At 56.9% G+C, this 57,671-nt stretch carries 48 protein-coding genes and 1 pseudogene (1 of these 49 running past the window's edge); 21 read left to right on the top strand and 28 right to left on the bottom strand.

Translation table 11 applies throughout. The features are described from left to right. Positions 1–72: 72 nt before the first annotated feature. The gene (locus WM40_RS19635; RefSeq protein ID WP_082103010.1) at positions 73–954 is read right to left on the bottom strand and encodes an ABC transporter permease; all 882 of its coding nucleotides are present in this window, start codon (positions 952–954) and stop codon (positions 73–75) included. Further along, positions 951–2,084 (bottom strand): ABC transporter substrate-binding protein, encoded by a 1,134-nt coding sequence (locus WM40_RS19640; protein ID WP_052738426.1) that lies wholly within the window; start codon positions 2,082–2,084, stop codon positions 951–953. The genes WM40_RS19635 and WM40_RS19640 overlap by 4 nt, the downstream gene beginning before the upstream one ends. 215 nt (positions 2,085–2,299) lie before the next feature. Between WM40_RS19640 and WM40_RS19645 the strand changes: the two genes are divergently transcribed. The 4 genes from WM40_RS19645 (at position 2,300) to WM40_RS19660 (ending at position 8,719) form a co-directional block, all read left to right on the top strand. Beyond that, positions 2,300–3,421: an LLM class flavin-dependent oxidoreductase gene (locus WM40_RS19645; protein ID WP_046153730.1), complete on the top strand. Its 1,122-nt coding sequence runs from the start codon at positions 2,300–2,302 to the stop codon at positions 3,419–3,421. A gap of 102 nt (positions 3,422–3,523) precedes the next feature. Continuing rightward, positions 3,524–4,834, top strand: a complete 1,311-nt coding sequence (locus WM40_RS19650; protein WP_046153731.1) for an acyltransferase family protein — start codon at positions 3,524–3,526, stop codon at positions 4,832–4,834. A 203-nt stretch (positions 4,835–5,037) separates the two neighbouring features. Then, entirely contained in the window at positions 5,038–6,879 is a 1,842-nt protein-coding gene (locus WM40_RS19655) for an ABC transporter transmembrane domain-containing protein (protein WP_046153755.1), read from the top strand. 1 nt (position 6,880) lies between these two features. Continuing rightward, on the top strand, positions 6,881–8,719 hold the full coding sequence (locus WM40_RS19660; RefSeq protein ID WP_046153732.1) for an ABC transporter ATP-binding protein: 1,839 nt from the start codon (positions 6,881–6,883) through the stop codon (positions 8,717–8,719). A gap of 129 nt (positions 8,720–8,848) precedes the next feature. Here WM40_RS19660 and WM40_RS19665 read toward each other — a convergent pair whose 3' ends face one another. Beyond that, positions 8,849–9,325, bottom strand: coding sequence for a CHRD domain-containing protein (locus WM40_RS19665; RefSeq protein WP_201779148.1), 477 nt, complete (start codon positions 9,323–9,325; stop codon positions 8,849–8,851). 233 nt (positions 9,326–9,558) lie between these two features. On the opposite strand from WM40_RS19665, the gene WM40_RS19670 reads away from it, so the two are divergent. After that, entirely contained in the window at positions 9,559–10,611 is a 1,053-nt protein-coding gene (locus WM40_RS19670; protein WP_024903764.1) for an NADP(H)-dependent aldo-keto reductase, read from the top strand. A gap of 155 nt (positions 10,612–10,766) precedes the next feature. Further along, positions 10,767–12,512: an NYN domain-containing protein gene (locus WM40_RS31620; RefSeq protein WP_046153757.1), complete on the top strand. Its 1,746-nt coding sequence runs from the start codon at positions 10,767–10,769 to the stop codon at positions 12,510–12,512. Between the two features lie 158 nt (positions 12,513–12,670). Here WM40_RS31620 and WM40_RS19680 read toward each other — a convergent pair whose 3' ends face one another. After that, entirely contained in the window at positions 12,671–13,303 is a 633-nt protein-coding gene (locus tag WM40_RS19680) for an NUDIX hydrolase (protein ID WP_201779149.1), read from the bottom strand. 230 nt (positions 13,304–13,533) lie between these two features. Between WM40_RS19680 and WM40_RS19685 the strand changes: the two genes are divergently transcribed. From WM40_RS19685 to WM40_RS28920, 4 genes and pseudogenes are all read left to right on the top strand, one after another. Further along, on the top strand, positions 13,534–14,634 hold the full coding sequence (locus WM40_RS19685; protein ID WP_046153758.1) for a branched-chain amino acid aminotransferase: 1,101 nt from the start codon (positions 13,534–13,536) through the stop codon (positions 14,632–14,634). A gap of 329 nt (positions 14,635–14,963) precedes the next feature. Beyond that, positions 14,964–15,563, top strand: coding sequence for a hypothetical protein (locus WM40_RS19690; RefSeq protein WP_157685862.1), 600 nt, complete (start codon positions 14,964–14,966; stop codon positions 15,561–15,563). Between the two features lie 515 nt (positions 15,564–16,078). Beyond that, positions 16,079–16,831: an F-box-like domain-containing protein gene (locus tag WM40_RS19700; RefSeq protein ID WP_046153734.1), complete on the top strand. Its 753-nt coding sequence runs from the start codon at positions 16,079–16,081 to the stop codon at positions 16,829–16,831. A 166-nt stretch (positions 16,832–16,997) separates the two neighbouring features. Next, a pseudogene (locus WM40_RS28920) lies at positions 16,998–17,707 on the top strand (IS6 family transposase); the annotation flags it as partial. Positions 17,708–17,923: 216 nt separating this feature from the next. Here the strand turns inward: WM40_RS28920 and WM40_RS19710 are convergent. Further along, positions 17,924–18,139 carry a hypervirulence associated TUDOR domain-containing protein gene (locus WM40_RS19710; RefSeq protein ID WP_024903757.1) on the bottom strand — a complete coding sequence of 72 codons (216 nt, stop codon included), beginning with the start codon at positions 18,137–18,139 and terminating at the stop codon, positions 17,924–17,926. An 873-nt stretch (positions 18,140–19,012) separates the two neighbouring features. On the opposite strand from WM40_RS19710, the gene WM40_RS19715 reads away from it, so the two are divergent. The 4 genes from WM40_RS19715 (at position 19,013) to WM40_RS19730 (ending at position 24,124) form a co-directional block, all read left to right on the top strand. Beyond that, positions 19,013–20,068, top strand: a complete 1,056-nt coding sequence (locus WM40_RS19715; RefSeq protein WP_046153736.1) for a hypothetical protein — start codon at positions 19,013–19,015, stop codon at positions 20,066–20,068. Positions 20,069–20,421: 353 nt separating this feature from the next. Continuing rightward, a complete protein-coding gene (locus WM40_RS30265) occupies positions 20,422–21,504 on the top strand; it encodes a hypothetical protein (protein ID WP_157685863.1) in 1,083 nt (360 codons plus the stop codon). A 269-nt stretch (positions 21,505–21,773) separates the two neighbouring features. Further along, positions 21,774–22,661, top strand: a complete 888-nt coding sequence (locus WM40_RS19725) for a hypothetical protein (protein WP_046153738.1) — start codon at positions 21,774–21,776, stop codon at positions 22,659–22,661. 386 nt (positions 22,662–23,047) lie between these two features. Beyond that, entirely contained in the window at positions 23,048–24,124 is a 1,077-nt protein-coding gene (locus WM40_RS19730) for a hypothetical protein (protein ID WP_046153739.1), read from the top strand. A gap of 315 nt (positions 24,125–24,439) precedes the next feature. Here WM40_RS19730 and WM40_RS19735 read toward each other — a convergent pair whose 3' ends face one another. The 5 genes from WM40_RS19735 to WM40_RS19755 form a co-directional block, all read right to left on the bottom strand. Continuing rightward, a complete protein-coding gene (locus tag WM40_RS19735; RefSeq protein WP_157685864.1) occupies positions 24,440–25,477 on the bottom strand; it encodes a hypothetical protein in 1,038 nt (345 codons plus the stop codon). 1,315 nt (positions 25,478–26,792) lie between these two features. Continuing rightward, complete coding sequence (locus tag WM40_RS19740) at positions 26,793–28,454, bottom strand: APC family permease (protein WP_046153741.1); 1,662 nt, start codon at positions 28,452–28,454, stop codon at positions 26,793–26,795. A gap of 378 nt (positions 28,455–28,832) precedes the next feature. Then, positions 28,833–29,243 (bottom strand): YidB family protein, encoded by a 411-nt coding sequence (locus WM40_RS19745; protein WP_046153759.1) that lies wholly within the window; start codon positions 29,241–29,243, stop codon positions 28,833–28,835. A gap of 227 nt (positions 29,244–29,470) precedes the next feature. After that, on the bottom strand, positions 29,471–29,890 hold the full coding sequence (locus WM40_RS19750) for a 2Fe-2S iron-sulfur cluster-binding protein (RefSeq protein WP_081764957.1): 420 nt from the start codon (positions 29,888–29,890) through the stop codon (positions 29,471–29,473). A 41-nt stretch (positions 29,891–29,931) separates the two neighbouring features. After that, positions 29,932–31,194, bottom strand: a complete 1,263-nt coding sequence (locus tag WM40_RS19755; RefSeq protein ID WP_046153742.1) for an MFS transporter — start codon at positions 31,192–31,194, stop codon at positions 29,932–29,934. A gap of 194 nt (positions 31,195–31,388) precedes the next feature. Here WM40_RS19755 and WM40_RS19760 point away from each other — a divergent pair, with 194 nt between their 5' ends. Both WM40_RS19760 and WM40_RS19765 read left to right on the top strand, forming a co-directional pair. Continuing rightward, entirely contained in the window at positions 31,389–32,360 is a 972-nt protein-coding gene (locus WM40_RS19760) for a LysR family transcriptional regulator (protein WP_082103012.1), read from the top strand. 281 nt (positions 32,361–32,641) lie between these two features. Then, positions 32,642–34,873 (top strand): NADP-dependent isocitrate dehydrogenase, encoded by a 2,232-nt coding sequence (locus tag WM40_RS19765; RefSeq protein WP_024903743.1) that lies wholly within the window; start codon positions 32,642–32,644, stop codon positions 34,871–34,873. 261 nt (positions 34,874–35,134) lie between these two features. Here WM40_RS19765 and dmpG read toward each other — a convergent pair whose 3' ends face one another. The 6 genes from dmpG to WM40_RS19795 all read right to left on the bottom strand — a co-directional run bounded on the left by dmpG (position 35,135) and on the right by WM40_RS19795 (position 40,004). After that, positions 35,135–36,199 carry a 4-hydroxy-2-oxovalerate aldolase gene (gene dmpG, locus WM40_RS19770; RefSeq protein WP_046153743.1) on the bottom strand — a complete coding sequence of 355 codons (1,065 nt, stop codon included), beginning with the start codon at positions 36,197–36,199 and terminating at the stop codon, positions 35,135–35,137. Then, positions 36,196–37,152, bottom strand: coding sequence for an acetaldehyde dehydrogenase (acetylating) (locus WM40_RS19775; RefSeq protein WP_046153744.1), 957 nt, complete (start codon positions 37,150–37,152; stop codon positions 36,196–36,198). Before WM40_RS19775 ends, dmpG begins: the two co-directional genes overlap by 4 nt. Before the next feature lie 30 nt (positions 37,153–37,182). Continuing rightward, complete coding sequence (locus tag WM40_RS19780; protein WP_024903740.1) at positions 37,183–37,968, bottom strand: 2-keto-4-pentenoate hydratase; 786 nt, start codon at positions 37,966–37,968, stop codon at positions 37,183–37,185. Between the two features lie 9 nt (positions 37,969–37,977). Then, positions 37,978–38,772, bottom strand: a complete 795-nt coding sequence (locus WM40_RS19785) for a 2-keto-4-pentenoate hydratase (protein WP_046153745.1) — start codon at positions 38,770–38,772, stop codon at positions 37,978–37,980. After that, the gene (locus WM40_RS19790) at positions 38,769–38,990 is read right to left on the bottom strand and encodes a tautomerase family protein (protein WP_024903738.1); all 222 of its coding nucleotides are present in this window, start codon (positions 38,988–38,990) and stop codon (positions 38,769–38,771) included. The genes WM40_RS19785 and WM40_RS19790 overlap by 4 nt, the downstream gene beginning before the upstream one ends. Positions 38,991–39,053: 63 nt before the next feature. After that, positions 39,054–40,004 carry a dioxygenase family protein gene (locus WM40_RS19795; protein ID WP_024903737.1) on the bottom strand — a complete coding sequence of 317 codons (951 nt, stop codon included), beginning with the start codon at positions 40,002–40,004 and terminating at the stop codon, positions 39,054–39,056. Positions 40,005–40,167: 163 nt separating this feature from the next. Between WM40_RS19795 and WM40_RS19800 the strand changes: the two genes are divergently transcribed. After that, positions 40,168–41,067 (top strand): LysR family transcriptional regulator, encoded by a 900-nt coding sequence (locus WM40_RS19800; protein ID WP_024903736.1) that lies wholly within the window; start codon positions 40,168–40,170, stop codon positions 41,065–41,067. Between the two features lie 66 nt (positions 41,068–41,133). Here WM40_RS19800 and WM40_RS19805 read toward each other — a convergent pair whose 3' ends face one another. Further along, entirely contained in the window at positions 41,134–41,892 is a 759-nt protein-coding gene (locus WM40_RS19805; RefSeq protein ID WP_046153746.1) for an IclR family transcriptional regulator domain-containing protein, read from the bottom strand. Positions 41,893–42,256: 364 nt separating this feature from the next. On the opposite strand from WM40_RS19805, the gene shiA reads away from it, so the two are divergent. Continuing rightward, positions 42,257–43,573: a shikimate transporter gene (gene shiA / locus WM40_RS19815; protein ID WP_024903734.1), complete on the top strand. Its 1,317-nt coding sequence runs from the start codon at positions 42,257–42,259 to the stop codon at positions 43,571–43,573. 18 nt (positions 43,574–43,591) lie between these two features. On the opposite strand, the gene WM40_RS32335 is transcribed toward shiA, so the two are convergent. The 3 genes from WM40_RS32335 to WM40_RS32130 form a co-directional block, all read right to left on the bottom strand. Continuing rightward, on the bottom strand, positions 43,592–43,975 hold the full coding sequence (locus tag WM40_RS32335; RefSeq protein WP_313905202.1) for a hypothetical protein: 384 nt from the start codon (positions 43,973–43,975) through the stop codon (positions 43,592–43,594). 170 nt (positions 43,976–44,145) lie between these two features. Then, a complete protein-coding gene (locus WM40_RS32565; RefSeq protein ID WP_024903733.1) occupies positions 44,146–44,766 on the bottom strand; it encodes a rubredoxin in 621 nt (206 codons plus the stop codon). 13 nt (positions 44,767–44,779) lie between these two features. Beyond that, entirely contained in the window at positions 44,780–44,908 is a 129-nt protein-coding gene (locus WM40_RS32130) for a hypothetical protein (RefSeq protein ID WP_269083100.1), read from the bottom strand. Between the two features lie 643 nt (positions 44,909–45,551). Between WM40_RS32130 and WM40_RS19830 the strand changes: the two genes are divergently transcribed. From WM40_RS19830 to WM40_RS19840, 3 genes are all read left to right on the top strand, one after another. Continuing rightward, on the top strand, positions 45,552–46,454 hold the full coding sequence (locus tag WM40_RS19830; RefSeq protein ID WP_046153748.1) for a sugar phosphate isomerase/epimerase family protein: 903 nt from the start codon (positions 45,552–45,554) through the stop codon (positions 46,452–46,454). 187 nt (positions 46,455–46,641) lie between these two features. After that, positions 46,642–47,490, top strand: a complete 849-nt coding sequence (locus WM40_RS19835) for a tetratricopeptide repeat protein (protein ID WP_176026079.1) — start codon at positions 46,642–46,644, stop codon at positions 47,488–47,490. Positions 47,491–47,627: 137 nt separating this feature from the next. After that, positions 47,628–49,019 (top strand): MFS transporter, encoded by a 1,392-nt coding sequence (locus tag WM40_RS19840; protein WP_046153749.1) that lies wholly within the window; start codon positions 47,628–47,630, stop codon positions 49,017–49,019. A gap of 24 nt (positions 49,020–49,043) precedes the next feature. Here the strand turns inward: WM40_RS19840 and WM40_RS19845 are convergent, their stop codons facing one another. From WM40_RS19845 to pxpA, 8 genes are all read right to left on the bottom strand, one after another. Further along, positions 49,044–50,075: a 5-oxoprolinase subunit C family protein gene (locus WM40_RS19845; RefSeq protein WP_024903729.1), complete on the bottom strand. Its 1,032-nt coding sequence runs from the start codon at positions 50,073–50,075 to the stop codon at positions 49,044–49,046. Continuing rightward, a complete protein-coding gene (locus WM40_RS19850; RefSeq protein ID WP_046153750.1) occupies positions 50,068–50,973 on the bottom strand; it encodes a 5-oxoprolinase subunit B family protein in 906 nt (301 codons plus the stop codon). Before WM40_RS19850 ends, WM40_RS19845 begins: the two co-directional genes overlap by 8 nt. A 115-nt stretch (positions 50,974–51,088) precedes the next feature. Beyond that, the gene (locus WM40_RS19855; protein ID WP_024903727.1) at positions 51,089–51,943 is read right to left on the bottom strand and encodes an ABC transporter permease; all 855 of its coding nucleotides are present in this window, start codon (positions 51,941–51,943) and stop codon (positions 51,089–51,091) included. Next, positions 51,940–52,974 carry an ABC transporter permease gene (locus WM40_RS28095; RefSeq protein ID WP_051504454.1) on the bottom strand — a complete coding sequence of 345 codons (1,035 nt, stop codon included), beginning with the start codon at positions 52,972–52,974 and terminating at the stop codon, positions 51,940–51,942. The genes WM40_RS19855 and WM40_RS28095 overlap by 4 nt, the downstream gene beginning before the upstream one ends. After that, positions 52,971–54,176 (bottom strand): ABC transporter substrate-binding protein, encoded by a 1,206-nt coding sequence (locus WM40_RS19865; RefSeq protein ID WP_157685865.1) that lies wholly within the window; start codon positions 54,174–54,176, stop codon positions 52,971–52,973. Before WM40_RS19865 ends, WM40_RS28095 begins: the two co-directional genes overlap by 4 nt. A 29-nt stretch (positions 54,177–54,205) precedes the next feature. Next, positions 54,206–55,489: an ABC transporter ATP-binding protein gene (locus WM40_RS28100; protein WP_157685049.1), complete on the bottom strand. Its 1,284-nt coding sequence runs from the start codon at positions 55,487–55,489 to the stop codon at positions 54,206–54,208. 44 nt (positions 55,490–55,533) lie between these two features. Further along, a complete protein-coding gene (locus WM40_RS19875) occupies positions 55,534–57,039 on the bottom strand; it encodes a TCP-1/cpn60 chaperonin family protein (protein ID WP_082103014.1) in 1,506 nt (501 codons plus the stop codon). A gap of 12 nt (positions 57,040–57,051) precedes the next feature. After that, on the bottom strand, positions 57,052–57,671 hold the 3' portion of the coding sequence (pxpA, locus tag WM40_RS19880) for a 5-oxoprolinase subunit PxpA (RefSeq protein WP_036010091.1). Its footprint extends 106 nt past the window's final position; only the last 620 of its 726 coding nucleotides appear in the window; the start codon falls outside the window, past its right edge; the stop codon is at positions 57,052–57,054.

Raw genomic sequence — 57,671 nt, forward strand, 5'->3', positions numbered from 1 at the left:
GTCATAAGGGAGCGCAAGCGGCCAGAGGCAATGGCGATTGCGCCAACGCGCCGATCTGCGCCCCGTCTCCGGTCAGCCGCCGTCGAACGCGGGACGCCAGTCCAGCAGCCGTTTTTCGAGCCAACGAACGATCACGGTCACCTGCCAGCCCCAGCAACGGCCGTATACGATCAGGCACACGATGATCACGTCGGTCTGAAAAAGGTCCCGTGCATTACTCAGCAAATATCCGATGCCAGCGGTGGCATTGATCTGTTCACCGAACACCAACGCGAGCCAGCTCGCCCCGAGGGCGTAACGCAAGCCGGTCAGCAAATTGGGTAACGCGCCGGGCAGCACGATCAATGCGATCAGCCTAGCTCGCGACAATTCGAGCACGCGCGCCGCCTCGATCAACCCCACATCCACGTTACGAATGCCGGCATACACATTCAGATACAAGGGGAAAGTGCTCGCCAACGCGATCAATGCAATCTTCGGCGTTTCGCCAATGCCGAACCAGATGATCAGCAGCGGAATCAGCGCGATATGTGGCACCGTGCGCAACATCTGCATCGGTGGATCCACGAGGTCTTCGGCGACTCGCGACAAGCCGCAGAGCAAGGCCAGGCTGACTCCGGCCGCGCCACCGATCCCCAGGCCGATCAGGACACGATGCAGTGATACCCACAACGCCGCGGGCAGCTCTCCATCCTGCCATAACGAGACCGCCGCGGACAGGATCGCGGGCGGCCCCGCCAGCACCTCCGGACGTAACACGCCGATTGCCGACAAACCCCACCATGCGGCAAGGATCACTGCGACGCCCACCGTCCGCCGCAACGATCGCGGCAGGCGCTGCCAGGAAGGAGGCGACGCCTTGCGTGCACGCGCATCGCCTCCTTCCTGCCGGGGATCGGAAGACGGAGCGCGCGACGAGCCCGGGGCGCGGAGGGATTGTGGATCCGCACTCATGCCGTTATCCCATGATAGAGGTGGGCGGCGAGATCGACACCCGGTTGCAACAAGCCCGCGCTAATCCACGTCTTGTACGTCGCGTCGACGCGCTGCCGCACGCCATCCCCGATAGGCTGGCGTTGATAGCCCACGGCATCGTTATAAGTGCCGGCGGCGACTTGATCGTCCTGCTTGGAAAACCGCTTGAACCAATCGATATAGCCCGCGCGATTGCCCCGCCCCCATGCCAGGGCCCGATCCTGCAAACGTGCAAAGTGGGCGATGGCGGCCACTTTCGCGGGGTCCTTCAACGCCTCCGGATGCGCGCTCAACAGCGACAAACCCGAATTGATGCGTGCACCGTCATCGAGCGTCTGCGCATGCAGCACGCCGACCGTGCGCGCCCGAAAAATCCCCCAGGTCGACCAGGCATCAATGCCCCCGCTCGCAAACGCGGCGCTGGCGTCGGTGGGCGCGAGGAACGCGAGCTTCACGTCGCTCAGCGGAATACCCGCCTGCTGCAACAGCCCGACAACCAGGAAATGACCAACGCTGCCGCGCGTGGTCGGCGAGATGGTCTTGCCCCGCAACCCTTGCAAAGATGCGATGCCGCTATTCGGCCGCGTCAGCAACGCCGTATCGGTCGAATGGGTACGCTGCCACGCAGCCACCACCTGCACTGGCGATCCACCGACAATGGCCGTCACCGTGGGTGAGTCGTTGGCCGAGCCGATATCGGTCGCATTGGCTTTCAGGGCTTCGTGCAACGCGGCGGCGGTGGGAAACACCGACCACTCGATCTTGAAAGGCACGTCCTTCAGCAGGCCGGCAGCCTCGAAAAGGCCGCGGGTCGCGCCAGTCTGGTCGCCCACGCGCAACGTCACATTCCGCAACGCCGCATCGGACACTTGCCCGGCGCCTGATGCAGTGGAAACCGCCCACGCCGGCACGGACAAGCTTGCCGAGGCGGCCGCTGCGCCCAGCGACACGGCCTGTCGCAGCCATGCACGCCGCCCCGCGTCGCCACGTTCGCGCAAGTCGTCGCCGGCGGTCAGTGCGTCGCCGATCGATGCCCCGGCACCGATGGTCTGGCGCCAGGACTGGAACGCCCGAAAAGACGGGAGCGATGAAATCAAAGGCTTCTGCATGGATCTCGTTTCCAGAATATCCGGACATCATTACATGGCCTTTCATGCTAGTAGCAGGCTCCCCCTATCCCAAACAACGATTTCTAAGATGAATAGAAATCATCCATGCATATCCTTATCGAAATTCGTCGTTTGCGATCCGAAGGCGCACATCGCTATGGTGTTCGCGGAATGGGACAACGATCCCTGCATGAAAGTCTTCTTGGAGAACCCGCATGAGCATCGAATTCATCGGCTATGTCAGCCACCAGGAGTCCAGCGAGACGCATTTGCCTCAGGGACCCACGCTAAATGTGCCCTATATTGGCTCGGTGGCGCAGGCCCATGAGTTCGGTGGTTTCGACCGGGTACTGATCGCGCATTCCAGCGCCTCACCGGATGGCGGCCAGATTGCCGCGTACGTGCTGCATCAAACCCAGCGCCTGGGGGTGTTGCTCGCCCATCGACCGGGCTTTGTCGCGCCCACCCTGGCAGCCCGGCAATTGTCCACGCTCGACCATTTCTCCGGGGGGCGGCTCGCGGTGCATATTATTTCCGGAGGCGACGACACGGAGCAGCAACGCGACGGTGATTTCCTCGACCATAGTGCCCGTTACCGCCGCACCGATGAGTACCTGGATGTCGTCAAGACCGCCTGGACCAGCGATGCACCGTTTGACCACCAGGGCGAGTTCTACCGGGTGAAAGGTCACAAATCGCAGATTCGCCCCGTCCCCCGAGCCAACCTGCCACATTTGCCGGTGTATTTCGGCGGCGCATCGGATGCCGCGATCGAAGTGGCAGGCAAGCACGCCGACGTGTATGCGCTCTGGGGTGAATCCCTGGATCAGGTTGCCGAATTGGTCAGGCGCGTGCGCGCGGCGGCGGCACGATATGGCCGGCAAGACAAGATTCGCTTCAGCCTGTCATTGCGTCCGGTCATTGCCGCGACCGAAGAGGCCGCCTGGGCGCGTGCCGATGCGATCCTCGAACGTGCGAAGGAGGTGGTCACGCGTTCCCCGAATTTCACGCGTCGACCGCAAGATCCGCAAAACGTGGGCGCAAAGCGCTTGCTCGCCGCGGCAGCACGAGGTGCGGTCGTCGATCGGCGCTTGTGGACCGGCATGGCGGCGTTGACCAAGGCCGCCGGCAATTCCACTGGCCTGGTGGGCACGCCAGAACAAGTGGCCGAGGCGCTGGTCGAATACTATCGCCTGGGTATCACGACATTCCTGGTGCGCGGATTCGATCCCTTGGAGGATGCGCTGGCGTACGGCCGTGATCTCTTGCCGATCGCCCGCGAACGCATTGCCATCGAGGAAGACAAGGTGGCACGCACCGGTCAAGCCGCCGCCTGAGCGGCAGCAAACGCCCTGCAGCAAAAAGGACTGACTAAGCGCGAAGGACCGCATCAGAGGTAGCATGATACGGTCCAATCGAATTGTCGCGAGGTGTTGTCCATGTCGTTCAAGCTGCCCGTCCTGTCACCTGGCGCATTTCGTCTGTGGCTTGCGTTCGTCGTCTTTGTAACGCACACCACGCCGTTGAAGCTGGGAGCATCGGCAGTCTTCCTCTTTTTCGCGCTGAGCGGCTATTGGATCGACCGGATGTGGCACGCCGAATACCGGCATGTGGCCCGTCCGGTACGCACCTTCTACCTTTCTCGACTCTGGCGGATCTTTCCAGTCTTCTATGCGGCGCTGGCGCTGATGCTGATCTGCGCGGCCTGTGGCTGGATCGCCTTACCGCATCCCCTGCTGTTCCCGCCCACTGTGCCACCCGGCCTGGATACCGCCGCGTCGAGCAATGTGGTCGGGAGCACGACGTCCGGCCCGTTCGCGGCAATCCATTATTATTTTTCGCATGTGCTGCTGTTCGGTTACGCGACGATCACACCAGCGTGGCGCGTAATCGGTCCGCTGTGGTCGATCGATATCGAATTACAGTTTTACGTGGTGGCGCCGCTTGTCATCTGGCTACTGGACAAGACGCGCAGGATGCAAAGCAATCCGACGGACGGCACGACGGCAGACATGGAGATACCGTCGATCGGCGCGCGGACCGGGCGGATTTTCCTGTTTGCGGTGTGCGTCCTCGGGCTGCTGCATATGCTGCTCGCATACCGGGGTGATGATTCGACGATCGGCATCTTGCCGGACTACCTCGCCTTCTTTGTCGCGGGCGCCTGGGTCGCACGCCGTGACTGGCGCTTTTCGACAACTCAGGTGCAGTCGGGCGCGGCCATCGCGTTTGCCATCCTGCTGATCTGCGCCGTATATCGCCCGCTGCGCGGCGTCATGTTCTTTGGCAGCGCTTACGGCGAAATGTCGTACTTCAATACGCTGGCTAACCTGCTTATCGCCGTCGCGCTGCTGCCTTATGCGATGACGACTACCCGGAAACGTCCCGGCAAGGAAATCACAATCGAGAGAGCGGGCGTGATGGGGTGGCTACATCGCCGCATCGATCCGGCGCGCCTCGACCGGCTCCTTGGTGCATTGTCCTATGAGGTCTACCTACTGCACGGCATCGTGCTTCTGGCCATGCACGATCGCGGTCTGCTGCCGACCAGCACCCTTGCCCGTCTACCCTGGCTGCCGTTGCCCCTCGTCATCATCGTCGGCCTGTCCTTGCTGGTCTACTATATTGTGGATCGGCCACTGGAACGGGCACGCCACCGCTGGGTACGCACGCAACCCGGTTATCCCACACGGCCTGCGGCCACGGGCAGTGCCGCAGCCATCCCGCTCAGCAAGCAGACCCTGCACTGACGAAGGTTGTCCGGCACCGCGGAGCGTCTGTCATCCGAGTCCGCTACACTAGCGGTCGTCTTACAGCAGACTGACAATGCGCATCCGGTGCGTGGCACGTGCCCTTAACAGCCGGTCCGTGCCCATTTCCGTGTCCCGGCCGCTGCCCGATTTTCGTGCCGGTCACCCTCCGGCACCGCCGCAACCGCGTTTCTATGCAATCCATGTCCTTGTTACGCCTTCTGGCGACTTTTACCCGCCAGCAATGGCGTCCCTACGCTGCATCGGCCGTGATGCTGGCAGGCGTGGCCGTGCTCAGCGTGATGATTCCACGCATGGTCGGACGTATCATCGACGGGCTTGTAGCGCATCAGTTGCACCTGCTCGCGCTCATGGGCGATCTGGCGATTTTGCTGGCGATGGGATTGGCAATCTATTTCTTGCGGGTTGGTTGGCGCGTGACGTTGTATGCAGCCGCCTACAAGCTGGGCACGTCGCTGCGCGAGCGGATCTACCGGACGCTCGCGCTACAAAGTCCTGGTTTTTTCCATCGGCACCGTACGGGCGACCTGATGGCGCGCGCTACCAACGATATCGACGCGGTGGAAATGACTGCCGGCGAGGCCTTGTTAGCCGGCTTCGACGGCTCGATGACGCTGATCCTGGTTGTCGCGATGATGACCGGCGGCATTGATTGGCGCCTGAGCGTCGCCGCCTTGCTGCCCTTCCCGTTCATGGCTTTCGGCTTCTGGTTGATCTCGAACCGGATTCACCACGCCTGGCGCGACTCCCTTGGCCGATTCAGCACATTAAACGACCACGTCCAGGAAACACTCAGCGGCGTGCGCACCGTCCGCGCGCTCGGACTGGAGGCGCATAACGCGAACGTACTCGCCAAACTGGCGCGTGACGCAGCAAACAGCAATCTCGAAGCACAGCGGTGGGAAGCGGCGTTCTCGCCCGTCGTCGGTATTGCGCTGACGGCATCGACGACCATCACATTGGCATATGGCGGCTACCTGGTGTGGACTGCCCAGATGACCATCGGCAACCTGACCAGCTTCAGCATGTATCTGGGGCAACTGATCTGGCCCATGTTCGCCGCCGGCTGGGTGCTGTCGCTGATCGAGCGTGGCCGCGCCGCCTGGACACGCTTGAACCCCTTGCTCTCGGCCGAATCGGAAGTAGACGATAACGGCACTGGCGCTATGGCCGAGCCGCTGGCCACGACACGTGCAACGGACGCCGACAACGAGCGGGAAGGGGTGTCGACCGCCGCCACGGCGCAGACATCCGACGAACCGGCATTGGTCTTCGATGCGGTGACGTTCTCGTATGCGGATCAACCCCACGCGGCGATCACCGATGTGTCGTTCCCGGTGGCGGCGGGCAGCACGCTGGGCATCGTCGGCACCACGGGCGCCGGTAAATCCACCCTGCTACGTCTTCTGCTGCGACATTATCCATTGCAACAGGGCGACATCCGCTGGCACGGAGCATCCCTCGCCACCTATTCGCTACAGGCGCTGCGCGAGCAAGTGGCCTGGGTGCCTCAAGAGGCGTTCCTGTTTTCGGCGTCCGTGGCCGACAATATCGCACTCGCGCGCCCTGACGCAAGCCGCGAGGACATCGCGCGGGTGGCCCGTCTTGCCGCTGTCCATGATGACATCCTGCGATTACCGCAGGGTTATGAAACGCCGGTCGGCGAGCGCGGAGTATCGCTGTCGGGCGGGCAGCGGCAGCGTATCGCCATTGCACGCGCGCTGCTGGCCGACGCGCCGCTATTGTTGCTCGATGATGCCTTGTCAGCCGTGGACACCGGCACGGAAACGCAGATTCTGCGGCATTTACGTGCCGCACGACGCGGGCGCACCGTATTGATCGTCAGTCATCGCCTGTCCGCGGTGGCCGATGCGGACGATATCATCGTGCTGGGCGGTGTAGAAAGCCGTCAGGAGGGGCACATCATCGAGCATGGCAATCACGACACGCTGCTGGAACGGGACGGTTGGTACGCCCGCCAATGGCGTTACCAGCAATTGGAGGCAAGCCTGGATGCCAGCTGACATGCCTGACACCGCCCACACGACGCGCGACACCGGCGGCGGCAAAGCCGAACGCCGTGCGGCGTTCGCGCTCTTACGTCTGGCCGCCGCGCCGGAACGTCGACACGTTCTCCTGGGCACTGCCTGGCTCACCGTGGCCGCCCTGCTGGAAGCGCTGTCGCCGCTGCTCGGCAAACGATTTATCGACGCGTATCTGTTGCCGCATCGGCTTGCCTGGACACCGATCGTCATGCTGCTCACGCTTGGCGCCGTCAGCGCTTGCGTGGCGGGGGTGATCCGTTACTTCCAGTTGACGCGTCTGGCCGGCGTGGCGATGCGCTCGGTCAGACGCCTCCGGGAACAGGTGTATGGCCATGTGATGCGCTTGCCGATGGCATTCTTCGACAAGGCGATCACGGGCCAGTTGGTCAGCCGCGTCACCAACGATACGGAATCCGTCAAGGCGCTTTACGTGCAGGTGCTGTTCGTCATGCTCGACAGTTGCATCGTCGTAAGCGGGGCACTGCTCGCCATGGCCTGGCTCGATTGGCGCTTGATGCTGATCGTGCTGACCCTGGTGCCGGCGATGGTGCTGATCGTCTGGTTATATCAACGCTGGAGCGCGCCGTCCGTGGCCCGTGCCCGGCAATTGCGCAGCGATATCAATGCGCAAATGGGCGAATCGATCGCCGGCATGCCGGTTGTCCAGGCCAGCAACGCCGCCGGGCGGTTCACGCAACGTTTCATCACCACGAACAACGCCCAATACCAGGCCCGCCGCGCGGAACTGGTCGTCAACGCCTGGCTGCTACGGCCCGCGCTGGATTTGCTGAATGTGCTGATTTTGGTGGTCGTGCTGTATGGGTTCGGCATTCAGGAAATGTCGAATGCACAAGTAGGGATCCTGTACGCATTCGTCAGCTATATCGCCCGTGTCGTGGAGCCGTTGATTCAGATCACGATGCAGTTCAGCCAGTTGCAGCAGGCCGTGGTGGCCGCGGCGCGCGTCAACGGCCTGTTGCACGAAACGTTACCGCCGGCGGTGGCGGCGTTGGATAACGATGCCACCTCGCAGGGCAACGCCCTCACAGGCAGCGACGCCAACACCCACGGGGGGGCGGTGCGCTTCGATCACGTGACCTTTGGCTATGATCCGATGCATCCGGTGCTGCATGACATCGCATTGGCGATTCCGGCGGGTGCGTTTTACGGGATCGTCGGTCATACCGGTAGCGGCAAGTCGACGCTGCTGTCATTGCTGCTGCGCTTCTACACCGCGCAACACGGAACGATCACGATCGATGGCCAGGACTTGCGCACTATCGGCGACGCAACCTTTCGTGCCGGTGTCGGACTGGTGCCGCAAGATCCTTTCCTGTTTGCCGCCAGCGTACGCGAGAATATCGACATGGGTCGAGACCTGAGCGACGCCCGGATCGAGGAAGCGGCGCACGCGGCCGGTGCCCATGCCTTGATCATGGCGCTACCGCAAGGCTATGCGACCGATATGGGGGAAAACGGCGGACGCCTGTCCAGCGGGCAAAAACAGCTGATTGCCATTGCCCGTGCGCTCGCCGGGAAACCCAAGATCCTGCTGCTGGACGAAGCAACATCCCATATCGATAGCGAAACCGAACAGACGGTACAACGCGCGCTGGAAGCGCTGCACGGCAAAGTGACGATGATTTCGATCGCGCACCGGCTCTCCACCATCCGGCGCGCGGATCGTATCATCGTGCTGAATCATGGACAGATTGCCGAGTCCGGCGATCACGAGACATTGATGGCCATCGATCGCGGCATCTACCAACGGCTTTATCTGCTTCAGCAGATGCAGGGCGAAGTCACTGAGCAAAGGTAGAAAGGCTTCTGGCGACGCCCCCTCTGGCCCCGTCCACTCTTATTTTGGTGGCAAGGTCCTCCTCGTGAACGCGGATGCCGTGCGGTATCCGCCGTACCGGCCTAAGCGTGACGGTACGGCTCAGGCCCGTTACTTCGTTTTCTCGATTTGCCCACGGATTTCACCACCCGGATTCGCGGCAGTGTGAACGTTGAAATACCACTTGCCTGCCAGCAGCTCCTTGGCCTGTTCCGGCGTCAGCGTCTTGCTGCCCTTGATCGGGCTGGCAAGCGCATCCGCGGCAATCGGAATCACGGGCTTGGCGTTCTCGCCCGCAAGCGCCGGACCGTGGAAATGCGCGGCCGTCGCCGGGCCGGTCAGCTTGTCATAGCTCACCTCGTACTCGAAGTTCTTCGACTTCGTATCGTAGCTTGCCGTCAACGCCCCCGTGCCGTCCGTCTGGTGCGGCGGCACTTCATTCGCCGCGGTAAGCGTCGAGCTGAAGTGGACGACTTTCGCCATGGCCGGCAGTGAGGCGGTCATCGTGGTCAATACGATAGCCGACGCCACCAGCGCGCCACGTGGCATACGGATCAACGGGTTCGAGCGCAACGTTTCGATCGACATGCATCCTCCTTGATAGTTTTCAGGACCGCAACTTCAATCAACGCAATGATTGCCGGCGACGCCGCCAGCCTGATCGATAGTAGCGCACAACGCATGTTCATGACGGATGTGATAGCGTACTGCTCTTGCCGGGTCCCGCCGCCCGCGAAAGACACGCATGCGTCCCTTTCCAGGCGCGCCGCGGTCGACGCTTACGGGACCGGTACCCGTGACCCTCGCCAAGGACAACGCAAATGGAATACAGAAAACTGGGTGACAGCGGCATCGACGTCAGTGTGATCGGTCTGGGCACCATGACCTGGGGTGAACAGAATACCGAAGCCGATGCACACGCACAGCTCGACTATGCGATCTCGCGTGGTGTCACGCTGATCGACGCGGCGGAAATGTATCCGGTACCACCCCGCCCTGAAACGCAAGGTCGAACCGAGCAATACATCGGCACCTGGCTCGCCAAACATCCGGAGCGGCGCGGCAAGGTGGTGCTGGCGACAAAGATCGCCGGACCGGCCCGTCAACCGCATAATCCCAGGCACATTCGCGGAGAGACCAACCAGTTCGACCGGGTCAACCTGCAACAGGCGGTCGACGGTAGCCTGAAACGGCTGCAGACAGACTATATCGATCTATACCAGTTGCACTGGCCTGACCGCAGCACAACGACGTTCGGCCGATCAAACTACCCATGGATCGACGATCCGTATTCGGTACCCATCGAGGAAACATTGACGGCCTTGGCGGAGCTGGTCAAGGCCGGCAAGATCCGGCACATCGGTGTATCGAACGAAACGCCATGGGGCGTTGCGCAATTCCTGCATGCGGCGAAACGGCTGGATCTGCCGAAAATCGTCAGCATCCAGAATCCCTACAGCTTGGTAAACCGTACGTTCGAAAACGGTTTGTCCGAATTCACGCATCGCGACGGCGTGGGGCTGTTGGCGTACTCACCGCTCGCGTTCGGCTGGCTCACGGGCAAATATGAAAATGGCGCCCGTCCGGCCGGCGCGCGAATTACGCTGTATGAACGCTTCGCGCGCTACAGCAAACCGCAGTCGGTCGCGGCAATCAGCGCGTATGTGGCATTGGCAAAGGCGCACGGACTGTCGCCGACGCAGATGGCGCTGGCGTTCATCAATGGGCGTGCGTTCACGACCAGCAACCTGATCGGTGCCACTACGCTGTCACAATTGAAGGAAAATATCGATAGCGCCGACGTCACATTGAGCGAGGAAATTCTCACGGAAATCGACGCGCTTCACGAAAAGCAACCCAACCCGGCGCCCTGAGCAGGCGCGGTCGCCGGCGGAACGGAATGGATGCGTATAATCGAAAGGTTTAGTATTCCGCGATATGACGCATTCGGTGTGGGCTACCCGCAACGAAAACCGCGTTTTGAACCTTTTTACGCAACGCGTGCAACATGCACGCGCCGGGAGCATCCATGGCTTTACCCAACGAGAGCGTCAGCATGGCGCTTTTCTGTGATTTCGAAAACGTCGCGCTGGGCGTGCGCGACGCGAAATACGAGAAATTCGACATTAAGCCGGTGCTGGAACGACTGCTGCTCAAGGGCAGCATTGTCGTCAAGAAAGCCTATTGCGACTGGGATCGGTACAAAGGTTTCAAGGCCGCCATGCACGAGGCGAGCTTCGAACTGATCGAAATCCCGCACGTCCGCCAAACCGGCAAGAATTCCGCCGATATTCGCCTGGTGGTTGACGCACTCGATCTTTGCTACACGAAGTCTCACGTCGACACCTTCGTCATCATCAGCGGCGATTCCGATTTCTCGCCGCTGGTGTCCAAACTTCGCGAAAACGCCAAGAAGGTCATCGGCGTGGGTGTCAAGAATTCCACGTCGGACCTGCTGGTTGCAAACTGCGACGAATTCATTTTTTACGACGATCTGGTGCGCGAACAACAGCGCGCCCAGGCCAAGCGTGACGCGGCAACCCGCAAGAATGATGAAGACCGCGCGCCGCGCCAGAAACCGGGGAAGCAAGATTCCCCCGAAGTAGAAGCGCGTAAGGAAAAAGCCTTTGCGCTTGCAGTGGAAACGTTTGATGCACTGGTGACCGAACGGGGCGATAGCAACAAGATCTGGGCATCGGTGCTGAAGGAGGCCATCAAACGCCGCCGCCCCGATTTCAATGAGTCGTATTTCGGCTTCCGCGCATTCGGTGGCCTTCTAGACGAGGCACAGGCGCGAGGACTGTTTGAAGTGGGTCGGGACGAAAAGTCGGGCACCTATGTGTTCCGAAGCGCCCAGGACATCGGCAGCCGGCTGGAAGAGCCGCCGGCATCTGCCGCGCCCGCTCCTCAATCGCCGAACCGCGGCGCACGCCAGGATTTTGCCGCTTCGCAGGACGCCAACGTCGCCGACGAGGGATCGCTTGGCACACAGCGCAGCGCAGCCCCCCGGTCCAACGAGGCGGTAACCGCGGACCGCGCACCCGCGAAAAAGTCTCGGCGTCGTGGCCGGGATCGCGATCGCGGCCGCGACGCAAATAATGAGCGCGACCCAGGCAGCGACCGTGGTAGACGCGACGCGGAGTCGGTTGTCGAAGTCGACCAAGGTGCATTTGCCGAGGACGCCAATACGGCGACGACGGCAGATACCGTGCTGGCGATTATCGACGCCCCGTACGGCGATGCTGGCGATGCGTTTGCAGACGACGCACCTCTTACGGCCGATGCTACCGGCACGAGCAAGTCACCGGAAGCGGCCGACGCCCGCACCCATGGCGCCGAAGCAGGACTCTTCGACGAAGACACCTCCGATACGTTGACCAGCGCACCAGTGGCCAGCGATTCCGCGCACTATCTGGCAGCGGACCGGGATGCGGACGCCTTGTCACTTGGCGAGCGACCCCGCCCCGGCAAAGCCTCGGCCGCACGCCGTGCACGGCGTGCCCCATCGAAGCGCGCGAGCACGGTCGTCACGGAAATGCTCGAACTCGATAGCGAGGCACCGCTTGAAATAGCCACTCCGTCCGCCGACACGCTGGCCGTCAACGTAAGCAGCGTTGTGCCACCGAGCACGGTTGCCGTTGCCGCAAGCACGCCAGACGAAGAAGTCGATGCGGTCACGCCCACGGCGGAAGCAGCACCGGCGAAACGCGGGCGCAGACCCGGCGCCTCCGCGCGGCGCGCGCGCAAGACACCGCAATTGTTCCCCGAGGAATAACGCGGCAGATCGGGCCGTTGCGCGATCACGGCAACGGCGTCTCCCCGAAAAACATGATTCTCGACAACCCATAAGCAAACCAGACAAGTGCCTTCCCGATGTAAGCAGCACGGAGCAGAAGCCCGTTCCGTCCATACGCTGCTTAGAAAGCACATGCCTCAGTCGAAAATCGTCGTCGTCACTTCGCCGCGGGCAAAGCGGAACGCATCGAGGATGTCACCGACGATCGTCCGTCCTTCGGACAGCGGTGGCAGCGCATCCGGTGAAAAAAACCCAACTTCGGACGTTTCGACACCCACCCGGGGCACCGCTCCCGGTTCCGATTCGCATAGGAAATACAGCTTGTAGAAATCACGGGGGTCCAATTTGTACGCGCCCTTGGCCTTGTGTCTCACGCTGAACAATGACTTCACACTCACGCGCAAGCCGGCCTCCTCCCATACCTCCTTGGCCGTATTCTCCGCACCCGACAGCCCGACGTCGGCATAGCCACCCGGCATCGTCCACAAACCATCGAATTTCTCGCGAACCAATAAAATCTGGTCGTCAACGATTACCGCACCCCGCACTTCGATAAGGGGTGTGGCATAGGCGGTGCCCATCGGAGGCATCAGGTCCGGAATGTGGTTGATCGGCACATTGCCAAGATCTGCAAGCATCGCATTCGAAATGCGCGCTATTTCCTCGAAACGTTCTCTATCAAACACGCCCTCGGCAAAGTGCAATCCCGTCGAGGCGATGGCCTGGAGGCGTTTTACGTAGGTAAGCCACTGATTTTCCAAAACTTTCACGCGTCAATATCCCCATCGAACCCATGAACCCATAGCCGTAACGATAAACCAGCATGGACGCACATGGGTTGACTGTACGGTAACAGTGATAGTGCAGCGCAAAGCCGCTTCAGACCCATGACATATACGACACGTTTTGGCGTGGAATACCCGCCACGGCAATTTCCCTGCTAAATCTTTCATTTTTCGGTAGCATCGTGGTTTTCCGTGTTTTCAAGAAAGCGCTTGCCATGATCGCCTCCACACCGACGCTGCGCGTCACGCCTTCTGACCATATCCTGAGCGATGCCGAACGCATCGCGCGTACGACCGGCCCGGGCTTCGGTCGCATATTTACGGATCACATGGTCGTGATTCCGTACCGGGACGGCGCATGGCAGCAAGGCGAGCTGAAGGCCTACGGCCCATTGTCTCTGGACCCCGCCACCTCGGCGTTGCATTACGGTCAAGCGATCTTCGAGGGCTATAAGGCCTTTGCACAACCGGACGGCAGTATTGCCACGTTTCGCCCGGACCAGAATGCCGAGCGTTTCAACCGTAGCGCGGCGCGTCTGGCCATGCCCGCGCTGCCGCCGGAACGCTTCCTGGAAGCGGGTGATGCGCTGATCTCAATGGACCGCAAGTGGGTGCCAACGCCTGTCGGTGAGAGTCTGTACATGCGTCCACTGATGTTTGCATCGGACGCTTACCTGGGAGTACGTCCGTCGGATGAATACCTCTTCCTCCTTTTCGCATCGCCGGCCGGTGCGTACTTCGCGCAAGGCGTAAAGCCGGTGACCGTATGGATCAGCCAGGACTACGTACGCGCGGCACTCGGCGGCACCGGCGAAGCGAAGTGTGCAGGCAACTACGCCGCCAGCCTGGCGGCGCAAGCACAAGCCCAGCAACACGGCTGCGACCAAGTCGTCTGGCTGGACGCCGCCCATCGCGAAGATATCGAAGAAATGGGCGGCATGAATTTGTTCTTCGTCTACAAGGAAGGCGACAAGGTCACGCTGGTCACACCGGAACTGACCGGTTCGCTGTTGCCAGGCGTCACACGTCGCAGCTTGCTGGAACTGGGCCGCGACCTGGGATTCAACACGGAAGAACGCAGGATCTCTGTCACACAATGGCGTGAAGACCTTGCAAATGGTCGTATGTCAGAAGTATTTGCTTGCGGCACCGCTGCGGTGATCACTCCCGTGGGCAAGGCCAAGGCGAACGGTTTCGAAATGACCATCAATGGTGGAGAAAATGGCCCCGTAACGATGCAGTTGCGTCAGGCGTTGCTGGACCTGCAACACGGCGTCTCCGAAGACAAACGTGGCTGGCTGCACAAGGTCTGTTAAAGGCCGTTCGATAAGGCGCGATGCGTAGCAGCGTTGCGTCAGCATTGCCAGAAGGGAGGCACGACGGATCGGCATGCCTCCCTTGTCTTTTTGCTCGCCAATCTCATCGCTTGATGAAAGGCGCGCTCTGATAGCGATATCCGAAGTTGATCAACCCGGCACGACAGAAAACCGCGCAAACTTCATTTTTTGTTTTCTTACTCGGGTACGAACGATGAATATCACAACCACCAGCGTGTTGGATGGGATAGACAGATACATCCCGATAGGTCCGTACGGCGAGAGCGTCTTAATGCGTGACCACGTCGCGTCTATCATAGTACACGTTGATGCGCGTGACGCAGTCTGTTTCGCCATGTCTTGCAAACCTGCCTTGGCGATACTGGGGTGACTACGTCCACTGCACGCAGGCGTTTACCGCTTTGCATAATGTGCAAAATCAAAACGGGCTGGATGTGGCATTTCAATCCATCGTGAATATGCGCCAGGAATGGCAACCGGCATTGCTCCTGGAACGTGCCAATATCCCCCTTGTAGACTCGGACAATATCGACTGGATTGGGCTTCACCGCCGCGATACAAAAATTAATGAAATGATCACCTGGGTCACGTCAAAACCCGAGTCGTTATGGCGTGCCACGTCATTTGGGCAGCTCTACACCGTAAGGTATCTCAACGTATGGCAACCTCGACAGTACTTTCGACACCTTTTTCCGACCGTCACCCCGTACCCCGGAGAGTTCAAGGATATTGCACTTAGGTACTGGCCAGATGCGCTCACACCAATATTGGAAAGCAAGGTCGACATTCCCATTCGAAGTGTCCTCGCCGACTTTTTCGACCGCAGCGAAATCACGTTTGACGCGGTGTCCCTGGCCTTTGCGTGCGAGGCGGCCAGTCACTTGTTTCGTCGTTTCGACGGCGTCTAGGTACGCGAGACATTGCATTGTCGATACGGTGTGAGGCACTTTACACACTGGCAGGCGGTTGAAGAGTGCGTCATCACCGACATTTTCCGAAGCGTAAAAGACAGCAACGACATCGCGTTCATATGCGCTGCTGCCCATAGATGGCGGCCTGACGACTGGACGTTCGTTGCGGCAGTGAAGAATCGATATGTACTCGATTGCGAATATGCGCATAATCGTTGCACCGACGACGATACCAACGAGATTAACCTGCTATCCACATTTCGGTGACCAGACTGAACACTGGTAGCTAGCCGCTTAGCGGCGCACCACTGATAAACGTTCTATCGCATCGAAGCGATATCGTTATTTACCCGCACGGCCGCTCGGGCACGTCTTTCATAACAAATGCGCGCCGTGAACCCGAGCCGACAGGTTCGCTTCGTTTTGCGCGATAAATATGCGTTGATCAGACGAACGTCGACAATCTGAACGGTACTCATCGTTTTTATAAACGATCTTTTCCGTCCATCGCCATGCGAATCATCACCTATGCATTAACGTATCTCTCCTCGGAAAGCGTTGAGCGGGACAACAGTGATAACGACGAAAATATTCACAGGCAACCCAATCCAGGTACGCTGCAAAAACTACCCGATGAGCTTTTAACCACCATTTTCACCGCGCTTCAAGCGCGTGGGCTTTTCAACATTGGATTAGTGAGCAAGCGGCTCCGGACACTTATTGTTCCCCTATCTCCGTCAAGTATCACCGCGATTCAAAAAATTGGAAAAGTGCGGACGGGACGACCCGCTGGCTGGCTCTTCTTCCAGGCGATCAAGAGTATCGAAGCAGCAAGCGTATCCGCGCACCGGCCTGCGCTGCTTCGAGAACTGATCTTGGCCGTCCCGACGAACTACAGACGACGCGGTTGTACCTGGGACACAGAGTTCTTCGATAACGGCTGTTTTTTTAAAGCAATCAGCGCGCAATACGCCATGATCACACCGCAGCCGAAATTGCTATCCGATACGCTCGCATTGATCGATTTGTTTGTCGCCCATTTCGTTGCCTACGAATCTTTTGATGACAACGCAATGCAACCTATCGATCTCATGAGAGTAACCGACAAAGCATTTTGGCCGGCGATGCTTGACTCATTGTTGATGGACGTCCCTGCGTGTCATCTGAAATCCGAGATCAGACTATTTTGTGACGAATATCATGGCCCCGAAAACACGATTTCGTGGGCACTCGCGTGGCAAATGGCAACTTCCCGATTCAGGTAGAAGCAGTCTCAACGAACCTCACTTCCTCCATGCGAATCCGGTGATCGACCGATGGCCTACTGCTGTGCTGTTTTTAACAATGGCGCAACCTGCCAAAAGGGGCACTGGTGCAAATAGCCGGTGGGAATCGGTTAAAGTATTGAGCCCAACAATCGGGTGAACGCTGATGAGCAAGCGCAAAGGCGGAGATGTGCTGTCTAATAGTCGACATTTTGATCAAGAAATCATCGTCCTGTGCGTGCGCTGGTACCGTCGCTACAAGCTCAGCCTACGTGATTTGGTGGAAATGATGGTAGAGCGCGGTTTATCGCTGGCTCACACCCCCGTCATGCACTGGGTGATGCGCTTTACCCCGGAGTTCGTTAAACGCTGGAACCGATTTGCGATCCCTTCGGGTCGATCGTGGCGGGTCGACGAGACCCTTATGAGGATTCGTGGCAGATGGGTCTACCTGTACCGGGCGGTCGATCGAGATGGCAATACAGAGGACTTCTTACTCGGGGTCAAACGCGACGTGGCCGCAGCCAAAGCTTTTTTCGCGAGGCGACCAGGCACCAGGGCCAGTCACCAGAGACTATCACGCTCGACGGTTACGCTGCCTCGCACCGCGCGGTGCGGGAAATGAAGGTCGATAACCCGCTGCCCGAAGACACGAAGGTCCAATCCTCGAAGTATCTGAACAATCTGATTTAGCAGGGCCATCGAAACATCAAATCGAGAACGAACGCGATGCTTGGCCTCAAATGGTTCGCAAATGCCGCGGCAACGATCTCTGGCATCGAATTGATGCATCGCATTCGCAAGGGCCAGTTCGATCTGACTAAACTCGGTCTCAAGCATGCCGCTATGCCTGCCGTATGGAATGCTGTTCTGTCTTCTTCATACAATATCCTACATGTAGGAACATTCTCAACACTCTTACCTGTTTGCACCAGAACCCGCAAACCCAACATGCGAACCCAAATCGCACCGTTACGAATCGCCGTCGATCGTAAAAGAGTTGATCGATCCGTTACGCCCTGAGATACGATCAACGCGCATACCGGGAGAGCCCATTGCAGCACCGTGCTTGCACTTAGACCGAACGAAGACCTAGCCACCCGCGGCTTGCAAACTTTCCCCGCGATGAACCGCACGCTTTCCAGATTTCATGCTTTCCACTTCGTAGCGTGGATCATCGGCACTGGCATCAAACGTGTGACCATCCAGATGCACTCGCTCACGCAAAATGCGTACTATTTTTCCTTTCGTTTCACCCTGCGGTGTCTGCCACTTGACGTGGTCGCCGAGCTTCCACTGATTGATCATGATGCCGTTCCTTGATCGTAATATCGTACCGGAGCGTGAGCAAATGTCGTGCCGCGCCCATTTGGACCGTGACAAAGCAATGAACCATGCCGAATGTTAGGTTCCAGCCGAAAGAGTCCTTTGCTGAATGGTGTTTGGACATTATCGGACGCCTTTGTCATCATGCGCTGTTCCATGCTCCACTGCATTTGCACTGTTCCACCTCGAATTTACACGCAAACGTCTCCTTGCCCTGTTGCAGTTCGAATATCAATCAAGCTTTCAGCAAATCGGCTGACCGACGATGCTGGGTTTATTGTTAGACGGCTCGGCAGCGAATTTGAGATATGAATTCACGCTATTTTTTGAGAAGTATGATGGGCTTGGTAACCCAATGTATTGAAAATCTGTGTCGCAAGCAGCCACCGCGCAGCGTAGGCCTTCGTCAATCTCGGTTTAGCAAAAAAATCTCTACGCGCTTTTGCAACCAACCTTGCAATCCAGTTTTTAGACATTTCATCGGTTGAAGCAGCGTGCCGAAGGTCTGCAAAGCAGATAAAGTATGAGCAAAAATTGAAGGCAGCGGCCGATAGAGATGCCACACTTGTCATCGAGCAAACCAGTTTATCGGTTGCCTCTTCTGCGCATCAGAATCACGCTGAAGGCTTAAAGCCCGGTTTCTTGCGGACTGCGCCGACACCAAACGCAACGAGCACAAGTGCCTCTTCGTTTCACGAGATGTCTTTTCTCCAGCGCCCCCGAACCTGCACATATTGCAGGTTACCTACACCTCATACGTCTCTCAATAAAAGGCGCGGATATCATTCGGCATTTCTTCAAAAAGATGCCGTGTCTCTGGGCGTTCCAACGCTCATAACAGTGGGATAAATAATCATGCAAGCTTTGAACGATATTTTTTCTTATTTTTGGAACGACAGCGAAAATGACAATCTGCTCATCGGCAAGGAGCCGGCGCCTGCCGATAAAACAAATCGAGACAATCCTTTTAACGTACCGGAAAAGATCGTCGATGCCTTTGCATCACTTCTGTCCGCACGGACCCTGCTCAGACTTGCATTGGCAAATAAACGCCTTCATTTTTTACTAACATCGAATTTCCAATCCACTTTCACAGCTCTTTCCATGATCGAAGCAGCGCGACGGGATACTTCCGTCGCTTGGCCCTTCGTTCGCGCCATCGAGAGCATCCAGACCGTCAGCATTAGCGCACAACGACCAGCCTTGTTCAGACAACTGGCTTTAACGATATCGGGCCCTCGACAATTCGCATGGTCCGACGACGATCAGCGAAATTACATGTTTGACAGCAATAAATTCTACAAAGCGATCGCAGATGAAACTCGACTCATACCATTGCCGCCACGGTGCACGCTCGACGCGCTTGCATTGATTGATCTTACTGTTGCCACTTCCACCGGGTCGCGGGTTTTCAAGCCTACGGAGATAACGCATTTTAATTTTTTGAAAACAAGCGAAAAAGCATGGTGGCCTGCAATGCTCGAGTCTTTGATCATTGATATCCCGGCACAAGATTTGAAGGCGGAAATTGCTACATTTCTGGAAAAGTACGACGATCAGATGGTGCAGATATCTGACCCGCTTGCTTGCGTTCTGGCAACTACTTTGTTCTTCGGCAACACGCGGTCGGGCGCAGATGTCCGTTCAGAAATGCAAAGACGTTTTGGCGTTACGCGTTCAGAGCAGTGGCGTACTATTGATCACGCCATCGCATCACACATTCATCTCCATTTCCGTGCGGAACCGCCCGGTCCGGCGTTCGATGCAGAATGCACACGATGGCGCACCAACGATGAGAAATTTGTAGTCTTGGCAGAATCAGCAGCCCTCGCCGCTAACCCGAGATATGATTTTGGCAACAGACCGATGATCAGCATGCCGGATAAAACATGGGGCTGGAGTATCTGGTGAACATTCACCACCGATATCTGGTTTAGACAACATCATCGGTTGGACGTTCGTCGTTTTAATTGCAGTTGCTTCGCGATAGCGTTGGACGGCATGCAATTCAACGTTGCCTCCACGCTTGTAACATAAAGGCGTAAAGCGCACCGCATATGCGTCATGGCAGACTCATAGGTTCCCATCGGCAGCCCCTTCCTTTGCCGCATCTGCGGATGATGGCGGCGCCAAGGATGTCAAATAAATGCATATTGCCATCATCACTCTTCGTTTTTCCAACCAAGTGTTCGCTACCTATTCAAACTATCTGGTTCGTGAAGTCATTCACGAACTTGGCACGCAAATTTTCCGAGTAATAACCTATGCAAAAACTTAGTACCTTATCGTCCGACGGGTATCGTGATCATGTTAATGCAGCCCCATCTCATGACGTCCACCCGATCGCGGAAATAAGTGATACCTATCATGAGGCGCTTATGGTGCGGGCTGTCACAGAGCGAAACGTAGGGAATTTTCAAGTATTGCCGGACAACCTGATTGTCCAGCTGGCAGTGCCCCTTCCCGCAAACACGTTATCAAATCTTAGAATATCAAACCGATATCTCAGCGCCTTATTGACGCCAGATATCCTCTCGAACGCTATGGCATCCGAAGACGTCGTAAGGACCAGCGCAAAGACAGAAATGGACTTCCTAACGGCAGCAAATGCCTATATAAATTCCTATAAACTGCCGTCTCCCCTTACACCTGCGTCGATTCGGGCCGACGCCTTGACGCTTCCGTACGTTGATGGTTTGGTCGATAGTGAGGTATCTGTCAGACACCGAGGATATATCTACCTTCACGTTTTGTCTGGTGCAGTCAAAGCCGCCAAGCGGTGCATAGAACTGCCACTGCAATCGCTAAGAGCCACCCTCGATTTAATTGACCTCGAAGCAGCGGAATATGCTGGAACAGACTCTTTTAGTCATGGTGAAAGCAATCCTTATCATTTATTTACCAATACAAACCCATTATTTTTACCTGCGATGCTCGAATCACTAGTGACGACGGTCCCGGCTGCCGGTCTAGTGTTTGAACTCAGTATATTTTGCAGAAGGTTCGACGGAACATTAGACGCGGTATCAGACACGCTGGCGGGGATGTTAGCTGCAGAGCTTTTCTTTAACGGACCATTGCCCCCGCGAATTCATCCTCATGCAAAAGGGCCAGCCGTTCGCGAAATTATGCATCGACGTTTTGGGGTAAGCAGCGAAGCGCAGTGGAAAGCAGTCGATCGAGATATCGCTTCGGGAATATATCGACGATTGGATCCAATCGTTCCCCGCATCGAACAGTTATGTCAGCATTGGCGTCTCCATGACGCGTCGTTCAGGAAACTTGTGGAAGATATTCTCCTCGCCGAGCGTCCTATTCTATACAAAAAATTCATCGAATCGCGTTAAACCTCTTGCGCTTTCTCACGAAAAAAGAACAACGATAAGCCAAAAGCAACGTCAAGCTTACCTTTGTTCTTCCCAACGCCGTCCGTCCACCAAGGATGGCGAAGGTCAGACGGTGTCAACACATCGCGTAGGGTCTACTTGAACAACAAATCATCTTCGACCGCCACTTTTCCTTCGCTTTTTATTATATTTTTTCGCCGCTTTTGCAAATTTAGTCAGACAGAAGGTTACTATGCTCAATCGTATGCGACTCTACCGGCACAGCTACCATGCAACTGTTAGGCAATTCGTTGGCATATCTAAGCTTGTGGAGCACATTCTACGACGATGTGGATGAAACGTCAGCGTATCCCATTAATAGCGCTAAACAGTGCCATCTGTTGGAACTATCAAGTGACCTCGTGATTGTCGTCGCTGCATTGCTCCCAGCGCATTCAATCGTGCGATTCGCGTCGGCGAATCATCAACTCCACGCCCTTTTGCGCTGTAGGTTCCCCTCAACGTTTCAGGCTGTCGTCGATATTAAAAACATATCTTCGGGCACGCCGGTGGGTAAGCTTTTCACGCAAGCGATAAACAGCATTCAAGCCATTAGTATTCGTACGCAGCAGCCGGCATTGCTCCGCGACCTGGTATTGACTCTAGAAGCAGGATCGCAACGTTTCGATACCTCGCCTGGAGGCTGTGACGATGGTTTTGATAGCGGGCCTTTCTATGATGCTATCTCGAAACAGGAAAGCGAAATAGCGGTTCCTCCCCGATGTCGATCTGATGCGCTTTCTTTAATAGACCTTATTGTTGCCCGATATGCAGGTTGCGCATCGTTCAAACGATGCGCAACCCACCCTTTCGATCTTTTGAAAATGACAAACAAGGCGTTCTGGCCTGAAATGCTTGACTCCTTGATGGCGAACATTCAACCAGACGAACTGAAACGGGAGATAACATTGTTCGCCGAGGAATACGAAGGATCAGTCCATAATATATCCACGCGACTCGCCGCCGAGTTGGCGGCGACCATGTTAGTCAATGACTATAATTATTGGGATGACGTACGATCAGTCATGCATCGTAGATTTGGTATATTGAACGAAGCACAGTGGCATGCGATCAGTCATCGCATTGCTACGCGGGTGTATGTGAGTTGCCTCGTCTAGATCCTCAATATTCCAGCCTTCAAAAATGCTCGGTACGCGCATCCGTGACACAATAAGTAATATCGGCTCGCCACCGATCACCAGTGCCATGCGGTCCCACTGCTGAGAAACGCTATCCATTTTGCCGGATCTGCTAATTGACATACTGCTATCGCGGCTAATATTGCAGGCGCACCCATGCGCCAAGTCGCCTTGCAGGTTGCTCTCTCATACAGACCGCATAGTCTTGACCCTTCCACCGCCGGCACAAAGTGCTATTTATCCTCACTAAAACGCATATGTGTCATGGCACTTCGCCTAGTGCGATTCTTCTTCTCCAGGACTACGAACTGCGATAGGTGAAATTCAACAGAACGCATTCATACACAACGTTTTCACACACAGCCATGCAAACACTGACTAACCTATTGAACGATACCTTAACCTGTTTATTTTCGCAAAATGCATACAGTGATCCAATCGTCGTGGAAGCAACGATTGATTCCAGCAAAAGCAAATATCGGGACTATTTGGATGAGCTTCCCGGCGAATTGTTTATGGCGACCACGTCCGTGCTTACGATGCATGCAATACTGCAACTCGGATCAACATGTAAGCGCCTCGGTGCAAAAATGCACGCATCGTTCCCTAACCTTTTCAAGGCGCTTTCGGAAATAAAGGCTACCCGGACCGCACCAGTGCCAGTCTTGTTTTTTCCTGCTATTTTATCGTGCATAGAACAAGTCAGCATCAATAGGGTACCTGCGACTTTATTACGAAAGTTGCTTGTGGACGTACCACGCAACCGTCGGTCCCTAGATAGCCGCATTCCTGCAACGCAACGCGTCTATGTCAATCATATCGAAACTGCCGTGGCCCGGCAAAAGCATCTAATTCCGTTCCCACCAGCATGCCGGGCTGACGCGCTTTATTCTATCGACCTTATGGTTGCGCGCCATCTCTGCGGCGCTGTCAATGCGGAAAGCACACGCAAAGAATTGAGCTTTCTCCTCTTGCACACGACACACGCTTTCTGGCCTGCCATGTTGGATTCAGTGCTAGTAGATATCCCAGCAGATGACATCCCGGAAGCAATCAAAATTTTCCTGGATCGCTATGAAGGCAGCGTAGAAAAGATTTCGAATTCGTTCGCGAAAGCTTTGGCAAGTGAGATGTTTTTCCAGAGAGACTTACTTGATGCTTTCAGGGATAGCAAAAATAAAGGTGCCATCATTCGAGAAATACTGCAAACCCGCTTCGGAGTAACACGGGATGTGCAATGGCAAGTCATTGACGAATGTATAGCTCTAAATCTTCATAAAAATCTGAATTCCTTACCAGGAGCACGCTTTGATAAACTATGCGAAAATTGGCGTGCCAACGATACCAATTTTGTGATTCTCGCGGAGCAAATGACAGTTGCGAAAGCACCGCATTTTAATTTTGGTGACCGATCAATGCGCTCTAACAGTTGGATAAACTGATTTTCCTCAATTTGAAGTTGAAGGATTTTCTGGCAGCGACTGTGGTTAATTTCAAACCGCATGCTCGGCAAGAATCCAGCCACCGGCGCCCGATCCGTTGACGATGCACTTCCGTAGGTACGGCGCGAGAGACCGCACGCGTCTTACTGGTCTCGCATAATGCTGTATTCAATTCAAGGGAGCGCGGAGCCGCATCATGCATCAATGCCGAAAACTGCATTATCAGCACGTTGGTTTATCGCCACCTCGCTACGTCTACCGCGACTCATCAACGGCCATCTGTTTTTCTTGTAATTTTTAAATTCGCCGCCCGCACTAATCCAGTTCCGCATTAAATCGGCCACGCATCTCACATTTTACCTGATTTATATCAAGCTTCTTTTCATGAAAGAGCCATTCGGAAACTATATTTTGAATATTCGAAGAAGTGTACCCGCCTGAACCGTCGTATTCCTCAATGAATAGCATTATTTCATCGCTTAAATTTTCTGATGGAATGGACGATAGAAGCGAGTCGAGCATCGCTGGCCATAGGACTTTATCTGTCTTTCTTAGCAAATTGCATGGCGACATGCAACAACTATCAAACGTATGATGCACTATCCAACGCGCAACCATAAGATCGATCAAGGCGAATGCGTCGGATTTGGCTAGGGGTAATGAATCGGCAGTGGATAGTGCTTTTATCAATTGCTCCTGTTTGGTAAGAACGTCACAAAAAGAGCTAGTATCGAATCCAAGTTCGTCTAAATTAAATTTCCCGTTCCCGTTCAAATAACATATCGGCTTATCTTGCACACTCAAGATCGGACCGACGGGCAAGGATAAAACATAAAACACCCTATCCAATCCCTTATTTACTAACGACATAAAGGCATCATACTTGCTCGTTGGAACATCGTATTGCTTTAAGCAAAAATCTGGCTGTATGATTTTGAGGGCGGATAAAGGTACGGATTGTACGTAAGAACGCAAAAACGACGGTTGCATCGCGCAAATACTAGTGATACGAATAACCTTAAACGCATCAGCCTTTGAGGCATTAATACTCATTATCACCGTGGCGTCGTAAAAATCGTTTTCCATGGTCGCCTTAGACGCATAATCATAGAATGATTTTGTTATCTTGATAGATTTACATTGCAAGCACAGTATTTTGTAGAATTTCTGGTTTGTAGATGCAAGGTTGAATAGATGTTGTTCCGGCAACCGAAATGCAAATTCGTAAATCAACTCATTTGGTAGTTCACAAATAGTATCTCGATGTTCGCTTTCGTCCGCATCGAAAAACGCTTGATCATCATAGGTCACCGAATCCCATAAACTTGAAAGCGTACTTCTTGCAATATCCATTTCACATCCTTGATTAATTAATCGCACAACAAATTTATAAAATTTGAAATAACTTGGTTTAAGTTACTTTGAAATTGAGAAACTGTCATGCTATCGAACCTTATCAAATAAAGATAACGGCTAATGTTTGGAATCTGACATGGAAACTTAAGTCGATAGATAGAATACCTCCAACGCAGTAGCATCCACTTCAAACTCAACAATATGAACAAGGTCAGCGCGCAAGATCTCGTATGTTTCCCATTGCCATAAGCAGAAGAGCGCATCTCCAATAATATACCTTTTACGTTTTCCTAAAAATAAACAATAAACAAAGCTGAGTAATCGTCAACACCATTTAGTTCGCGTTGTTAGCGCGATCGCTGCACGTCATATCTCGTAATCATCATGACAGGTGAGCATGATCAATTCGACGAGCCGCATATTCGTATGCTCCGATATGCCATTCTGGCGTGCGTGCAACGCAAAGGTAAGCGATGAAGTGCGCGAGCCCTACTTGGCCGATAGAGCTGGCAGCGATACAACTTTAAAAAACACCTCGCTCTGTATGGCGCCGAGCTCAATCTCGCTGAGGTCCTTTATCTGCTGAAAACAAGAACATCTTGGATGAGGAAAGCCAGAAGAGCCACATTTTAAATTAGTATAAGCTACTGAATGTGCCCCTATTTGTCTTGAAAGACTTCGTTGACTGGAAGCGTAGATACACTGTCCCAGCCACTTCATAATCAAGGGTTGCAGCACGACATTGATTGCTGCTTGTATTGCCCGCCGTACTTCGACAGTATAGCTTTGTGCGGTCGAACCATTCGCAACCTTTCACAGCAGCAGAAACTAAGGTATCCCAATCACTTTCCCGGCTCGATTACATATCTTATATCGTGAGTCCGCTATCAATTTTCCGGGTAACGCGCCATCACGCAGGCTTCATTGCGAACCTAGTTCAATGATGCCTCCGCTAAAACCCAACCGGTTGCCGCTCAGATATCGCGGTATTTTGGATAGTGACTCTTCGAACATCGCACGAAGAGTCAGCTGGAATGATTGTAGATAAGCGGTCGAAATTCTGGATGCGCCTGCTTTAGAGACAGTAGCACAAGCACATGGGCTCCCGATGCCAGTTCATTTTTACCGATAGCGGCTCGCCCGCACGTATGTGCCAGACGGTCGGGATGGAACACGGCAACGTAGCGGAAACCATCGGTTCCGCTACAATCGATCTCCGTATGGTCTTCCGCATCGACAGACCGCGATAGTCACATTGTTGTAGCAGCCGCGCAGCAAGTCTTCGCGACTGGGTGTTGATTGCCACGTTCGCCTAATGACCGGCGTGTTCCGGATCGTTATCTTCCTTAGCCTCGTCGAGGTAAGGCGTCCGATAGCCACTGCGCACACCCCAGCTATAAAAAAGGAACGCAATGACGGCGACGATCAGTATGTCCCAATTTTCCGGCAAATAGCCTTTGCCACCAAACTCTCGACCACCGAAGTAGGACAGTAACGCCATGACGAACAGATAGGCGATCAGCCATCTCGCCGCACGCCAGTCATGACTCCACCCCTGCCAGCCATGCTTGGCCTGGTAGTACAGATACACCGGCAACGCGACGGCCATCAGCACAATGATCTCGCCCGTCAGCGGCCAGCGCGCCCAGTACAGAATCAGCGAAGCGAACACAAACGCCAACGGCGCGACAATACCCATGCCGGACAGCACCAGCGGTCGCTTCAAGTCCGGCGCGTGGCGGCGCAGCGCCATCACGCTGACCGGTCCTGTCAGATAGGAAATCACGGTTGCAACAGAGATCACCGCTGCCAGTGAACTCCAGCCACGGAAGAAGAACAGGAAAACAAACGAGACAGCAAGGTTGAACCACATCGCCGGACGCGGCACACCATATAGCGGATGCACATTGCCCAGAATTGCCGGCAGCGTGCCATTGCGTTCCATCGCGAAGATCATCCGCGACGTGGTAGCCATATAGGTGATACCCGTCCCACTCGGGCTGACAAACGCGTCGATATAAAGCACTAACGCCAGCCAGTTCAGGCCCAAGGCAATTGCCAGGTTGGCAAACGGCGAGCTGAAATCGATATGATTCCACCCCTGCGCGATTTGCTCAGGCGTTACAGCGCCAATATAGGCTGCCTGCAACAGCACATACAACACCAATGCGAGCAGGATCGAGCCAATCACCGCGAACGGGATACTGCGCGAAGGGTTGCGCGCTTCACCCGCCAGGTTAACGGGGCTCTGAAAGCCATTAAATGCAAAGATGATGCCGCTAGTCGCCACGGCAGTAAACACCGCCGACCAGCCGTATGGCGCGAATTGCCCCAACACGCCCCCGCCAGCGGCGGCATCGGTAGGCGCCGATAAGTGACCGAAGTTCGCAACGGTAAATTGGCTGCCCATCAGACCAATGACCGTCAGCCCAGGCACGACGAACTTAAAAATCGTGATCAGCGAATTGGCACGGGCGAAAATCTGCACGCTCCAATAATTCAGGAGGAAATAAACAACCACGAGGCCGGCGGACAACAGCAAGCCTGTTGTGGAAAGTGTCTCATTTTGATAAAGCGCATGGGCCCACGGAAAAGGCCAGGAACTCATGTATTGGATCGACGCTTCGGCCTCAACTGGAATCACCGAGACAATCGCAATCCAGTTCGCCCAGGCACTGATGAAACCTACTAACGAGCCATGTGAATAGCGCGCGTAACGCACCATCCCACCTGATTCCGGAAACATGGCGCCCAGCTCCGCGTAAGCCAACGCGATCGCCAAAATCACGAGTGCCCCGATCACCCATGCCACCAGCGCGGCCGGACCGGCGATCTTCGCCGCTCGCCATGCACCAAATAACCAGCCTGAACCGATAATCGAACCGAGCCCTGTCAACAACAGTGCAATCGGACCAATGGACCGATGGACGCGTGAGGCGGACCCGCCACCATTCCTCGTCTGTGTTCCCTGCATGCGTACTCCAAATCAGATGCCAACGAAAATACTAAGTGTGGCGAAGGAGCGGTAGTTTATCCGACTACCGCTCCTTCGTCTTATTAAATCTGTCTTTTCAGAATGGTGTCTACTGACTCATTCGAAAGAATTGAAAGAAGAGAAAATACTTGTCGCAATGGTGAGATTTATGTTGATTTGCAAATGTCTCTAAAAACACGGAAGTTTTTCTATAGTTGACTCAAGTATCTCGAAATATCCACGATCAGCTGTATGTCAACGACTCACAAAAAACGGTCGACGTGACACCGCGAATCGATTTTAAGGATTACCCTGATAGCAATCGTAGCAAGCCGGTGATAAAGAATTGGACTTGCTACGCAATTGCCAGAATACCGATTACTGCTTTCGGCCGAACATGTCCATAAGGCCACCCAAGGTAGACAGAACATTATCGGATTTTAATTGGCCGTCTTCCGGTAATTTACCTTCCGGCGTTGCACGATCCACCACGCCGGGTAGCACCATCGCCAATATCCCGGTCAATTGTTCGACCGGCATGCCAACCTTCGACGCTAAAGCCTCCAGCATCGGTTTACCCAACACGGTGAGCAATGTCGCCGGATCGATAGGCAGGTTTGCGCCTTGCCCGATCCACGACGACACGATCGCCCCGGCACCGGCGTCATGAAACTTTTGTACAAAACCATTCAACCCGCCGGGCTGGCTGTTAACAAATCCAATAGCCGCATCGACCAGCCCATTACCGCCTGCGGCGCCTTGGGCACCCAATCCGTCTAAAATGCTCATCGCATCCTCTTCTGTCAGTTGGTTTCGCGGCGTGTTCACGCTTTGTTAGCACGGACATACGCCTCATGGCGCGGCATTGTACCGGAGAGGACTGACACGTCATACCGCATCGCCTGCAGGCTGTCATAACAAGACAGCCGTACCGCCTCTATTGAAAACGTGGTCGCCACCATCGACAATCCCACGAGAAGCAGTAACGCTTCGGGCAAACGTCGATCATCTCGGCGTCAAAAGCCTCGGGATCGAACAGGACGAACAGGCAGGTCGGCAGTCTTACGCATTTCCGGCTGGTCGATTGTGACATCACTGTCAGGATAGGCAATACAGGGAAGAATCCAGCCTTGCGCGCGTTCATCAGCCGTGACGCCTGGCCAGTCGATGTCGTAACGGACCGCACCTGCCACACAACGGCATAGGCAGGCGCGACAACTGCCGTTTCGGCAGGAGCTGGGCAGCGTCATTCCTTCGCGGGCCGCCGCGGCCAATATTGTCGTTTCACGGGCCGCGGGTACGGTGCGCCCCGCCGGCAGCACGGTCAGCCACACACCACTCGCGGATGACCGCTGCGCATGTCCCGGCGGGGCCTGCTCGCCCGCCTTGCTGTCGATCGTCCCACCACTCACGCTAGCCGCTGATCGTTCAATCATCGTATTTTGTGCAATGTCGGCCGCAACAAGGCAACGCTGCCTTACGCGGACATCGCTGTCGTGCGCCGCCACATCCACAGCCCCAATAACAGACAGCCTGCCAGCAGGACCAGCGCGAACGTCGCCACACCCGGCCAAGCACCCCGCTCCCAGAAATGACCGCCGACGGAACCAAGAAAGCTTGAACCCAGATAATACGCGAGTAGGTAAAGCGACGACGCATGGCCTTTCGCGCCCACCGCCAGACGCCCCACCCAGCCACTGGCAACCGAGTGCGCGATAAAGAAGCCGATGGTCAGCGCGACAATGCCCGCAATCATCATCGCCAGCGCTTGTGACAGTGTCAACAAGACACCCACGATGGTCAATACGATCCCTGTAACCAGCACCGGGCCACGACCATACCGGTCAGCCATGCCGCCCGCGACCGACGACGCCACGACACCAAACAGATAGGCGCTGAAAATCAGTCCAGATTCAGCGCTGTTCAAGTTGAAGGGCGGTGCGATCAGTCGAAAACCTGCGTAGTTGTAGATCGTGACAAAGGCGCCCATGACGAGGCATCCGATACCGAACACCATCGGCAACATCGGATGCGCAAGATGGCGACGCCACAGCGCCAGATGATGCGGCGGCCCCAGACCTACCTTGGATGTGAAGTTGCGAGATGGCGGCAACAGCATCACAAAGGCCACGGCGGCAATGAGATCGATGACGCCGAGCGACGCCATTGCCGTGCGCCAGGAAAACCAATCGGTCAAGACGCTCATCCCCACACGGCCCATCATGCCGCCGAACGCGGTGCCCCCGACGTACAGGCCCATCGACATCCCAAGGCCTCTTGGATCGATTTCCTCCGCGAGGTACGCCATGGCCACTGCCGGCACGCCGCCAAGGACAAAACCTTCCAGCGCGCGCCCGATCAGGATCAGGTGCCAGCTCGGCGCAAACGAAACCAGCAGGTTGCACAGCGCCGCAAGCATTAACGACCCGAACATCAATCCGCGTCGGCCGACTCGCTCGGATAGCGGTCCGGCGCACAGGATCGAGAAGGCAAGCAAACCCGTGCTCAACGACAACGCCAGCGAACTTTGCGCGGCACCGATGTGAAACTCGCCAGTCAGCACCGGCAACAGCGGCTGCACGCAATATAACAACGAGAATGTCGAGAACCCGGATAGAAACAAGGCCAGACTGATCCGCCGGTAATCGACCGAACCACGTTGAACGCCGGTCCAGACCGGAGCCGGAGGGGATGACAAGGGCGGCGTGCCGCGGAAGGTAGAAACGATCTTTGAGTGCATGGGAGTTACAGGCGTCCGCCCGGACGGTATCCACCGGGAACGTCGCGACGTCCTTTGTAAAGTTGCCGGCAAGCTCGCGGATCGCCGCAAAATCAACCTTGCAACAATGAACTTGCCACTTCGATAGTGTGCGCTGATAGCGATATACTGTCCAATATATGGAAGTCTCATCTCCCATACACAGGAGATATAGTATGGAGTTGCGGCATCTTCGATATTTCGTCGCCGTCGCGGAGGAAGCGAACTTCACCCGTGCGGCGGCGCGGCTTGGTATAGGGCAACCGCCGTTAAGCCAGCAAATCAAGCAGCTGGAGGCATTAACCGGCGTGCGCCTGTTTCATCGTGGCGCGCAAGGGGTGAGCCTGACCGAGGCTGGGCAGGCGTTCGCCCCGGAGGCTCGCGCCGCATTGAGCGCGGCAAGCCGAGCGTTGCAAGCCGCACGACGCGCTGCACAAGGGGAAATCGGCCGTTTGAGCGTGGGCTTCACCAGCTCGGCATCGTTCAACCCCGTGCTTCCGCAGGCGATCCGCCGCTTCCGGCGCGCCTTCCCCGAAGTGGTTTTATCCCTGGTCGAAGCAAACACGCAACATTTGCTTGATGACCTTCAGGAAGGTCGGCTGGATGCCGTGTTTATTCGCCCCAGTGATCAAGCAATCGACGGCTTGATGCTGCATCGATTCGCGGATGAGTCGATGAAAATCATCGTACCCTCCGACCACCATCTCGCCTGCGGCAAGCCATTGCCACTCACCGCGCTTGCCGGTGAACCTTTTGTGTTTTTTCCTCGAGCGAATGGCATATCACTGTTCGAAGAGGTATACAAAGCCTGCATCGGCGCAGGGTTTACGCCTCTTCTCGCGCAAGAGGCGCCGCAGATATCGTCGGTGGTCAATCTGGTGGCGGCGGGCCTGGGCGTCTCAATCGTCCCGGCCGCCATTGCGACCGTGCGGGTTGACGGTGTGCAGTATCTGGATATTGTCGGTCCCGCGCCCAAGGCGCGCCTGGCACTGGCGGTCCGCCATCCAGGCGACGCGGAAGATGGAAATGTCATGCCCTTGACACGTGCGTCCTGCGTAAATGCAGGGGAAGCGCTGTCACCGTTGCTACGCAATTTCCTGGCGTTACTGCCGCCGCCGCATAACGCAGGGCTTCCACCAATTGGCTGAAACCCCCGTCAGGCATGGATTTCAGCGTTTTTAGAAAGACGACGTTCATGTTCGCCGATCCGAAAATGACCGGGCGAAATAGGGGCGAGAGAGGAATGCTGCAGTGCAAGTCTTATATTAGACCCAAGACCTGTTCGGATTCTTGCTATACTCGAACCCGCTCATGGTCCTCACCCGGAAGCCCGCCCGGCACACCACCGTACGGCCTGTAAAATGCGCCAGTGGATGCGAGACGCGGGATCGGGCGACACCTTTATGTGGAAACCGAGGTAATCAGAAAAATGTCCAAGACGTCGAAGATCATTTATACCCTGACTGATGAAGCGCCCGCGCTCGCGACCTATTCGCTGCTGCCCATCATCAAGGCGTTCACGCACTCGTCGGGGATCGACGTGGAGACCCGCGACATCTCCCTGGCTGGTCGTATCGTGGCGCAATTCCCGGACATCCTGGATGCCGCGCACAAGCAAAGCGACGACCTGACCGAACTGGGCGAGCTGGCCACCACGCCGGAAGCGAACATCATCAAGTTGCCGAACATCAGCGCCTCGGTGCCGCAATTGAAGACGGCCATCAAGGAACTGCAAGCACAAGGCTACAAGTTGCCGGAATATCCGGACGAGCCCAGGAACGACGCCGAGAAAGACATCAAGGCACGTTACGACCGCGTCAAGGGCAGTGCCGTGAACCCGGTGCTGCGCGAAGGTAACTCAGACCGCCGCGCACCGCTCTCCGTGAAGGCTTATGCCCGCAAGCACCCGCACAAGATGGGTGCTTGGTCGGCCGATTCGAAGTCGCACGTCTCGCATATGACGAGTGGCGATTTCTACGGCAGCGAAAAATCCGCGCTGATCGCCGAAGCCGACACGGTCCGTATCGAATGGGTTGGCAAGGACGGCACGGTCAAGGTTCTGAAGGAAAAGACCGCGGTGAAGGTGGGTGAAATCATCGATTCGGCTGTGCTAAGCAAGAACAAGCTGCGCGCTTTCATCGTCGAGCAAATCGCCGATGCGAAGAAGCAAGGCGTATTGCTGTCGCTGCACTTGAAAGCAACGATGATGAAGGTGTCCGATCCGATCATGTTCGGCCATGTCGTCTCGGAGTTTTATAAGGACGTACTGACGAAACACGCTGACGTATTGAAGCAAGCCGGCGTCAACGTCAACAACGGGATCGGTGATCTGTATGCGCACCTGTCGGATCTGCCGGCGGACAAGCGCGCCGAGATCGAAGCCGACCTGAAGGCGGTGTACGCGCAGCGTCCGCCACTGGCCATGGTCAATTCGGACAAGGGCATCACGAACCTGCATGTGCCGAGCGATGTCATCGTTGACGCATCGATGCCGGCGATGATTCGTGACTCGGGCAAGATGTGGGGGCCGGACGGTCAACTGCACGATACGAAAGCGATCATCCCAGACCGCTGCTATGCAGGCGTGTACCAGACGGTAATCGAGGACTGCAAGAAGCATGGTGCGTTCGATCCGGTAACGATGGGTAGCGTACCGAACGTCGGCTTGATGGCGCAAAAGGCGGAAGAATACGGCTCGCACGACAAGACCTTCGAAATTGCCAACGACGGTGTAGTCCGCGTGGTGACATCGAAAGGCGCCGTTCTGCTGGAACAAGCGGTGGAAGCAGGCGATCTATGGCGCATGTGCCAGGTAAAGGACGCACCCATTCAAGACTGGGTCAAGCTGGCTGTCACGCGTGCCCGCGCCAGCCAGACACCGGCCGTGTTCTGGCTGGACGAGCATCGTGCACACGACGCGCAAGTGATCAAGAAGGTGCAACAGTACCTGAAAGACCACGATACGTCGGGCCTGGAAATCAAGATTATGTCGCCGGTAGCGGCAACGCAGTTCTCGCTGGACCGCATCCGCGCCGGCAAGGACACGATCTCAGTGACCGGCAACGTGCTGCGCGACTACCTGACCGACTTGTTCCCGATCATGGAACTGGGCACCAGCGCGAAAATGCTGTCGATCGTTCCGTTGATGGCCGGTGGGGGCTTGTTCGAAACCGGCGCGGGCGGCTCGGCACCGAAGCACGTGCAGCAGTTCCTGGAAGAAGGTTTCCTCCGCTGGGATTCGCTCGGAGAATTCCTGGCGCTGGCTGCGTCGCTGGAACACCTGGGTACCGTGTATAACAAGCCGAAAGCAAATGTGCTGGCAAAGGCGCTAGACCAAGCCACCGGCAAATTCCTCGACGAGAACAAATCACCGTCGCGTAAGGTGGGCGGCCTGGACAACCGTGGGAGCCATTTCTACCTGGCGTTGTATTGGGCACAAGCACTCGCCGCGCAAACCGAAGACACGGCGCTGCAGGCAGAGTTCAAGGACATTGCGCAATCGCTGACGCGGGATGAGAAGAAAATTGTCGACGAATTGGCTGCCGCGCAAGGCAAGCCCAATGACATCGGTGGTTACTACCACCCCGACGCGGAGCGTACCGGCCAAGCCATGCGCCCGAGCGCCACGCTGAACGCGGCGCTGGCGACGCTGACGAAGTAAGCATCGCGCAACGGCAAAGGGCCGGCGGGGATTTATACCTGCCGGCCCTTTTTATTTGTCAAAGCGCGATTGTCAGTCCATGGTCAGGACGTGCCATTCCGACATTGCATCGCACGGACATGGTGTTGCTCAGGAGCGTCTCCACGCTATCCCGACATGTCAGTTCAGATAGCGGCTGCGTTCCGCAGTTCAGCCAGCAGCGCCTTGCATCACGTTTTGCGCGGCGTGCAATGTCCGGCGGAAAATAATCGATCCATACCGTCAGCGCGCCTCGTTCACCGTCGACGTCCGCGGCCCCGCCATTACCCCTTCCTGGCGCTTCAGAAGATCCAAGGCGACGTCGACAATCATGTCTTCCTGCCCCCCCACCATCTTGCGTCGGCCGAGTTCTACCAGAATGTCCACGGTTTTCAGATTGTATCGGCATGCCGCAACCTCGGCATGCCGTAAGAAGCTCGAATACACGCCCGCGTAACCCAGCGCAAGGGTCTCGCGGTCGACTCGAACGGGCCGATCCTGCAAGGGCCGTACGAGGTCGTCGGCGGCGTCCATCAGCCGATATAGATCGCAACCATGACGCCAGCCTTGACGCTCCGCGGCGGCAATGAAAACCTCAAGCGGCGCATTCCCGGCGCCAGCGCCCATGCCGGCAAGACTGGCATCGATCCGGTCGCAGCCTTCCTCTACCGCAACCAGCGAATTGGCAACGCCCAGGCTCAGGTTATGGTGTGCGTGCATGCCCGTCTGGGTTTCGGGTTGCAGCACATCCTTTAGCGCCTTGAAGCGGTCCCGGATGTCGTTCATCCCCAATGCACCGCCCGAATCGACGACGTAGACACAGGTCGCACCGTAGGACTCCATCAACTTCGCCTGCTCAGCGAGTCTTGTTGGCGTGGTCATATGGCTCATCATCAGGAACCCTACCGAGTCCATGCCGAGTTCGCGCGCGTAGTCGAGATGCTGGCGCGAGACATCCGCCTCACTGCAATGCGTCGCAACGCGTACTACCCGCGCCCCCGCATCATAAGCATTGCGCAGATCATGCGTGGTGCCGATCCCAGGGAGCAGCAACGTGGCGACCTTTGCGGTTCTGACACTTTCCGCAGCCGCGGCAATCCACTCGACATCACTATGGGCGCCAAAACCATAGTTGAAGCTCGATCCTTCCAGACCATCACCGTGCGCCACTTCGATGCTGTCAACGCCCGCTTCGTCCAGGGCGGACGCTATCGCCTTCACGTGGGCAATGCTGTATTGATGCCGGATCGCATGACTGCCGTCGCGCAACGTGACATCTGAAATATAGAGTTTCTTATCGATGTTCATTGCCAAGCCTCCGCCTGTCCGCGTGCGACGCCGCTCGCCAGCCGACGGCGTGCCATCATGTCACCGCACGCCAGTGCGGCCGACGTCATGATATCGAGATTACCGGCATACGACGGCAGGTAGTGCGCTGACCCCTCCACCTCCAGAAACACGGAGGTCTTCAAGCCGCGTTGCGGTCCAAGGCCAGGTACATTGACCGCTTTATCGATGATCTCGAATTGGACCTTCTGTTTCAAGCGATAGCCCGGCACATAGGATTGCACCGACGCTACCATTGCCTCAATGCTGTCCGCGACCTTCTTCTCATCGACGAGCTCTGACAGAACGAATACCGTATCGCGCATGATCAACGGGGGTTCGGCGGGATTTAGAACGATGATGGCTTTGCCACGCGTCGCGCCGCCCAGTTTCTCGATGGCACTACGGGTGGTCTCGGTGAATTCGTCGATATTCGCACGTGTACCAGGCCCTGCTGACTTGCTGGAGATGGATGCGACGATTTCCGCATAGTGGACCTTAGCAACCCGCGAAACGGCCGCAACGATCGGGATGGTCGCTTGGCCACCACAGGTCACCATATTCATGTTTGTTGCGTCTTCCGCCTCGAGATTGATGGCGGGAATCACGTAAGGCCCAATGGCGGCAGGCGTCAGATCAATGACCTGTACCCCATGCGATTGCAGTATCTCGTCATGACGTTTGTGCGCTCCCGCCGAGGTGGCATCGAACACGATATCGATCGATTTGAAAATATCGAGATTCACCAGTCCATCGATACCCTCGGACGTCGTGGCAATCCCCAGCCGCGCCGCGCGCGCGAGGCCGTCCGAGTTGGGATCGACCCCTACCATCGCCCCCATTTTCAAGTGCTTACTGTTACGCATCACCTTGATCATCAAATCGGTCCCGATATTGCCAGGTCCGATGATCGCCACTTTGACAGTCGCTCCCATACCTATCTCCGCTGTTATCCGTCGCACGGCTCACTCGGTGACATGGAAGCCGGCACTGCCCATGCCTTCCATATCAACGCCGACGTATTGGCCCGGCGCAAGCCATTCCGCGGAAGTGGCACCGCCCGCCATCACGATCCAGCCCGCTTGCAAGGGCTCGCCGGCTGCCGCCGACAGTCGCGCCGCCGCCACCAGGGATCGCAGCGGATGCCCGAGCAATGCCGCCGTCGACCCCACCTGCATCACGCGGCCATCGATCTGCAACGTTAGGCCAAGGTTGCCGATATCGCGCTGCGGCGATTGCCATTTGCCAATGACGAAACCACTCGAAGACGCGTTATCCGCGATGACTTCCGACAAGGTGAATTTGAAATCCTTGTACCGCGAATCGATGATCTCCAGCGCGGGCGCAACGGCCTCCACCGCCGCAAGCGCCTCCGGACCGGTCACCTCTCCCGGCAACGATCGTTTCAGCACAAAGGCGATCTCAGGCTCGACGCGAGGATGGACGAAACGACGGAAATCGATCGCGGTGCCTTCCTCGACCTGCATTCCCGACGTCAGACGCCCCCAGATAACGTCGGACAGACCCATTTGCAGCATCTTGGCACGGCTGGTAAAGCCCATCTTGACGCCCACCCGCGTCTCGCCGCGTGCGACGCGTCTTTTGATCGACTCCGATTGGATGGCATAGGCGTCCGCCAGCGACAATTGCTCGTCGGTATCGAATTGCGCTAGCTCTCGGCCCTCGCGTGCGGCATCGTCGAGCAGCGTCGCGTACTTTTCAATGTCGACTGCTTGCTGATTCTGGCTCATGCTCTTACCTCATTGTGCGGGGAGTGCGAAAGCAGCGCGTACCGTGCCCAGCCCGTTTATGCGAGCCTCGAAAATGTCGCCAGGCGTGACAGCGGCCATCGGCCCCAGCGCCCCCGACAGCACCAGATCTCCTTTCCGTAAAGGCATGTCGAAAGAAGCCATCGTGCGTGCCAGCCACACGACCGCATTGATCGGATTGCCAAGACAAGCCGCGCCTGCACCGACCGATACCGGATCGCCGCGACGCTCCAATACCATGCCGCACAGTCGCAAATCGAACTCGGACAACTTCTTCGGCGATGTGCCCAGCACGAAAGCAGAGGAAGACGCGTTATCGGCGATCGTATCGGCGATGCGGATGTTCCAGTTCTCGATCCGGCTTCCTACGATCTCAATGGCGGGCAATGCGTAGTCGATAGCGTTCAATACGTCAAGGTGACTCGGATTCGGCATGCTCAGATCGTGCCGAAGCACGAATGCGACTTCCGCTTCTACCTTTGGTTGATGCAGGACAGAAGCGGGAATCGGCTCACTGTCGCCAAAGCTCATGTCATCGAAGAGCATCCCGAAATCCGGCTGATCGACGCCCAATTGTTTCTGCACCGACGCCGATGTCAGCCCGATCTTGCAGCCGACAATACGCCGTCCCTGGGCTATACGCCGCTCCGTGTTCATTCGCTGAATGGCGTAGGCACTCGGAATATCGATGTCCGGATAGGTTTCCCGTAGCGGCGGCAGATACTCGCCGGTGCGCGCCGCCTCGGACAATGCAGACGCGGCTTTTTCTATCAAGTCCGGTGTCATCGTCCATCCTTCGTTGTGTCGTTTCTGTGGGCGTCGATGTCGTCCTTCGTCGCATCACCAACCGCCCAATGTGCGGCCGGTACCTGGGTCGCGTAGACCCGTACCGTCGATAGCGGTGCGCCAAGGGTCTCGCTTACCGTTCGCGCTACCGCCTTGATGCATTCCTTGATGCGCGCGTCATCACGTCCTTCCACCATCGAGATATGGACAATGGGCATAAGCTTCTCCTTGGTATATGAGCAGGGTCAGGCTGTGCGGATGCAGTGAGCCTGAAGACGCGCTCATTCCGTGCGCGCCAAAATCTTGAACACCGGACGCGGTCCAGACGCCTTGCCGGTAATAGGCGGCGCCGGCAAACGTGCTTCACCCGCTTCTATCTTGAAATGGTGATCGAGTGAATACCATTCCCCCTTGATGTCGGCCGAAGGCGCGGGTTCACTGCCTCCATGATGCTTGACATAGTGGCCGACCAAAGCCCGAGTGACGCCGAATTGCACGTCGGTTTCGAGATTCGGATCATCACTCGAATACACCTGGGAAAACTGCGTTTTGAATCCGGGTTTGTAGATCATGAAGTGAATATGCGCAGGCCGCATATTGTGCCGTCCCTGTGCTCGCAGCAATTCACCCACCGGGCCGGACAAGGGAATCGGATAGCCGGCAGGCTTCACGCTGCGAAAAGCGATGTGCCCGTTCGCGTCGGTGGTGAATTTCCCGCGCAGATTCATATCGGCCTGTTCTGGATCCTGGTTCTCGTAAAACCCTTCAGCAGACGTATGCCAGACATCCACTTCGGCATCCGCCACCGGCTTGCCATCCAGATCCCTTACCCAGGCATTGACGAACAACGGCGTCCCTGAGGTGTTTGAACGAACGATGGACGCACCATTGACTTCCCGCGGTGAATCCATTCTCCAGAATGGTCCCATCAAGTTCGCGGTCGTATCCGTCTGTCCATGATCCCCGTTGTTCAATAGGCAAATCAACGACGAAAGTCCAAGGGAACCGGCGATCAACACCACTTCATTATGGGAAGCCGTTGTCAATTGCCCCAGCTTCGCGATAATGCCGCAAGCCTGATGAAATTCGTGTTCAGTCAAGCGGGCGTCGCGCGCGAAATCATGCAGATGGCGAACGGCCGCGGACATGATTTCCTTGAAACGGGGATTGGATGCCCGGCGCAGTTCGTCAAGAACCGCGCGCGTCACATCCTCCTGTTTTTCGATGATCATTGCTGCCTCCCATTGACGGATGCCCCTGCCCGGCCGGTGCGACGACGCGGCCATAACCGTCTGAATTATTTTTTGCAATGATGCGCGCCGCCCTTCTGACCGTCCAATACCGTTTATCCCAATTTTGATACCATCCAGGTATCGGAATCGACGGTGGAGCAAAATGGATCTGCGACAAATGCGGTATTTCGTGGCACTGGCGGAGGAACTGCATTTTGGCCGGGCAGCGGAACGACTCCATATGGCGCAACCACCCCTGACGCGCGCAATACGTGCCTTGGAAGCGGAACTCGATACTCAGTTGTTTCAGCGTACGACCAAGGGAGCGGAGCTTACAGAAGCAGGCCAGGCGTTACTAGAAGACGTTCCCACTATCCTTGCGCTGTCCCGGCGTGCGGAAGAACACGCCAAGCTGGCGGGACAGGGATACGCGGGTCGCCTCGATGTCGGTATTTTCAGCTCTGGCATCCTCAATATCATCCCGAGGCTGTTGGCGGCATTCCATATCGAGCGACCCGAGGTCAAGATCGGTTGCCACAATATGTCGAAGGTCGAGCAACTTATCGCACTGCGCGAGCGGCGTTTGACGATCGGTTTCAATCGCCTCGTGCCGGATGAACCGGATATCGTTGTCGAAACCGTCCGCCGAGAAGCCTTTTTGGTCGCGTTGTACGAAGGACATCCCCTGTGCGAGCGGGAGACAGTAACGCTCGCCGAGCTCGATGCGCAGCCGCTGATTTTGTATCCGAACGCGCCCGTACATGGTCTCGCGCAGGAGGTAGCCGCCGCGTTTCGTGCTGAAGGCGTCCGACTGCAGGTAGAGCAGGAAGTGGAAGACGTGGTCACATGCATCGCATTGGTGGCAAGCCGCTTTGGTCTGGCGGTAACGACGCAATCGGCCGCCAATCTGCGGCTGCCGGGGGTGGTGTATCGGCCACTCGCGTCGCCCCATTTGCGCGACATCGCGTTATGCTGCCTGTACCGACGTGACGACCGGTCGGCAGCGCTTCACGCATTTTTGGCATTGATCCGCCGGATGCGCGCCAACGCGATTTCGGAATAGGCCGCACGCTGACGCTTCCACGGATGCGTTCGGCGACGATCTATTGCCAGGCGATGAGCATCGTCGTTACAGTACATTCAGCATAGACAAGGCGGTGTCACGTAGCGCTTGCAGGACACGCGCCACGGCGGCCTCCGTCGTTTCCTTGCCAATCAGCATGTTCGTGCTGAGCGCGGCAACCACCTGCCCATGTCGATCTTTCAATGGCACCGCGACGCCGCGCACGCCAACTTGCAATTGCTGCTCGATCACAGCGTAGCCATCGTGTTTGGCGTGGCGGACCTTTTCCAATAATCGGTCCTTATGTGTAATCGTATATGGCGTGAAAGGCGTCAGGATTGCCGCATCGAGCCATTGCGCTAATCCCTGCTCATCGTCCCGCGATGCGAGCAAGACCACCCCTGCCGATGTCAGCGGCGCGGGCACCCGCGCCCCTAGCACAAAGCCCGTGCTCATCACGCGGGATGTGCTGTTTCGTGCGATGAACACCAGTTCCCAGCCATCCAGCACGCTGACATAGACTGGTTCATCGATCGTCGCACTCAGTTGCTGCAGGTAAGGCTGAACCATTCTTGGCAACCTCGCCGAATCGAAGTACGACCATCCCACCCGGAGCACGCGTGGGGTCAGCTCGAATAGTTTGCCGTCGCCCCGCACATATCCCAGGTACTGCAACGTCAACAGATATCGGCGCGCGGCGGTGCGCGTCAATCCCGTGCGCGCGGCCGCTTGCGTGGGTGTCATCCGAGGATGCTCGGCATCGAACGCCTCGAGGATAGCCAATCCCTTCTCCAGCCCCGCAATCCAGTCCCGTCTGTCCAGCATCGTCGCCCCTCGTTAACCCCATTCGCATCCAATCAGTGAACGCATACGAGCGATTATCGCGCAAAAAGGGCGCGCTGTGCTTTTATGAGTGTTCTCATCGCCTTAAGCTAACGAGGTGCTTGTGCGACACCTTGACGAGGCTGTTGTGCGGCCAATTCGCATGGATAGCCTCGTCAAGATGAAATGTTCGCAACACGAGCCTGAAAATAACCAGTTATCGCGTTTTGACGGGCCGAAGCGATTGCAATTTGTATCGCGACATGGTGTGATCGCAGCCCTTGATCCCACCATCGGTCCCGCCTGACAGCATGGCATGCTCCGCACCGCTGCCGATAACGATGACCAACGACTTATCGAGACCATCATGACCAGCGCCCTCCGTAGCCCAACACAACAACATGCCGATGCCATGTCGCTCGCCCCCGCGCGTGCGCGCAAAGCCGCGCTCGGCAGCTTCGTCGGTGCGGTCGTCGACTGGTACGACTTCCTGTTGTACGGGATTGTCGCCGCGCTCATCTTCAACGCGGAGTTTTTCCCAAAAATCAGCCCTGCAATGGGCACACTGGCGGCATTCGGCACCTTTGGCGTGGGCTTTCTGTTCCGCCCGCTGGGCGGTTTCGTATTTGGTCACTACGGCGACAAGCTGGGCCGCAAGCGGATGCTCGTCCTGACCGTCACGCTAATGGGTCTGTCCACCGCGCTGATCGGCCTGCTCCCGACGTATGCCAGCATCGGTTGGTGGGCGCCCGTGTTGTTGATCGTACTTCGCGCCATTCAGGGGTTTGCCGTTGGCGGCGAATGGGGCGGTGCCGCATTACTTGCCGTTGAATCTGCGCCGGAAAAACGCAAGGCGTTCTATAGCTGCGGTGTGCAGGTGGGATATGGCGTCGGTCTCGTGCTTGCCACCGGAATTGTGTCGATACTGAATACAACGCTCGATAACGACGCCTTCCGTATATGGGGCTGGCGCCTGCCCTTCCTCTTCAGCGTTGTACTGGTGGCTATCGGCTTGTGGATCCGGACGACCATGGATGAGTCGCAAGCCTTCGAAAAAGACGTGGTGACGCAATCCAAGCAACCGGCAAGGTTACCGATCTTCGAAGCCTTGCGCGAAAATCCGAAGGCCTTCCTGCTGATCATCGCATTGCGGCTCGCGGAATTGTTCACGATGTATATCGTGACCGCATTCGCGCTCAGCTACTCGACGTCGAATCTCGGCATGCCCCGCCAGTTCTTCCTTAATATCGGCCTCGCAGTTGGGGCGATCAGCATTGTCACGATCCCTGTTTTCGCCTGGGCCGCGGATCGGTATGGACGCCGCCAGGTGTACATGTTGGGCGCATTGGTTGGCGCACTAAGCGCGATTCCATTCTTTCTGGCGCTGGATGCACGCTCAACAGTCTGGATAGTGGTTTGTGCCGTGTTGTTGGCAAATGTTGCCCATGACATGGTCGTATCAGTGCAGCAACCTTTGTTCACTGAACTCTTCGGTACCCGCTTCCGCTATAGCGGCGCGGGTGTCGGATATCAGGTCGCAAGCGTGGTCGGCGGGGGTTTCACCCCCTTCATTGCAGTCGGACTAGTCGGTATGGCAGGCGGTAGTTGGCACCCAGTAGCGGGTTATCTACTGGCGGGTTGTATTATTTCGTTTTTCGTATCCTGGAAGATGAAGACACGATGACCCCGCGCAGGCGTGACGTCACTTTGATTTCTTGAACATCGCACGGCAGGCAGGCGTAAGTTGATTACGCTTCTTCTGCAAGCAGGCAGCGATCTTCTCCTTATTCGGGATTTCATCGGAACAGAGCTTCATGGCATCGCCCCTGCAGGCTTTTGCCTGTTCCTCTTCCGTCGCGGCGTGCGCCGAATTCATGTACGCCGCGGCCACTACCGGGAGCAACAGACATGCCGTCATCCTGCATATCGGCACGGCACCTGATCGGGAATACGCGCGCTGATGCAGCACGTCGCTCGCATTCTCGTTCAACGGACGAAGCTGGGTGCATGCGCTTGACACATCACGGCTGGCGGAAGAAAGACGGGGGGAAAAGCAGCGGGGAATGGCACGAAGGATGGCACGCATGGAAGCAGTCTCTCTGTTATCTCGTCGCTGATGGAGCCGCCCACGTCGGCACGCAAATGCGCGAGACGAGGTCACCCCACAGTAAGCAAGCCGGGTTGGCTCTACTGTACTGAGCAACTTCCGTGCCGTTTTACACGTTACCCTTCGACGCTTTCAAACCAAGTGGCCGCTTAAAACGCGACAACGGCAAAATCAGCTTTCCCTACATCACATAGCGGGCACCGCCAGTCGTCGGGAATATCCTCGAAGCGCGTACCGGGTGCAATCCCTTCCTCGGGCAAGCCCGCTTCTTCATCATAAATCCAGCCGCAGATCACACAGACCCATTGTTTGAATGCGACGTCTTCGTTATGCCGCACATCAGGCGAGTCAAGTGTCCCAGCAACGGCGGCAGTTGTTGCGCTGGCGGAAGCCGCAAGCAACATGGCCCCTGCTGCCGCAGCGTGCGTCGTAGCAGCAGGGTGCCCACCGGAGTCCCCTTCCCTGCGCGGGGGGGTTCTTGATATTGCTACTTTGCTTTGCACCGTATCGGCATTATTGTCGTGTTCGCCCAAACTCAATACGAAGGGCGCACTGATGTCTTCCTTGACTAGACGCTGCCGCAATCGATCCAGAAGTGCGCGCGCCTCATCAGGTGTCAACGTCAACGCATACGTGGGTATCGCTGAGCGCGCTGTATTGTCATGCGATACGGGCGAGGTCGACCCCTCGCTGTTAGCCTGCAACGTTCCGGTACGCACCATCCGCTTTCCCGGAAATTGCAGTTCGAGTACGACGCCTTTCTTGTACATGAATGATCCGGCGTCACTTTAATATATCGGCCAGATAGGCACACAGCGCCGCGGCACCAGAACCGGCAATACCGACCAGCATCAGGACTTGAAGCAACGAAAGGGAACGCGATGATTTTGTGTAAGTGGAGGTCGCCTGCATGGTGTCAACTGTCGTTTAAGGTCGTCATTACCGTCCAACGATTGCCAGAACATATGCCTGGCAACCACCGGTAAGGTCTGCAACCAGTGGAAAAATGTCCCGCACATCGAACGGTAGTAGCGGAGTCAAGGTATGTCAACGTACCGGACTGACTGACTTGATCCACATCATTCGATGTGGCTACCGCGCCCGTGGTACAGCGGGCGGGGTGCTGGATTTCGCGTCGCAGTCTAAAAGGAATTCGCGCTTCGTGAAACCCCTCGATCGAGATTCTTTATCTCGACAAGTGCCACGGCGGCAGAAAATACAACGCTTTTTTCGACCCATAGGTCATGAACAGGTCAACATTGTAGCGAGCGGAAAAGCGTAAACCCTAATTACGATTGATCAACGCGCGATTCGCGCGATTATCGGACAATCGTTGAGAGGTCCACAGCGCCCCTGCAGCACATCGGACTATGCTGTGGACACCATGAAGCGCGTCCGCTTCCTTGTCCCGCTAACCGACGGTAGTTTCCCCGAAGACCTACTCGTCTGCGGACCTGGCTTGTCCCCCGTGCGAGCGAACAAAACGAGGACGGCGAGTCAGTTGATCGACTTGATAAAAGCAAATCGGACGCGCGTTTTTTTGAGAGGGGCCGTGATGACGACCAACACCGACTGGACAAACCTGAATCATGACACCGAGGCGGTGCTGCGTGATCTCTCGAATCCGTTTTTCATCAATACGATCCTGCTGGGCGGCCCCACCACGGACAAACTCGCGGCGGCGAAAGCGGCCGGCTTCGCCCAAGTGGAATTGTGGCGCCAGGACGTAGAGGCTTATGACGCTGGCGCGCAAGCACTGGGGCAGCATATGCGCCAAATCGGATTGGGATTAACCGATCATCAGGTTTTGCTCGACTTCGACGGCGCGCCCGACGAGATCCGCGATGCCAAGCGGCAGGAAGCGATCGCGTTGCTGGACCGGGCCACGGCGCTTGGTGCCGATACAGTGCTCACACCCGCGTGCACGCACAAGGACTGCGTGGCCGAGCGCGTCGTGGACGACCTTCGGTGGCTGGCCCGTGAAGCTGCATCGCGTGGCTTGCGGGTGGCGTATGAAGGGATGGCGTGGAGCACACTGACCTACACCGTACCGGCCGCATGGGCAACGATTCAGGCGGTAGGCGAGCCGAATATGGGGTTGGTCGTTGATGCCTTCCATATGTTCTCGCGAGGACGTGATGTGAGGGACCTTCAAGGCATTCCAATGGATCGGATTTTCCTGTTGCAGCTCTCCGATATCATGGAAGAAATCGATCTCCCGAATATTATCCAGATTGCACGGCATCGCCGCTTGCTTCCGGGGCAGGGACGCTTCCCGGTGGTAGACCTGGTCGCAACGATGCTTGAATCGGGCTACAAAGGCCCGATAGGACTGGAAGTATTCAATGACGCGATGAAAGCACGGGATCCAATGGAGGTGGCGCGTGAAGCCATGTCGGCGCTGCGTCGCACCGTGGCAAAATCCATCACCGAGGCGACGGCGCACGTCTCTCACTGAAGCACGCTGAGGCATATCGCATCCGGCACGTGCAATATTACGCGCTCATAGGCAGGGCTGGCATGATAGTCGATGGTCACGCCGCAATAATGTGGTTATTCACCCCACGCTGATTTGTCGATGAATACAGCTGCGGAGACTTTCGCTATGATGAAGACGCCACGTTCCAAGCCTGCCGAGCCATCCCATGCGTCCGCCGCCCTATCGCCATGCCTTACCTAAAATAATTGCCTGGCTCGCATTGCGCGTTGTAGTGGGGTTCGCAATGCTGCCGCTCACCGTGTCGGCTGAATCCGGAACAACTGCATCGGAATCCCATAAAAAGGACGCTGCGCAAGATCCCACGTTGTCGACAGCGCTTCAGGACTATGCGCAGAGCAACTATCCGGTGGCACTACGTGAGTTTCGCGAGGCGGCGCGACGTGGCAATCGCATCGCGCAATTCGACTACGCGATGATGTTACTCAATGGCGAAGGCACTGAGCCGAATCTGCCTGAAGCGTTGCAGTGGCTGCGCAAAGCCGCCGATGCCAATATGACACACGCCCAGTACATTTACGCGAAGATCTTCGACGATGGGCAACTGGTGCCATCGGACCCGACACTCGCGCACCGATGGTTCTTGCGCGCCGCACGCCACGGTCACGTTGGCGCGGAAATCGCACTGGCGACGCAGTTCATGGACGGCCGCGGTACGCCGCGTGACTATCACGCCGCGTTTACCTGGTATCTGCGCGCGGCACGCAAGGGCGACGGGACATCACAATATATCGTCGCCAGCTTTTATGAGAAAGGCGGTGACGGCGTCAAGGTCGACCTGGTATCGGCGCAGCTGTGGTATGCGCTGGCCGCCGCGCAAGGCGACCCTGCCGCTATCGGCAAGTATGCGGAAGTATCGGAGCGCTTGAAGGCAGAGGGGCATCATGCCACAGACGGTACCACCGCAGCGCCGCGGCGCACCCCGCCAAGTACGCCGTACGTGCCCCATCCCGCGCCTGCCGGAGCACCGTCCGAGCCTGTTCCCTCCGCGGTTTGACTGCCCTGACGGCCCCGCTGACGTGCCGCTGCGCGGGTTAACCCACCTGACCGCAAACGTCGCGATTTCGTAAGCTGACACCTCTAATGTTCGCTCAATGAAATGCTGTTCGATAGTCGAACAGTCCGGGGAAGCCAATGTCATCTCATATACAACCATCCGTCGATGTACAGCAGTTCATCGATCAACAGCCGCTGTCGGCAAGACAGTGGTTGATCTTTGCAATGTGCTTTTTGGTCGTGCTACTCGACGGCTTCGACACAGCGGCTATAGGCTTCATTGCACCATCGTTGTTAGGCGAATGGGGCGTTGCCCGTGCCGCCCTATCCCCGGTGCTAAGCGCCGCACTGTTCGGCCTTGCCTGTGGTGCATTATTCGCGGGACCGCTCTCGGATCGCCTGGGCCGTCGCGCCCTCCTGTCCGGTGCCGTCGCCATTTTTGGGATAGCGTGCCTGATATCGTCGCAGGCGGGTAATCTTATCGAACTGACCGCGCTGCGCTTCGTGACCGGCATCGGTCTCGGCGCCGCCATGCCGACCGCAGCAACGATAATGAATGAATATTGCCCTCGGCAGAAGCGCGCGACGCTCGTCAATCTGATGTTCTGCGGCTTTCCTTTAGGCGCCGCGTTCGGAGGTTTCCTCGCCGCGTGGATGATCCCGCATTTCGGTTGGCGCAGCGTGCTGATCCTGGGCGGCGTTACCCCATTGCTGCTATTGATCGTACTATTGGCGGCGCTGCCTGAATCGGTCCGTTATCTGATTGCCAGCCTTCAAGACAATGCACTGATTAGACGGACCTTGGCACGTGTCTGGCCTCACGCTGCGGCTTCCCTCGATCCAACGGCGACATTCACTTTAACGGAAACGACAAGCGACAATGCCAGAAGCAACGCGGAAGGTCATCGTGGTCTGCGACTGGTGCTATCGCGGCCTTATCTGCTTGGCACGTTGATGCTGTGGATTGCCTACTTCATGGGCTTGGTCATCTTCTATGCTTCCATCAACTGGATGCCCATCCTGCTGCGCGAAGGCGGCGTCGCACCTGCCCATGCCGCGTTGATATCCGCGCTGTTCCCGCTGGGCGGCGTGGGTGCGGTGTTATGCGGTTATCTGATGGATCGCTTCAACGCAGATAGAATCATTGCACTCTGCTATGCACTCACGGCCGTCAGTATGGTAGCGGTGGGACAGGCCTTAGGGCATGTCGGTTTACTGGTACTCGTCGTGTTTTGCGCGGGCGTGCTGATGAATACAGCGCAATCGTCGCTGCCTGCGCTTGCCGCCGCGTTCTACCCCACGCAGGGTCGTGGTACAGGCGTCTCGTGGATGCTCGGCATAGGGCGATTTGGCGGCATCGCGGGATCGTTTCTGGTTGCCGAACTCGGCCGTCGGCACTTTACGTTCGGCGGAGTTTTTGCGACGGTGGCATTAGCAGGCGTCGTTGCCTGCGTGGCGCTGCTCGTAAAGCATCGCGGACGCACGGTGCATCCGATTGATCCGTTGCGCCCTGCATCGGTGAACAGATAAGTCGGTTGCAAGACCACACGCGCCCTAGAAGTCGCACTCCGACGTCGCCACGGCGCGCAAGGCTTCTGGCTGGCATAGTGCATCGATCTTGCGACGTGCCGATTGCGCCTCAGCCAGAGACACTTGCTTGAATCGGATCGTCTCGTTCGGGCGCGCCTGGCCCAGGCGCCATAGATCGGCCTTCGGCACCGTGAACGGCACGATGAAACCGCCCGCAGTAGGCGAATCCTGCACGAACACGATGGGGGTCTGCCCCGCTATGCTGATGCCACCCAATGGATAGCCGTGATCGAGAATGTTCGACGGATCGGTGCCGTGCTCGGGGCGCTTGTCATACGCACATGGCGCAAAGGTAAACGCCGGCCCCTTGAGGCGGATTCCCGTGCGATTACTTTGCGGGAGCACCGTCCAATCACTGTCGTAAAATCGCGCGATGCCGGCTGCGTCAAGCCAAGCGTCGTTGGGGCCGAGCAACGCGGCAATGCGATCGTCGGACCTGTCTCGATCAGCCGCATCGATCGGTGGTCGTGCGGCCTGGGGAACCGTGTAGCAAAGGGAAGCGTTCGCTGAAAGAGGGGTATCGTCACCTTTCGCGCCTATCGCAACAGTATCGCCCTTTTTAAGCGCACCGACCGATGGGCCACCGATACCGGCCATATGAAAGGTAGCACTTGATCCAAGGATTGTCGGACTAACGACGCCACCCGATATCGCTATATAGCCGCGCGCGCCTGTTTTAGCGCCGGCGCAGACGAGCGTCTGCCCAGCTCGCACCGGAAGTGTCTGCCAAAGCGGCACGACGACGTCATCCAGCTTTGCCACGACATCGGCGCCCGACAACGCAATGCGCACATCAACCAGGAAGCGAATCGTAGGACCCACAAACTGCCATTCCAAAGCCGGGGCGTCACGGTGGTTTCCAACCAGAAGATTCGACAGACGAAAAGACCATGCATCGGCGGGCCCCGAACACGGAAACCCGCGCTCGAGAAAACCGATACGTCCCGGAAGCGACTGGACCGTGGTCTCCAGACCCGGCTTGAGCACCTCAAACATGGACAGTCTCCTGCAAAGGTCCTGTACCGTCTGATGCGGTTACCGGGTCGAGCGATTGCAGCCACGCGCGATAACGCGGCACCGAGAACGTCTGGTAGTCCACCATCTGATGCACGTAACTGCCATCGGCTACCCTCGCTTCAATGTCGTCATACTCTTCCCGATCAATCGGTACGAAACGAACGCGATCACCGGGCTGAAACAAGGCGACACTATCCTTGAACGCGGCGAGGCGTTGCTCTCTGTCCCACACGGGTATGGGGGTGCGTGCGAAGATTTGATACCCCCCTGGTGTGGGATCGGGATAGATACACGACAGCCCCCCACCAACACCAATCGTCCCCTTTGGCGTCCAGGTCCGGGGCGGGTTGTACTTGGGTGCATTCAAGCGGCATCGCGGGTCCAGTGGCAACAACGAACAGAGACCCGGCCAGAACCCGAGCGCTGCCGCCCAATATTCGGTGCCTGAATGCAGTCGCTTCAATTCCGCGATATCTTTCAGCCCGTTCTCGCTGACCAGAAGTAACGGATCTGGTACCTTTTCCGTATGCTGACGACAATAAGCCTCGACGCACTCCGTTGTCCACGGGTCGAAATACAGGGTCGGTACATAGAAAAGGCGACTCGGCATTTCATCATTGGCATCGTCGCCACTTGCCTCGGCACACTGACGAATCTCATCTACAAGACGCTCGTAGGTAACGCGATCCGGATCGTACGACACCAACATCGATGCCAGTTCCGGAACAAGTTCAACGATACCGTCGATTCCTGCCGCGCGAATCGACGCAGTCAGCGAATGCACCCGGACATTGACGTCGAAACTCATCTCGTCGCCTAATTCGACTTCTATAAAGGAATCGCCCGCCGGCCGAAAACGCGGTTGCGTGTAGAACATCGATAACCTCTGTGACTAAAGCAGATTAAAGACGACATTTTCAGGACACACAAGCAAGCCGTCCGTGCACCACGGCTCAGCGCACCAGACGTGACATACAAGGGAGCAAAAGGGATCAACTCTTGTCCATGCGCACGAACAATACCCAGAACAACGCCGCCAACGACGGTAATACAACGAGTAAGACGATTGTCTCCAAGCCGAAAATCACTGGCACTTGAGATTGCTGCGACGACGCCATCGTCCAGTTCCAGATTGGCATCGTGGTTGCGGTACCTCTCAGGAAAACGGAGCGCTGCACCTCATTGAATGAGATCAGAAACCCAAAGGTCGCGGCACCAACGATGCCGGGGCGCAAGATGGGCATTTCGATATCCCAGAACGTGCGCCACGCCGATGCACCAAGATCGGCCCCGGCTTCAATCAAGCGGTTGTCGAATCGCGTCGTCAGCACGAGCACAATCAACAGCGAGAATGGAAAGGCCCATACCACATGTCCAAGAAAGATGGACCAGAACCCGAGCGTCATTCCCAGCATGGGCCGCAGAAAAATAAACATCGCGGCGCCCATCGACATACCTGGAATAAACAAGGGCAAGATAGCTAGCAGGACCAACGTGCCCGAGCGGCGGGAATGCGGCAATAGCCGTCCAACGAGGGTCGCCGTGATTGCCGTGACGGCACCCACGCCAATCGCGATCAATACGCTGATGCCAAGCGGTGCAACCCAGTCCAGTTTGTGGAACAGTATGCGATAACTGCTCAAGGAAAACGGTAGCGGCAAACCGGACAACGGCTGCGCGCTGATGGACATCAACGCGAGCCACATCAAAGGAAAATAGATGAGCGCGACTGTGCCAAAGACGAATGCCTGGGCGATCGCGCTCCAGCCTTTCCAGTAGCTCCATGCGCGCCCTCCCACCACCGCATAGGACGATGCCGCAGGCATCGGGATGGTCGAATTTTTCAATTCTGCAAGCTCCGAAACGCACTCGACAAATCCGTGAAGCGGCGCGTGAGGAAGACCAGCGCGATCAACAGAACGCCGATAAGCAAGATAACGAGGCTGGACAGCGCCGCCACCACCGGGTAGCGCAGCGCGCTATAGGCACTGTCGACGGAATTGCTCAGCATGTTGACGAACCCGCCACCCAGCATGTTCGGCTCGATCCACGACGCCAGGGCCGGCCCCAAGGTAAAGACGACGCCGGCCAAAATGCCGGGCATCGACATCGGCAGGATGATGTCGACCAGAATTCTGGCTGGCGAAGCGCCAAGGTCTGCCGCCGCCGCGATGAGTGTGTCATCGATGACGCTGATCGCCAGATAGATAGGAAGAATCATCACGGGGAAATTCGTGATGGCCATGCCGAACTGCACGGCGCCTTCGGTGTAGAGCATACCGTGAATCGGACTGTCGATCAGATGCAAATGCATCAGCACGTAATTGATCAATCCATTTTCGTCAAGGATACCTCGCCAGACAATGATGCGTGACGAGAGATCAAGGAAGAAGGGAATCGTGAACAGGGCGAGCATGATGGCTCGAGTACTTTTGCCGCACCGCCCTTTCGCCAGCCAGAGGGCAGCCGGGAATGCCAGTAGGAGATCCACGGCCGTGACGCTCAAAGCGATTCTCAACGTGCGCAGCGTCACTTCAAAGCGGCCCGACTGGAAAACGCTCTCCCATGTATGAAACGATGGCGAATAGATCATCGCAAAATTGCGGCTTTCAAAAAAACTGTACGCCAATAGCACCAGTAGCGGTGCGATCACGAGTACCAGCCACACACACAAAAACGTTGGCAGCAGCCAGGGCGTCCGCTCTAAAGGCGTACGCATCGATCGTCGCCGTGCTCGCTTTTCCGGCCCGCCTGTGGGCTTACCCGATGGGAGACCCGACATCTCTGGCGTCACTCCCTCCAGCGTGGAACGGGGACTCATCATGGCGTCCGGCATCGCGCCCTCCATTCGATAGACCTCGTACGAATCAAAAGTCATGCGTTCAGAAAGCGCTGCCATTCGTCCTCGATCGCGTCCGAATGTGTTGGCGTCGTCGTGCTGACGAAAGGTTTGGCAAACTTCCGATCGACCTTTTTCTGGGTATCTTTCAACTCCTGAACCTGCTGGGCGGACCAATTATGGCTGGTCGCATACTCGACACCCAGATCCATGTTGGGGCCGGCGTAACCACGATCGCGGGCTTGATAGGCGCGGTATTCGCCGTCCAGGAAGTAGTTCAGCATCTTGTAGATGTTGTCCATATTGCCGCGAGACTTGGCCTGTGACGCAATATAAGCGCCATGCCCCCATTTATAATAGCCTTCAACCGTGTACGCATAACGCGTTTTGCCCGCACCCAGTTTTGCATTCGCCTCTCGCACTGCCGGTTCCCAGCAATTCAAAATGTCAACTTCGTGGTTCGTCAGCAGTTGGATCTGTTCTTCAAACGACGAGACCAAGGTACGGAACTGCCCTGCCTTTTTACGCGCGACCAGAAAATCGACGATCACCTTGGCCTCGGCCGGTGTCGGATCCGCCGGGTTTGCTACCTTTGCCTTGCCGGTCGCGTTCAAGTACATGCCCGCAACGCCGATCGAATAGTTCCACGTCTTGTCGTAGCCAACCCGGCCGCGCGTACGCTCGTCCTCGAACATCATCTTCCAGGACACATCGGCCTCGCCATCCGCGCTGACCCCGATCTTGTCCGGAAAATACCCGAAGCTGTCGGCATTACCGATCACTGGCACGCCGTACTGCTTCCCGTCCTTGCCCATGACCGTGGCCGAATGCTTCCAGGTATCCGCGGTACGGTCCCAGAGCTTCAACGCAGGATGCTTCTGATCAATCACTTGATAGGCGCCTTGAGGCCCTAAAATGTCCTGCGTCCCCCCCTCGAAAATAAAGAGATCGACCTTATTCCCCATCTGCGACGCCATCACGTCACGCATGAAAACGCCAACGTCGTTATTCGAACCGACATATTGCATCTTCAACCCGGTCGACTTCTCGAGAAGTGACCAATCCTTCAACTGCGCGGTTGTGACGCCATAGGCGCTAACGGTCGAACTGGCTGCGGCGTTGGCCGGCCGACTTAAACCGAAAGCCCCCGCCAGGGCAAGCACGCCAGTTGCCGCTGTGCCTTTGAGCAGATCGCGACGGGCCAAATCCAGTTGCGATGTAATCGAATGCCGGTCTTTCATCTTGATCGCCTTCTTGTTGTATGAACTGACTAGGAGGGAAGAAGCACGCAATCCTGTACACGGCAGTGCACTGTATCGAAAGCACCGGTCAATGTGTTCTGATCCCAGGACCGGATTTTGATTTCACCGTCGCCTGCATACCGGGCCGTTTGATCGGTGTATTTGCCACGATACATATGGCGTATCGGGGTGCAGGTAATCTTGTTGCGTTCCATGCCGTCTAGAGCACCCATCGCATCGCTTATCCCGCCCGACACGCATTGATCACCGTTTGCCATCGATAGAGAGGCAGACCGGGCTGCAATCAGCCGCTCCGCACGCACCGCCAAGGTCATGACATCGCCGGGTTTGATCGCAAGCGTTGGAGCGCATACGGCGCGCACGACCTGGTCACCCAGCGCAACGCGGGCGATGTTATTCACGTCTGGAGCGTCTATCACACAGCATGGCAATACGTTGTCAAAGCCCATGAAGCGTGCAACGAATTGGTTGACCGGGCGATCAAAGAGCGCTTCTGGCGCACCACATTGTTCAATTCGACCTTTTCGCATCAGCACGATCCGATCGCTCATGGTCAACGCTTCTTCCTGGCTATGTGTGATGTAAATAAACGTCATGCCGAGCGCTTTGTGAATGTCGACCAATTCCGCCTGCATATCGATACGGAGACGCTCGTCCAAGGCACCAAGCGGTTCGTCCAGAAGCAGGATTGCCGGCCGGGTGACAACGGCGCGCGCAAGTGCGACGCGCTGGCGCTCGCCACCAGACAATTGCCCGATACGTCGACCCGCTTTGTCGGATAGACGCACCATGGCCAATGCGTCGTGGGCGCGCTTGCGGCTATCGTCACGCGGAATCCCGCGAACGCGTAAGCCGTAGGCAACATTCTCCTCCACCGACATATGCGGAAATAGTGCATAGCTTTGAAACACGGTCGTGCAGTTACGCTTTGCCGCGGGGGTGTCCGTTACGTCCACGCCGTCCAGCGTCAATGTCCTCACTTCCGATGCGCGTTCCAGGCCTGAGATCACACGGAGCATCGTGGTTTTGCCTGACCCGCTCTCGCCCAGAATGGTAAGGAACTCCCCCCGCCGCACATCAAGCGAAACGTTGTCGAGTGCCGTCACGTTGCCATAGCGATGCACGATATCGCCAGCACGTAGGATGACATCGTCGTGCTGGCCGAGTAGCGCATTATTGGCCACCGTCCCATGCTCGATGGCGGCGCCATTCCGTATGACAAAAGGCCTGGATCGCGGCACCGCGACATTGCTTATCGGCGTTCGCGCATTAATCTCGTTACCGGTGCTCATATCCTTTCTCGCATGATCGTAAGCGTTCATCGCATTGGCCGTTGTCAGGCAATCAATACTTCAATGCCGATCAGCGCTGTCGTCAGCGACAGCGAACGCCGCAACAGATCCGTCGTGGTGCACAGGGGATCCACTACCGTCCTTTCTCCAAACGCCCCGTCGTTCAGCACAATCTGACGTCTGACGGCACGGCATGCCGCTGCGACGACCTGTATCGCCGCCCACTCGATCTCGTCCGGCGGCGTTGCCACGCAACGCATCGCGCTGTCCGACTGCATCATGTCGGCGAGTCTTTCCAACGCTTTACCGCCTCCAGGAACCACGCCGTCGGCCTCGCTGGCTCGCAAGGCATGCAATGCCGCGCGCGCCTGAACAAGGAACGCTTCCGTTTCCCACATGGTGCGTCCCGCAACCCGCATTTGCGCCCACCCACCGCGTAGACGTGCGGCGCGCCGCAACAGACGCTCTCGATCCAAAGAGACATGACGCTGGCGTTGCGCGTCCCGTTCAAGATCTTGTCGACGTGCCAAGACAGCGGCGACTTCTCCCTCAGCTTGCGCAAATACAGCACGACCATTTTCGATGACGACACTTTCAACACGGCCCAACATCGCAGGCCTGACCGATGCCATGGTCGTACCCGTCTCCTCACTCACAAGCGTCGCTCCGGTTACGACGCATAAATCCTCCAGAACGCCAACGGCATGCATCGCCACATCGGCAAGCGTGACCCCGATCACATGCAAGGTCAGCGCCTGATGATTCGCACTCAGCACCGCTCTAGCCGCACCGGTAAATCCTCGCGCGACAATCAGCAGCGATTTGGCTCGCGAGACAAATTGTTCGAGCACAGGCAATAACGGCCCGAAATCATCCAGCACCTCATTTACAACCAGGACATGTACTGCATGCAATGCAAACCGCTGTCTCTGTTGCAAGGCCGTTGGCCCGATCACGGCATCGCCAACGTCGACGCAGTAACCCGAGAAACGTTCCACAACAATGCCCGGCTCGACGCCAGCGATGATCTCCAACGCCCCCTCTTCGGGCAAATACGCGAAAAGTTCAGCAACACGATGTGCAAGCGCGTCGTCGTCGCAGGCCGAGGCCGCAATTGCCGCACGCGATGGCATCGGACAGCGTTGCATGGCGAGAAGCGCCGGTAGACGCCGCGCGACGCGCTCGATCGCACGACCTAGCTTGATCGGCGCCATGCCATGCGCCACATGCCGAAGCGCCTCCCCATACGCGCCATCCACCATGCAGGCGACACGCGCGGTGCCGTCATGGAGGTCTCGCTGTACTTCCCACAGCGTTTCCTTTAACAGCTTCGGTGCAACGGATTTGACCCCCTGTTCAGGACATACCTGCCGGGCAATCGAGAGACCATCGCTTGCCTGAAGGACACCGGCCGTTCCTGCGTCGTACATCAAGCGCTTCGACGACGGCCCCAACGACCCACCTATCGCCCGTACCGCTTCGCTTAGTGAGCGTTGTAAAACCCGACGCGCCGCCGAACCAGTGATTACTCGTACAGAAGTCACGGCCATGACGATATCGTCCTAAAGACGGTCTGCCACGGCATCGTGGACAGCTCGCGCTAGCGGCAAAGCGCCAGGCGTATCGCTATGCACGCAAATCGAGTCCACCGCGACGTCGACCAGCTTTCCGTTGACGGATCGTGCCTGCCGATTAGACAAAGCAAGACGGACGCGCTCGACTGCCAGTTCCGGGGAGACAGGGTCATGTTGCATGGAGATAATCTGCACACCGTCGTCGTCGTAGTCCAGATCGCAATAAAACTCGCAACTATACGAGACACCGCGAGCGCTCAGCACACGCGTCATCTCACTATTCCAGCAGGCAATGACCGGGAGATGCAATGCCAGCGCGGCGTCCGCCACGCCCTCGGCGACGTGCGCATATTTCATTGCCATACCCATCAATGAGCCGTGCGGCTTGATATGGGTAAGCGACATGCTTTCGGCATTGAGGAATGCCATCAATGCGCCCGTTTGGTAAAGAACCAGTGCCGCGACCTCATCACGGGTCATCTTCATTTCCCGCCGACCAAAGCCTTCCCGATCCGGCAGGCCGGGGTGCGATCCGACATGAATACCATGCCGTTTCGCCGCCTTGACCGTGCGCCACATCACGCTCGGATCGCCCGCATGAAAACCGC

Origin of the sequence: Robbsia andropogonis (assembly GCF_000970345.1) — a bacterium.
GTDB lineage: Bacteria > Pseudomonadota > Gammaproteobacteria > Burkholderiales > Burkholderiaceae > Robbsia > Robbsia andropogonis.

What these genes read in the sequence shown, in the direction of transcription:
- WM40_RS19710 (WP_024903757.1), bottom strand. Translation starts at nt 18,139, where the DNA reads ATGATCAATCAGTGGAAGCTCGGCGACCACGTCAAGTGGCAGACACCG.
- WM40_RS19760 (WP_082103012.1), top strand. Translation starts at nt 31,389, where the DNA reads ATGGAGTTGCGGCATCTTCGATATTTCGTCGCCGTCGCGGAGGAAGCG.
- WM40_RS19750 (WP_081764957.1), bottom strand. Translation starts at nt 29,890, where the DNA reads ATGATTGAACGATCAGCGGCTAGCGTGAGTGGTGGGACGATCGACAGC.
- WM40_RS19785 (WP_046153745.1), bottom strand. Translation starts at nt 38,772, where the DNA reads ATGACACCGGACTTGATAGAAAAAGCCGCGTCTGCATTGTCCGAGGCG.
- WM40_RS19865 (WP_157685865.1), bottom strand. Translation starts at nt 54,176, where the DNA reads ATGAAAGACCGGCATTCGATTACATCGCAACTGGATTTGGCCCGTCGC.
- WM40_RS19665 (WP_201779148.1), bottom strand. Translation starts at nt 9,325, where the DNA reads ATGTCGATCGAAACGTTGCGCTCGAACCCGTTGATCCGTATGCCACGT.
- WM40_RS28095 (WP_051504454.1), bottom strand. Translation starts at nt 52,974, where the DNA reads ATGACTTTTGATTCGTACGAGGTCTATCGAATGGAGGGCGCGATGCCG.
- WM40_RS30265 (WP_157685863.1), top strand. Translation starts at nt 20,422, where the DNA reads ATGCAAAAACTTAGTACCTTATCGTCCGACGGGTATCGTGATCATGTT.
- WM40_RS19875 (WP_082103014.1), bottom strand. Translation starts at nt 57,039, where the DNA reads ATGGCCGTGACTTCTGTACGAGTAATCACTGGTTCGGCGGCGCGTCGG.
- WM40_RS19835 (WP_176026079.1), top strand. Translation starts at nt 46,642, where the DNA reads ATGCGTCCGCCGCCCTATCGCCATGCCTTACCTAAAATAATTGCCTGG.
- dmpG (WP_046153743.1), bottom strand. Translation starts at nt 36,199, where the DNA reads ATGAACATCGATAAGAAACTCTATATTTCAGATGTCACGTTGCGCGAC.
- WM40_RS19635 (WP_082103010.1), bottom strand. Translation starts at nt 954, where the DNA reads ATGAGTGCGGATCCACAATCCCTCCGCGCCCCGGGCTCGTCGCGCGCT.
- WM40_RS19690 (WP_157685862.1), top strand. Translation starts at nt 14,964, where the DNA reads ATGCGCGTGACGCAGTCTGTTTCGCCATGTCTTGCAAACCTGCCTTGG.
- WM40_RS19640 (WP_052738426.1), bottom strand. Translation starts at nt 2,084, where the DNA reads ATGCAGAAGCCTTTGATTTCATCGCTCCCGTCTTTTCGGGCGTTCCAG.
- WM40_RS19660 (WP_046153732.1), top strand. Translation starts at nt 6,881, where the DNA reads ATGCCTGACACCGCCCACACGACGCGCGACACCGGCGGCGGCAAAGCC.
- WM40_RS19670 (WP_024903764.1), top strand. Translation starts at nt 9,559, where the DNA reads ATGGAATACAGAAAACTGGGTGACAGCGGCATCGACGTCAGTGTGATC.
- WM40_RS19685 (WP_046153758.1), top strand. Translation starts at nt 13,534, where the DNA reads ATGATCGCCTCCACACCGACGCTGCGCGTCACGCCTTCTGACCATATC.
- WM40_RS19740 (WP_046153741.1), bottom strand. Translation starts at nt 28,454, where the DNA reads ATGCAGGGAACACAGACGAGGAATGGTGGCGGGTCCGCCTCACGCGTC.
- WM40_RS19830 (WP_046153748.1), top strand. Translation starts at nt 45,552, where the DNA reads ATGACGACCAACACCGACTGGACAAACCTGAATCATGACACCGAGGCG.
- WM40_RS32130 (WP_269083100.1), bottom strand. Translation starts at nt 44,908, where the DNA reads ATGCAGGCGACCTCCACTTACACAAAATCATCGCGTTCCCTTTCGTTG.
- WM40_RS19745 (WP_046153759.1), bottom strand. Translation starts at nt 29,243, where the DNA reads ATGAGCATTTTAGACGGATTGGGTGCCCAAGGCGCCGCAGGCGGTAAT.
- WM40_RS19850 (WP_046153750.1), bottom strand. Translation starts at nt 50,973, where the DNA reads ATGTTCTACACGCAACCGCGTTTTCGGCCGGCGGGCGATTCCTTTATA.
- WM40_RS19700 (WP_046153734.1), top strand. Translation starts at nt 16,079, where the DNA reads ATGCGAATCATCACCTATGCATTAACGTATCTCTCCTCGGAAAGCGTT.
- WM40_RS19790 (WP_024903738.1), bottom strand. Translation starts at nt 38,990, where the DNA reads ATGCCCATTGTCCATATCTCGATGGTGGAAGGACGTGATGACGCGCGC.
- WM40_RS32565 (WP_024903733.1), bottom strand. Translation starts at nt 44,766, where the DNA reads ATGTACAAGAAAGGCGTCGTACTCGAACTGCAATTTCCGGGAAAGCGG.
- WM40_RS19735 (WP_157685864.1), bottom strand. Translation starts at nt 25,477, where the DNA reads ATGGATATTGCAAGAAGTACGCTTTCAAGTTTATGGGATTCGGTGACC.
- WM40_RS19650 (WP_046153731.1), top strand. Translation starts at nt 3,524, where the DNA reads ATGTCGTTCAAGCTGCCCGTCCTGTCACCTGGCGCATTTCGTCTGTGG.
- WM40_RS19845 (WP_024903729.1), bottom strand. Translation starts at nt 50,075, where the DNA reads ATGTTTGAGGTGCTCAAGCCGGGTCTGGAGACCACGGTCCAGTCGCTT.
- WM40_RS19755 (WP_046153742.1), bottom strand. Translation starts at nt 31,194, where the DNA reads ATGCACTCAAAGATCGTTTCTACCTTCCGCGGCACGCCGCCCTTGTCA.
- WM40_RS19765 (WP_024903743.1), top strand. Translation starts at nt 32,642, where the DNA reads ATGTCCAAGACGTCGAAGATCATTTATACCCTGACTGATGAAGCGCCC.
- WM40_RS19655 (WP_046153755.1), top strand. Translation starts at nt 5,038, where the DNA reads ATGTCCTTGTTACGCCTTCTGGCGACTTTTACCCGCCAGCAATGGCGT.
- shiA (WP_024903734.1), top strand. Translation starts at nt 42,257, where the DNA reads ATGACCAGCGCCCTCCGTAGCCCAACACAACAACATGCCGATGCCATG.
- WM40_RS19775 (WP_046153744.1), bottom strand. Translation starts at nt 37,152, where the DNA reads ATGGGAGCGACTGTCAAAGTGGCGATCATCGGACCTGGCAATATCGGG.
- WM40_RS19645 (WP_046153730.1), top strand. Translation starts at nt 2,300, where the DNA reads ATGAGCATCGAATTCATCGGCTATGTCAGCCACCAGGAGTCCAGCGAG.
- WM40_RS32335 (WP_313905202.1), bottom strand. Translation starts at nt 43,975, where the DNA reads ATGCGTGCCATCCTTCGTGCCATTCCCCGCTGCTTTTCCCCCCGTCTT.
- WM40_RS19795 (WP_024903737.1), bottom strand. Translation starts at nt 40,004, where the DNA reads ATGATCATCGAAAAACAGGAGGATGTGACGCGCGCGGTTCTTGACGAA.
- WM40_RS19730 (WP_046153739.1), top strand. Translation starts at nt 23,048, where the DNA reads ATGCAAACACTGACTAACCTATTGAACGATACCTTAACCTGTTTATTT.
- WM40_RS31620 (WP_046153757.1), top strand. Translation starts at nt 10,767, where the DNA reads ATGGCTTTACCCAACGAGAGCGTCAGCATGGCGCTTTTCTGTGATTTC.
- WM40_RS19840 (WP_046153749.1), top strand. Translation starts at nt 47,628, where the DNA reads ATGTCATCTCATATACAACCATCCGTCGATGTACAGCAGTTCATCGAT.
- WM40_RS19725 (WP_046153738.1), top strand. Translation starts at nt 21,774, where the DNA reads ATGCAACTGTTAGGCAATTCGTTGGCATATCTAAGCTTGTGGAGCACA.
- WM40_RS19805 (WP_046153746.1), bottom strand. Translation starts at nt 41,892, where the DNA reads ATGCTGGACAGACGGGACTGGATTGCGGGGCTGGAGAAGGGATTGGCT.
- WM40_RS19780 (WP_024903740.1), bottom strand. Translation starts at nt 37,968, where the DNA reads ATGAGCCAGAATCAGCAAGCAGTCGACATTGAAAAGTACGCGACGCTG.
- WM40_RS28100 (WP_157685049.1), bottom strand. Translation starts at nt 55,489, where the DNA reads ATGAGCACCGGTAACGAGATTAATGCGCGAACGCCGATAAGCAATGTC.
- WM40_RS19715 (WP_046153736.1), top strand. Translation starts at nt 19,013, where the DNA reads ATGCAAGCTTTGAACGATATTTTTTCTTATTTTTGGAACGACAGCGAA.
- WM40_RS19800 (WP_024903736.1), top strand. Translation starts at nt 40,168, where the DNA reads ATGGATCTGCGACAAATGCGGTATTTCGTGGCACTGGCGGAGGAACTG.